Source organism: Rhodococcus sp. IEGM 1306, from assembly GCF_036541985.1.
Classification (GTDB): Bacteria; Actinomycetota; Actinomycetes; order Mycobacteriales; family Mycobacteriaceae; genus Rhodococcus_F; species Rhodococcus_F qingshengii.
The window spans coordinates 288,358-346,028 of record NZ_JAZHFF010000006.1 but is presented as its reverse complement, the minus strand read 5'-3'; the positions used below and the strand labels follow the sequence as shown (position 1 = coordinate 346,028).

Genomic DNA, 57,671 nt, shown 5'->3' with positions numbered 1-57,671 from the left:
TCGGCAACCATGGCGGCTGCGGTGACCACAACGCCGTCGAGGATCACCGGCGTACGACGCGAAGCTGCCTGGGCCAGAAAGCCGGCCATCGCGGCGAGGTCGGCACCCGAAGACGTGCGCAGCAGCGCGACTGTGTCGCGAACGTGCGGACGGGCACGCCGGAGAGCGTCGCGAATCGCTGCGGTCTTGCGGATCCATCCGGCGTCGTCGATACCGGTACCTCGACCCACGACCGCGACGGGTTCACTGTCCGTGAGTGCGGCGATGAGTACGGTTGCGGGCGTCGTATTGCCGATGCCCATGTCGCCGGCGATGAGAAGATCTGCGCCCCCGTCGATTTCCTCGTCCGCGATCGCTCGGCCGGCGGCGATGGCCTGAAGGGTTTCCTCGTTCGACATGGCGTCTTCGCGGTCGATGGACCCGGAAGACCTGCGTACCTTGTGGTTCGAGACGGACGGATCGGTATCGCCGTCCACTGCGATGTCGACGACGCGTACCGTGGCGCCGGCAACCTCGGCGAGGACGTTGACCGCCGCGCCGCCCCCGAGGAAGTTGGCGACCATCTGTGCGGTCACTTCCGGCGGATAGGCGGAGACGCCGTTGCGGGCGATTCCGTGATCACCCGCGAACACGACGACGCGAGGCCGAGCGAAAGCGTGTGGGGGACAAACTCCTTGGCAGGCTGATGCCCAGCCGGCGAGAGCCTCCAGTCGGCCCAGCGAACCGGCCGGCTTGGTCAGATCACGCTGACGCGCATCGGCCTGCGCTCGCACCTCGCGGTCGGGCGGGGTGACGGGTTCGAAGTCGGCGCTACTGACTGGCGCGACGTCAGGGTTGGCATCTGGATTCGCCCCTGAAATGGCCCCTGGATTGGCCTCGGTACTCACATCGTGCCTTCCGGTTGTGCAGCAGTATCTTTCAAGATGAGCGGTAACCCTGCAACCACTAGTACGACACGATCGCACACCCCGGCGATACGAGCGTTGAGAGTGCCGATCTCGTCGCGGAACAATCGTCCGGACCGCGTCTCGGGGATGACGGCCAAACCCACTTCGGGGCTGACCAGCACCAGGTGTCCGCGATAGTTCTCGACACTGGCGACCAGGCTGTCCGCAGCGGGAGTGACGGTGCCGCGCGGAGCGTCCCAGGCGCCTTGCCGATCGAGTTCCGCGGTCAGCCACGTTCCCAGATCGTCGACCAACGTCGCTGTGTGTGAATCGCTTTCGAGCTGCGCCGCGAGATCGCCGGCATCTGCGGTTTCGACCGTCGACCAATGGGAGGGCCGTCTGTTGCGGTGCTGGTCGATCCGGCTCTCCCAGTCTGCGTCGGAGACATCACGTCTGGCTGTCGCCAGGTACCGGACCGGTGCCGAACTTTCGGGTAAGTGGCCTGCACAAACCAAATCCTCGGCGTGCGCGGACTTACCAGACCGCGCGCCGCCGAGGACCAAAGTTCTATACGTGTTCGTCACGCTCAGATTGCGTCGCCCGGCCCCACACGAGGCTTCGGTGCGCGCAGCTTACGGATCTGCGACGCGCGAACGAACGCGTACCAGCCGAGCTTGAATCCGCCGTCGGTGCTGTCGGGGAAGCGCTCGGCGACGCGGTTGTTGATCATGCGACCGAGCCAGATGCCTTCACCGACCATGAAGAGCATCATCACGAGCATTGCCAGCGTGACGATCTGCTGGAGTGCGGGCGTGACGAACATCGTCATGATGAGGATCAATGCGAGCGGCATGAACAGCCCGACGAGGTTGCGGCGAGCGTCGATGAAGTCACGGACGTAGGCGCGAACCGGTCCCTTGTCGCGGGGGAGCAGGTACTTGTCCTCGCCGGCGAGCATGCGGGCGCGGCGGTCTGCCGACGATGCACGACGCTCGGCGGCTTCGGCCTTGCGGTCCTCCTTGGAGCCGCGGGTCGCCTTACGGCGGGCGCGGGCTTCCTTCGCGGTCAGCGGGGCAGGGGCAACGGGGCCACGCCTCTTCGCCTCGGCGTCACGACGCTTGGGTGTGGGGCGGCCCTTGCCCACCTGCTCGATGGGCGCCTCTTCGGAGGCCGAGGATGCCTCAGTGCCCTCGACGTCACGTTTGTCGGAGTTGTCTGAGTCACCGCGGCGTAGCAATTTCACACCTCCAGGCTATTGGATAAGTGCACGGTCTGGGAAACCGACCTCGGTCTTTCTGAAAAACCCGATCGCCCGAGGCACTGAAACGCGCGAGATCGTGAAACATCGGGGTCATTCGGGACTCTTAGACTTCGGCTATGCGGGTAATAGTTGCTCCAGATTCGTTTGGTGAGACGTTGACGGCCGTCGAGGCGGCTGAGTCCATTTCTGCCGGTTGGCGACGTGGCCGACCCGAAGACGACGTTGTCACCGCGCCACAATCCGACGGTGGGCCGGGTTTCGTCGACGTCTTGGCCACGGCTGGGGGCGACATCCGGACTGCACGGGTGTCCGGGCCTTTGACCGCCGCCGTCGACGCCACGTGGCTGTTCGATTCGGACACGGCGTACATCGAGTCCGCCGAGGCCGTCGGGCTCGGCCTGCTCGGAGGTCCGCCGACGCGGGACACTGCACTCGCCGCGCACAGTCTCGGTGTGGGAGAGCTGATCGCTGTCGCGCTCGAGGCAGGCGTGAAGACGGTTGTCGTCGGACTCGGTGGGAGTTGCTGCACCGACGGGGGACGTGGACTGGTGGAGGCGCTGGGCGGCCTGGAGGTTGCAGCGGCGGCTACGGCAGGCACTCAGTTGTTCGCCGCCACCGACGTCGAACACGTACTTCTCGGCGAGCACGGTGCGGCAGCAGTGTTCGGCCCGCAAAAGGGCGCCGACGCCGAAGCCGTCGCAGTCCTCGAAGCGAGCAACGCGAGATGGGCCGAACAGTTGGAGTCCGTCACCGGAAAACGAGTGTCGAATTTTCCGGGTGCCGGCGCCGCGGGTGGTATCGGTGCCGCGCTCTTTGCGCTCGGTGCACAGCGGCGATCCGGGGCCGACGTCGTCGCGGATCGCACCGGACAGGCCGCGCTACTGGCTTCCGCTGACCTGGTGATCACGGGCGAAGGCAAGTTCGACCACCAATCTCTGCGCGGCAAACTCGTCACAACGCTCGCTTCGGCGGGGGCAGCACACGGCGTTCCGACGCTCGTCTTTGCCGGCCAGGTGACGCTCGACGAGGCGGACTATGCGTCGACCTCGATAGTCGCGGCGAAGTCGGTGACGGATTTCGCCGGGTCGGTGGAACGTGCGATGGAGGAAGCGTCGGCGTGTCTCGAGGGACTCGCCGAACACACGGCACGCGAGTGGAACTTCTGGCGCGGCGTCCGGAGGTGAGGATCCACAAGCGTCGATGCGCCGTTGCCGTGTCTGGAAGACCGGATAGGATGAAGACGAATCGCACCCGGTAAAGGACTGGCGGGAATAAGTCGGCAGCGGCGTACCGTTGAAGCGTTCACGGGTTGGTACGAACATTAGGGAGAGCCCATGACTGTGCAGAACGAGACCGCCACCCACGGCGTCAAGATGACCGAGGCCGCGTCCGCCAAGGCGAAGGCACTCTTCGATCAGGAGGGTCGCGACGACCTCGCGCTGCGTATTGCAGTGCAGCCCGGCGGCTGTGCCGGACTGAAGTACCAGCTGTTCTTCGACGACCGCACGCTCGACGGTGACCTCACTGTCGACTTCAACGGCGTCAACCTGGTTGTCGACCGGATGAGCGCGCCGTACGTCGAAGGTGCGTCCATCGACTTCCTCGACACCATCGAGCAGCAGGGCTTCTCGATCGACAACCCCAATGCAACAGGCTCCTGCGCCTGCGGTGACTCGTTCAACTGAGTCTGTCGATCACAACTCAATTCACGAACAACTGACGCGGAACCGACATTCGGTTTCGCGTCAGTTGTTTGTGGTGACTCGTACGTAGACCGTTCCGATCCGACAGCTCGGGCGCCGATGACGGCGCTACGGGCGGTAACGTGAACTTTTGCTCCTCTTTCATTCTTGTACTCACTTCGCTGAAAGGCCACGATCCGTGACTATTGCGGTAACCGGTTCCATCGCCACCGACCACTTGATGCGCTTCCCCGGCCGCTTCGCCGATCAGCTCCTCGCCGATCAGCTCGCCCACGTTTCGCTGAGTTTCCTGGTCGACGATCTCGTGATTCGCCGCGGTGGTGTCGGCGGCAACATCGCTTACGCCATGGGCGTGCTCGGTGGGTCCCCGCTACTCGTCGGCGCAGTCGGTGCCGACTTCGCCGAGTACCGCACGTGGCTCGAGGACAACGGCGTCGACTGCAGCGCGGTCCGTATCTCGGACAAGGCACATACGGCGCGTTTCGTGTGCACCACCGACGAGGACATGGCGCAGATCGCGTCGTTCTACCCCGGTGCGATGAGCGAGGCTCGCGAGATCGAACTCGCGGCAGTGGCCAAGACTGCGGGCGCAGTCGAGTTGGTGCTGATCGGCGCCAACGACCCCGAGGCCATGGTTCGCCATACCGACGAATGCCGTCTGCTCGGGATTCCGTTCGCAGCGGATCCGTCGCAGCAGCTTGCCCGCCTGTCCGGTGACGAGGCCAAGGCGCTCATTCACGGCGCGAAGTACTTGTTCACCAACGAGTACGAGTGGGGTCTGCTTCAGCAGAAGACTGGTCTGAGCGAGGAAGAGATCCGCGCGCAGGTCGGCATCCGTGTCACCACCCTCGGCTCCAAGGGTGTGGAAATTGTTGACGCCGAAGGCAATTGGGTGCGCGTCGATGTAGTGCCCGAGACCGGCAAGGTGGATCCGACGGGCGTTGGTGACGGCTTCCGCGCCGGGTTCCTGCTCGCACACGGCGCCGGTCTGAGCTTCGAGCGTGCTGCACAGTTGGGATCTTTGGTCGCTGTGTTGATTCTCGAGACCGTGGGAACGCAGGAGTGGGTGTTCAATCGCGACGAGGCACTCAAGCGCCTTACCGACGCATACGGCAGCGCGGCAGCGGACGAGATCGCGACGATCCTGCCGAAGTAGGGCTCCGCCCCGTGAGTGGTTGAGGAGTTCGGAGACTCCCTAACCGCTCACGGGGCCGAAGGCCTAGATATTGACCGGGTACACCGGCTCCTGGATCTGCGGCACGATGCGCTTCTCCACGAAGATTCCGTGCCAGACCATGAAGGTCAGGACGGTCCACAGGCGTCGGCTGTGGTCGGACACGCCCTCGCGGTGATCGTTGAGCATCTTCACGACGGCCTGCTTGTCGAAGATGTGGTCGGTACCCGACTCCTCGATCTGCAGATGTGCCCAGTCGAAGAGTTCGGTGCCGCGCAGCCAATGGCGCAGGGGAACCGGGAATCCGAGCTTCGCACGGTGCAGAACATGGTGCGGCACAATGCCTTCCAGGGCCTGGCGCAGTGCGTACTTGGTCGTGTCCTTCGTGATCTTCTGATCGAGCGGTACGCGTGACGCGACGTCGAAGACCTCGGGATCGAGGAACGGCACACGCAGTTCCAGCGAGTTGGCCATCGTCATCTTGTCTGCCTTGACGAGGATGTCGCCGCGCAGCCAGGTGAACAGGTCGAGATGCTGCATCCGCGCAACCGGATCCCAGTCCAGTGACTGCGCGTAGATCGGCGCAGTGACGTCCTGGTGCGTCCACTCCGGACGGAAATCGCGCAGGACGGCGCGGAGCTGAGCGTCGTTGAAGCTACGAGCATTTCCGTAGTAGCGCTCCTCGAGGGTCAACGAACCGCGATTGAGCAGGCTCTTGCCGCGAGTGCCGTCCGGGATGCGTTCGGACAACTTGCCCGCGGCCCGACGCAGCCCCTTGGGGAGGTACTCGAAAGGCTTGAGCGACAACGGCTCACGGTAGATCGTGTAGCCGCCGAACAACTCGTCGGCACCCTCGCCGGACAGCACGACCTTGACGTGCTTGCGCGCTTCCTTCGCGATGAACCACAGCGGAATCAATGCCGGATCGGCTACCGGGTCGTCGAGGTACCAGACGATCTCGGGAATGGCAGCGGCGAACTCGGCGGGGGAGACCACCTTGACGACGTGCTTCGCGCCGATCGCTGCGGCAGATTCTGCAGCGACGTCGACCTCGGAATAGCCCTCACGTTCGAAACCGGTCGTGAAGGTGATCAGGTTGGGGTTGTGGCGCATCGCCAGCGCCGCGATCGCCGTGGAGTCGATACCGCCGGACAGGAACGAACCGACGGTGACGTCGGCACGCATGTGCTTGGCGACCGAATCCTCGAGTGCCTCGGCGATTTCCTGGTAGCGCGCCTTCTCGGTGCCAGGTGCAAAAGGCTTGGCCGGGAACTTCGGCGTGAAATACCGCGTGAACGTGGGCTCCTCGCCCGGACGCACCCGAGCGAAGCTGCCCGACTCCAGGCGGCGGATCTGCTTGTGCAGTGTTTCCGGCTCCGGTACGTACTGCAGAACGGTGTAGTGCTCGATGGCACGCGGATCCAGCTCGGTACCGATGCCGATCAGATCGGTGAGTTCGAGCAGGCTCTTCTTCTCGCTGCCGAACGCGGTGCCGCCGGCGCCGGTCGCGATGAACAGCGGCTTGATCCCGAACGGATCGCGCGCGATGAACAGCTCGCGTGTGTCGGTGTCCCAGATCGCGAACGCGAACATTCCGCGCAGGCGCCGGACCGCGTCCTCACCCCAGTAGTGGAATGCAGCGACGATGGCCTCGGAGTCGCCCTCGGTGAAGAACTCGGCGTCGTGGTCCTTGACCAGTTCGGCGCGGATCTCCAAGTAGTTGTAGATCTCGCCGTTGAACGTGAGCGCATAACGCTCCGGGTTCTCCGGTGGGCCCCAACGCAGCGGCTGGTGGGAATGAGCGATGTCGATGATCGCCAGGCGGTTGAACCCGAAGACGAGGTGATCGTCGTTCCACGTCCCGTGTTCGTCCGGCCCGCGGTGACGAAGGCAATGCATCGCCTGGTCGACCCGCGAGACGGCGTCCTCGCTGGTTCCGCCAGATGTCAGTAGCCCGAGCAGTCCACACACAGCGTCCGGTTCCTCGATTCAGAATTTTTGTACAGAAGGCTCCCGGACACGAGTGTCGGGGAGAGGTCAACGAACTCTTGACGAAAGTATGCCGCAGATCGACGTCCCTGCCGATCGCGGCGGAACGAATCGACGTGATGTGCGTCGCCGAAACGACCTGAGCCGTTCCTGAGCAGCACCTGAGAGAGCTGTGTGACGTCCGCCGCGACACGGGCGAGGACCCGAGGATGGATAGCGCCCGGCTTTGGTCTACGCTGCGTAGTAATTGGGCCTTCCCTCCGGGCATGCCCTAGTTGAATTTTGTGGCGATCAGGAAGGCGTGAACGTGGCGCAAGGTCGGATCCTTCGGCGAGCGGGGCTGGCAGTATCTCTGGGCATTGCTGCCTTGCTGCTGTCGGGTTGCTCCATCGACAACGAAGTGCTTCGTTTCGGGTGGCCTTCGGGCATCACCCCGGAGGCGACGCGCATGCGTGAGCTGTGGACGTGGTCGGTTGTAGCCGCCCTCGTCATGGGTGTGCTGGTGTGGGGGTTGGTCTTCTGGGCCGTCATCTTCCACCGTAAGAAGAAGGACTCGCCGGAATTCCCGCGTCAGACGGCATACAACGTGCCGCTCGAACTCGGTTACACGGCAGTTCCCTTCGTCATCATCGCGGTTCTCTTCTACTTCACCGTCATCGTTCAGAACCATGTTCTGGACAAGACGGACAACCCTGACGTCGTTGTAGACGTCACGGCCTTCCAGTGGAACTGGAAGTTCGGCTACCGCTCCATCGAGTTCGGTGACGGCTCCGCCAAGTACAACGGAATCGACGTCGAGGCCGAAGAGGCTGCAAAGACCGAGGGTTCCACCGTGAACGAACACGGGGAAGAAGTCCCCGGCCCGATCCACGGCAACAGCACCGAGGACCTGAGCTACCTGCACTACGACAAGATCGAGACCGTCGGCTCCAGCCAGGAGATCCCAATCCTCGTTCTGCCCACCGGCAAGCGGATCCAGTTCGAACTTGCTTCCTCGGACGTCATCCACGCTTTCTGGGTGCCTGAGTTCCTGTTCAAGCGCGACGTTCTCCCGAACCCCAAGGAGAACCACTCGGACAACATCTTCCAGATCAGTGAGATCGAGAAGGAAGGCGCGTTCGTCGGGCGTTGTGCAGAAATGTGTGGCACGTTCCACGCGATGATGAACTTCGAGGTTCGTGCGGTTTCGCCCGAGGACTTCGCCAAGTACATCGAACTGCGCAAGGGTGACGCGGAGGGCAAGGGTGGTCTGACGACCGCTGAGGCTCTGCAGGCAATCGGTCAGTCGCCGGTGGCTACGTCGACCACGCCGTTCAACACCGACCGCGAGTACCGTCAGGCAACCGTCGCCACTGCAGGCAACTGAGCCGGCCAGCCTCTTCACTGAACAAGGACAAGTGCTGATATGAAGATCGAAGCCAAGCTCTTCGAGATCCTGACGATGTTCTTCATTCTCGTCGCGATCATCTACGGAGTGTTCACCGCTCTGTCACGCACAGGTATCGAGTGGGCCGGACTGACGGCCATCGTCCTGTCTGCAGGTCTGACGCTCATCGTGGGTACCTACTTCCGCTTCGTCGCCCGTCGTCTGGACACCCGTCCCGAGGACTACGACGACGCTGAAATCTCGGATGGTGCAGGAGAACTGGGCTTCTTCAGCCCGGGTAGCTTCTGGCCGATCCTGCTTGCCGCTGCTGCTGCACTCGCGGCAGTGTCGCTGGCGTACTTCCAGCCGTGGCTCATCGCAGTCGCAGTTGTCTGTGTGCTCGCCGCAGCCGCAGGCCTGGTGTTCGAGTACTACACCGGACCCGAGAAGCACTAGTTTCACCCGCACTCGAACAGAGGCGCCGCACCCACCCGGGTACGGCGCCTCTGTTGTCGTTTATGTGAGTTTCGGTGGTAGGAGGGTGCCTGTCAACAACCGCTCTCTGTCAATCGTGGAGCGAGTATTCGAGGTCGTAGCGGTGCAGACCGTCGACGACCTCCAGCTCGAGAGTGCCTGCGATGCCCTTCAACTCGCCGGTTCCGGACCCCGGCACGATCTCGTACAGAAGCTTCTGCGTTCCGTCGATCATCTGACCGAACTGCTGCAGGGCGAACGATCCCACAGCTTCGTCGACCTGCCCCGTGACAAACTCCAAAGCGACATAGCCCGCTGCACCGGCTGTCGGATCGCCCGCGGACAGCATCAGGCCGGACGACGTGCCCTCGACGCCGCCGATGAACGTCTTGTCGAACTCGAAGCGTCCGACGCGTCCGGAGAGCTCAGGATCGGCGGGGCGAAGATCGATCTCGAAGGTGCCGCGTGCATGGGATGTCATGGTCCGAGTATCTCACCAGGCGACAACGCCTCGAGGGGACTCCCGAGAACGTGCAACACTCGGTAGATGATTCTCGAACATGCCGTCCTGCAGGTCGATCCGTCGCAGTCAGCGCGTTTCGAGGCCGCATTCGACGTGGCCCGAACCATCATCTCCGAGGTTCCCGGATTCATCAGGCTGCGGCTCTCGCACTGCCTGGAATCACCGGAGCGATATCTCCTGCTGGTCGAGTGGGAAGACGTGGAGTCACACACCATCGGGTTCCGTAAGTCGCCAGGATACGAGAAGTGGCGAGAACTTCTCCATCACTTCTACGAGCCGTTCCCGACGGTGGAGCACTATTCGACTGTGCTCGAGGTCTAGCAAAGCGTAGTGCCTGCTGTTGTCGGCGCTCAGACGACGAGCCGGGGGAGTGGTGCCCACTTGGAGGTTGTCCATACTGAATCGCTCAGAGAACGAGTGAGGCCCCGAACCGGAATCCGGTTCGGGGCCTCACTGGTCAACTGACGTTCTTAGTGGAGTTCTCCACTGGAACCATCGGACTTGCCGTTGGTTCGGTTCTGGTAGTCCAGAAGGATCTGAAGCTGCTCGTGCTCAGCTTCGTGATGAGCGGCTTCGAGAGCCTCGCTCTCCTCGACTGGGTCAGCGGTGATCAGGCTACCGCTACCGGGCTTGCCGGCGAGGCCGAGCTTGTTCATCTTCTTCGGGACAGCAGCACCCTGGTACTCGAGCGGGATCGGGTGTCCGTGCTCGTCGACGGGGCCGAGCGGCTGGTGGATCTCGATGTACTGGCCGTTCGGCATCCGCTTGATGATGCCGGTCTCGATGCCGTGTTCGAGGACTGCACGGTCACTGCGCTGCAGGCCGATGCAGAACCGGTACGTCACGAAGTACGCGATGGGCGGAAGGATGACCATGCCGATACGGCCGATCCACGTCATTGCGTTCAGCGAGATGTGCAGGTGGTACGCGATGATGTCGTTGATGCAGGAGATCGTGAGCACCAGGTAGAACGCGATGGACATCGCACCGATAGCGGTACGGACCGGCACGTCGCGCGGGCGCTGCAGGATGTTGTGGTGAGCGTCGTCTCCGGTGAGACGCTTCTCGATCCACGGGTACGCGATCAACAGTGCGAAGACGAGGCCCATGATCAGGGCGACGGCGAACACTGCAGGGATCGTGTACCGGTTGAACAGGTAGATCTCCCACGCCGGCCACAGTCGAGCAAGGCCGTCCGTCCACATCATGTAGATATCGGGCTGGGAACCTGCCGAGACCTGTGACGGGTTGTACGGACCGATGTTCCACACGGGGTTGATCTGGAACAGACCACCGAGCAGTGCGAGCACGCCGAAGGTCATGGCGAAGAACGCGCCACCCTTCATCGCGAAGACCGGGAGGATGCGGACGCCGACGACGTTCTGTTCCGTACGGCCGGGGCCGGGGAACTGCGTGTGCTTCTGGTACCAGACCAACGCGAGGTGGCCGGCGATCAGAGCCAGGATGATGCCCGGGAACAGCAGCACGTGAGCGACGTAGAGACGCGGGATGATGAGGTCGCCGGGGAAGTCGCCGTCGAAGATCAGCCAGTGCATCCAGGTACCGACGATCGGGATACTCATCGTGATACCACCGAAGGCGGCGCGGAGGCCGGTGCCCGAGAGCAGGTCGTCGGGGATGGTGTAACCGAAGAAGCCTTCGAACATCGCCAGGATGAGCAGCAGGCAGCCGATGACCCAGTTCGCTTCACGTGGGCGACGGAAGGCGCCGGTGAAGAAGATGCGAGCGAGGTGAACGATGATCGACGCCGCGAACATCAGTGCAGCCCAGTGGTGAATCTGGCGAACGAAGAGACCGCCGCGCACCTCGAAGGAGATGTTCAGGGTCGTCTCGTAGGCGCGAGACATCGTGACACCGCGAAGCGGCTGGTATGCGCCCTGGTAGACGACGTGTGCCATCGACGGATCGAAGAACAGCGTCAGGAACACACCGGAGATCAGCAGGATCACGAAGCTGTAGAGCGCGATCTCGCCGAGCATGAAGGACCAGTGCGTCGGGAAGACCTTGTTGATCTGCCGGCGCATGCCTGCGGCGAGGTGGTAGCGGGAGTCCATAGCCTCCGCTTGTCCAGCCGCTGCCGCGCTGATCTTGGACGGTTTGGTTGTTGTTGTGGTCACGGTCGACGCTCCCAAAATGCCGGGCCGAGTGCTTCGATGAAGTCACCGTCGGCGACCAGGAAGCCCTCTTCGTTCACTGTAATAGGCAACTGCGGAAGTGCGCGAGCAGCGGGACCGAAGATCGGCTTGCCGTAGGTCAGTGCGTCGAACTGCGACTGGTGGCAGGGGCACAGAATACGGTTGCTCTGCTGTTCGTAGAGCGAGGTGGGGCAACCCAGGTGGGTGCAGATCTTCGAGTAGGCGAAGTAATCGCCGTAGTTGAAGCTTTCCTGGCCCTTACGCTTGGTGACACGCGCGGTGTCTTCCGTGCGGAGGCGGATGAGCATCACCGAGTTACGAATGCCGCGCAGTGCTGCGAGCAGAGCGTGCTCGTCGCCACGGTCGGACTCGCGGAACGGGAAGACCGTTTCCATCGAACCGGCATCGAGATCTTCCGGGCGAACGAGGACGATGTCCTCGGGACGGCCGGTGTCACGACGCAGGTAGATGGTCTCGCCCGGGTAGTTCGGGGTCCAGCCGGACACCCACAGAGGTGAGTCGTCGCCCTTGGCCCACGGGTTCTTGATGAGTCCGCCGAGGGGCATGACCATCATGACGCCGAGTGCGCCGCCGCCGAACATCAAGCTGCGCTTGATGGCCTTGCGGCGGGGGAGGGTGGACGTCTCGAGGGTGTCGCCGAGCTCGGCGACGATCGTGCGACGATCGACCTCGGTGGAACCACCGTCGTGGCGGTCCTGGATCGAGACCTCTTCGGGGATGAACTTCTTCGTGAACTGAACGGCACCGATGCCGACGCCGAGGATCGCCAGACCCATGGTCAAGCCGATCAGCGGGGTGTACAGGCTGTACTTGCCGTAGTTCTCGTCACCGGCGCCTGCGTACTCCCAGGGCCAGAACAGGTAGATCGCGATGAACGCGATCGCCGAAACGCCGGCGAGGCCGAACCAGAAGGCGACGTTGCGCTCGGCGCGCTTTTCCGCCCTGGTGCCCTTTACCGACCAACGATCACGGCGGTAGACGACATCGACGCCATCGAGATTGGTACCCAGCTTGACCAGGTCGTCGCGTGACATCGCGTCGAGCTCTTCATCTGTGTACTTCTTAGGCGTATCGCCGCCATGCTGGCCAGCGTCGCTCATGACCTTGCTCCGATCCACAATGCTGCACCGACGACAGCGATGATTCCGACGGCCCACATGGCGAGACCCTCAGAGGCCGGACCGAGGCCACCGAGCCCGTACCCACCGGGGTCCTTCGACTCGCCCGACGACTTGACGTAGGCGATGATGTCCTTCTTCTCCTCGATCGTCAGCTGACGATCCGAGAACTTCGGCATGTTCTGGGGACCGGTAACCATGGCAGCGTAGATCTGCTGCTCGCTGGCCGGATCCAGGACCGGGGCGTACTTGCCCGAGGACAGTGCGCCACCGCGGCCGGTGAAGTTGTGGCACGACGCGCAGTTGAGCCGGAAGAGCTCACTGCCGCGTCCGACGTCGCCACCGCGCAGCGAGGACTGGGCGATTTCGCCGTTCTCGTCGCGGATGAGCGTCGGGCCGCCGCCGTTGGCCTGGATGAAAGCGCCGAGGGCGTCGGTCTGCGCAGCATCGAACTTGGGGTCCTTGCGTGCAGCCTGGGCCTCGTTGCGAGCTGCCGGCATACGACCAGAGGAGACCTGGAAGTACACGGCTGCTTCGCCGACGCCGATGAGGCTGGGACCGCGGTCCTGCACGCCCTGCAAGTTCGCGCCGTGGCACGTGATGCATGACGTGTCGTACAGCTGCTTGCCTTCACGAATCAGGGCTGCTGAGTCGTCACTGGCGGTCGCAACCTGCGGAGCTGGTGTCAACGCCGAAGCGAGGAAACCTGCGCTGATCAATCCCATCATCAATACGAGCGCGCCAGTGACGCGCCGGCGGATTTTCCGCTGGCGACGCGACTTCGCGGCATTCGCTGAGTTATCGGATGCGGGAGGGGGGGATGAACTCATCTGTATCCCTTTGGTATGTCGGGACGGAACTGGACGTCAGGGGCTGCCTGGGGCGTACAGCTGATTAACGGATGAAATAAATCGTGGCAAACAGCGCGATCCACACGATGTCGACAAAGTGCCAGTAGTACGAAACAACGATCGCGGCGGTGGCCTGGGCGGGCGTGAACTTGCTGACCCGGGTACGTGCGATCAAGAAGACGAAGGCGATGAGACCGCCGATGACGTGCAGACCGTGGAAGCCGGTGGTCATGTAGAACACCGAGCCGTACACGCTGCTCGAAATCGTGGTGCCCTCGTGCACGAGGTGGTAGTACTCGTAACCCTGGCCGGCGACGAAGAACGCCCCCATGACCAAGGTGATGGTGTACCAGCGACGAAGTCCGAAGACGTCGCCACGCTCAGCCGCGAAGACACCCATCTGGCAGGTGAACGAAGATGCGATAAGCACCAAGGTCACCGGCACGGCCAGATAAAGGTTCAATTCGGTTGGCTCCGGCGGCCAATTTCCGTTCGCCTGAGCTCGTGCCACGAAGTACATGGCAAAGAGCCCTGCGAAGAACATGAGCTCACTTGACAACCACACGATGGTGCCAACGCTGACCATATTCGGCCGGTTCAGCGAGTGCACGCGTTGGGTGATTGCCGATCCTGAAGTCCCTACTGCGCTCGTCACAGACAGAAGTATGACGCTTCGTCGTAAGAGACGACCACTCGGGTCCACCATCGGCGCGTCGCTCGGCTCGAGTTCGCGGGATCGAGCGGCGAACGCGCTGGTGGCGTGGTCGGAATATGCTGGCGCGATGGCAGCTACACACAAGAGTAGACCGTGGTTCCTGAGAATTTTCGGCACGAAGATTCCGACACCGCTCGATGCAGGGCGGTCGGATCTGGTCGTCGTTGCCGAAGGCTTCGACGACGCCGAGGCGAGCTCGACGGCTCTCGAACGTGCCGCCTCCACCGAGCCGGAGTTCAGGGCGGAGTCCGAAGTGGTTCTGCGGCATCATCTCGACCTCCCGGAGGGCTCGGTAGCCGATGCCGAGAGCATCGTCGCCCAGGACGGATATGTGCGAGGCTCGAGTCGGCCCGAGGACGTGACTCCGGTGGTCGAGAATTCGGTTCGCGTCGTCTTCGAGCGTGTCCAGGTGCTTGACGCCCTGCATTGCTCCCAGGAGCGGTCACGAATGGCTGGTCTGGCGCAGCGACTCGGTGGTTCGGTCGCCGGGTGGGACGCGCTCCAGCCCCCGATACTTGCGGAGGCGCCGCCCAAACGCGGTCGCAGAAAGTCCTGAGCGGCCCTATTCGGTTTCCTCGTTACCTCACTGACTAGGCTGCGAGGGTCATCGGCAGCACAAAATGGCAGCGCGAAACGACAGCTCGAAACGACAGCTCGAAATCCAGCCCACTTGAACGACAGGGGACCAAGGCACTATGGCCGGCACCGACGCATCCAACGCCGTGAACGTCGATTCGAGTGCAGTGGTGCGGTCCTGGCCGATGATTCTCGGTTTGCTCACGGACGGCAGTGACTTGTCGGAAGCCGACAGTCGCTGGGCTATGGGCGAGATCATGTCGGACAACGCCACCTCCGCTCAGATCGCTGCTTTCGGGGTCGGTCTGAAGATGAAGGGAGAAACCCCCGCGGAGTTGGAAGGGCTCGCCGCCGCGATGCTCGAACACTCCAGGCGCGTGCCGGTCGATTCCGACGTCGTCGACATCGTCGGCACGGGTGGTGACCGCTCCAACACGGTGAACATCTCGACGATGGCCTCGATCGTGGTTGCCGCGTCCGGTGTGCGAGTTGTCAAGCACGGCAACCGCGCTGCTTCGTCCAAGAGCGGTGGCGCCGACGTGCTCGAGGCGCTCGGCGTTCGCATCAACCTCGGGCCGGAGCAGGTTGCGAGGTGCGTCGAAGAGGTCGGCATCGGCTTTTGTTTCGCGCCGGTCTTCCATCCCGCACTGCGCTTTGCGGCGGTGCCTCGCAAGGAAATCGGCATTCCGACGGCATTCAACGTCCTCGGTCCACTGACCAATCCGGCTCGTCCGCGTGCCGGGCTGATCGGGTGCGCATTTCCGAAACTGATCTCGGTCGTCGCGGGAGTCCTTGCGCAGCGCGGTAATTCGGCGTTGGTGGTACGGGGAGACGACGGACTGGACGAACTGACCACATCGACGACGTCGACGGTTCACATCGTCGGGGGTGGAAGTGTGCGAACTGTCACGCTGGATCCGCGTGACCTCGGAATCGACCGCGTTCCTCTCGAAGAGTTGCGTGGAGGCGACGCCGAAATCAACGCCACCGTCGCCAGAACGCTGCTTTCCGGGCAGAAGGGGCCGGTCCGGGACGCGGTCCTGCTGAACGCGGGAGCGGCCATCGCGGCATTCAACGGTGTCGGCGACGATCTCGAGAGTGCGATCTCTGCCGGGATGACTGCAGCCGCTGCCGCGATCGACAGCGGCGCGGGCGCTGAACTGCTTCACAAGTGGGCGGCGCTCACCGCCGAGCTGGCCGACCAAGCCTGATCGAGGGGCTATTCACCCAGCGAGAAACCGGCCTCGACGTCTGCGCTGGAGAATGACTGGAACGCAATGTGTGTGGCGGTTCGGAGAACGCCGGGCACCTTGTTGATTCCTCCGGTGACCACGTCGGCGATCTGGGCGTGGTCACGCACTTTCACGATGGCGATCAAATCGACGTCACCTGCGCACGAGTAGACCTCGGTCACTCCGGACAGGTCGGCGACGGCCTGCGCGGTTTCCGGGATCCGAGCGGACTCGGCGTGAATCATGACGATGGCGTTGATCATTTCTCTCCTCGATTTCCCTGCGGGTTGTGATGACCCGGTGGTTTCGATCGAGCTTAGGGGTGCCGCCCCGCCGTTACGTCATCGATGTTCGGATTCGGTTCCGGCTCGGGCGAGTCGGCACCAGGCTTCCCACTTGCCGGCGCCGCTCACAGGTTCGACGTATCCGGATGTCGCCGACACGATTCGGACACCGTCCGACGAGAGCCACCTTGCGATCAGTCCCAGTTCTTCGGGTGACGCGCCGCGGAACGGGGCGTCGTCCGGTAGGACGGTTTCGGCCGCCGCGGTGATGGCGTCGACGACGGGCATCGGGTGAGTCCCACGTCTGGCGAGCCCGGCGGACGCGAGACGCCCGGACCGGATCACCGACAGCTCCCAGCCGCCGTCTCCGGTGGGGCGGGCGAGAACGAGTTGTTCGATCGCCGCGACTGCGGCGAGTCGCTGAGTGCGCCGCACTGCGGTGGCGACTGCGACCGTTCGGTCACGCAGACGAGCAGCATTCTCGAACAACGCGTGTGCGGACAGCTCGTCGATCCGGGCCTGCATCTGTTGGAGGGGAGCGTCGTTGGTTCCTCGGAAGAATCCACGCACGGCCTCAGGGGCGGCCGCGTAGTCCTCTGCGTTGATTTCCGGGGTCCAGGAGGCTGGACATGCCCCCAGTTCGCGAGCGGGGCAGTCAGGGCCGTGAACGGCGCCGCGTCCGAGACGCTTGGTACACGTGCGCAGACGACTGAACTCTGCGACGGTGTCGGCGACGTCGACTGCGTCGGCGCGAGAGGTGAACGGGCCGATCGAATCGGCCGTGGGCGTGCGAACCACGGACAGTCTCGGAAACGCCTCGTCGGTGAGGGTGATCCACCAACCTCGCTTGGGAAACTTGGAGCGACGGTTGTACGGCGGCGCATGCGCGCTCAGCAGTCGTAGTTCACGCACCCCGGCTTCGAGAGCGTGCGCGCACTCGACATGGTCCACGCGGGTGGCCAGCGCGACCATTTCCTTCATCCGGCCGCGGGTCTCCGAACCGGTGAAGTAGTTGCGGACGCGGCGTCGAAGGTCGGTAGCAGTTCCTATGTAGAGGGCTTCGTCGGAAGGACCGCGGAAAAGGTAGACACCGGGGCTTCGCGGCAGGTTTGCGGCGAAGGACCGTTTGGCCCGTTGATGCGAGGAAATGTTGGGCAGGTAGTCGACTAGTTCGCTGTAACTGTGGACACCCTGGTTTCCGACCCTGTCGATCAGTCCGTGGAGGACGTCGACGGTCGCACGCGCGTCGTCGAGAGCCCGGTGCGTCGGCTGGGTGGTCACTTGGAAGAGATGGGCGAGTGCGGAGAGCTTCACCGAAGGTGCTTCGTCGCGTGTGAGTACGCGCCGGGCGAGTTTGACGGTGCACAGGACACGGAACGCGGGCCACGGGCGCGCGCTGCGTGACGCCGCTGCTTTGAGGAAACCGATGTCGAACGGCGCGTTGTGTGCCACCAGCACCGCGCCCTCGGCGAACTCGAGAAATGCAGGCAGGACACGTTCGATGGGAGGTGCGCCGATCAGCATGGCCGTGGTGATTCCGGTCAGTTCGACTATGTAGGGCGGAATCGACCGGCCGGGGTCGACGAGTGTTGCCATTTCGCCCAGTACCTCGCCGCCGCGGATCTTGACGGCGCCGATCTCGGTGATGGAGTCCTGGTCGGCGCTGCCCCCTGTGGTCTCGAGGTCGACGACGACAAATGTTGTCTCGCTCAGCGGTGTGTCCAGTTCGTCGAAGCTCAGTTGCCGCCCGACGTCGAACTTCTCCCCGTCGGAGAACGGGGGCGGAGACGGAAATTCTCGGGCCGAGGCGGGACTCACACCGCAGACAGTAGAAGTACCCCCCGACACGAATTCGAGAGTGCAGACACGGAATCCGACCCGCACGGACTTCCATTGCGAAATCGGTGGATGAACGCCCGACAAAAGTAGGAGAGACGAGGATCACACTTGCGGTGGGAACTCGCGAATGTGGACGCGCGCCTACTTGTGAGTAGGGCGAGTCGAGGGGTCTTCGGTGCGTCTGTCGATGGCTGAAACCGCGTCCGTGACCGGAACAAGTTCTAGTTTCAAGTAATCATCGTTGAACTGCATGGAAGATCGGATTGTCGGGTTTGGTGAGCCTTGGCAGTGGGTAGCGGGCGCGGGTTTGACGGCCTGGAGTGGGTCGCCGAACCGACCTGTTGTTATCTCCCCGTGACCCGCCGGGCGTATCGCGGGCGCGGCACCACGATTTCCGGCGAATCGGGCGCGATTGTCACGAAGCGGTCGACATCGTCGCGATCATTTCGTAACCTTCCTGAGACCTAACGAAGTCTTGCCGGACCAAACAGGACCGGCATCGTCAGGAACCGCCTAATCGGGATCTCCGCGAGGAACCCGAACCGGGAACCCAAGTTTCCACTGGGGTGAATCCCGCCTGGGGTGCAGCACGCAGGATCGCTGCAGACCACGCGGGTAGGGCTGATCTTCCCAGCCCGAACCCGTCAGCTAACTCGGTCGGCGGATGAATGGAAGAAATGGAGCACCCCTTAAGTGGCGTCACAGAGTTTCAAGCGTTCAGCGCAGTTGGCAGTAGCCGGCGCGCTCGCAGTCGGAGCATTCGCTGCAACCGCTGCACCTGCCTCGGCAGACCCCATCACCATCCCCGGCGTCGGCACGTTCGAGGTTCCGGGCGTTTCTATTCCTCAGTTGCCGGTCATTCCGGGCATCACCGACATCGCACCGGCTGCACCGGCCGCTCCCATCTCCAGTGTTGGTGAGCAGGCAGTTCGCGCCGCAGAGAGCAAGCTGGGCTCCCCGTACGTGTACGGCGCAGCCGGCCCGGACGCATTCGACTGCTCCGGTCTCGTTCAGTGGGCATACAAGCAGGCCGGTCTCAACCTGCCTCGCACGAGCTACGACCAGGCTGCAGCCGGCGTTGCCGTCGCACAGTCCGATCTTCAGGTCGGCGACGTGATCTCCTTCTACGGCGGATCGCATTCGGGCATCTACGCCGGTAACGGCAATGTCATCCACGCGTCGACCGCTGGTCAGCCCGTGAAGCTCGCTCCGGTGTCCTCGATGCCGTACGACGGCGCTCGCCGTTACTGATTTCTGAACACGCTCGACGGCTGTCTCCGGTAGGCAGTCGGAACGATCCGCCGCTGTGATGCGGCGGAGCTCGGGGGAGCTCCGGATCTTCGAATGTGGGCCTCGAATCTTCGATTCGGGGCCCATATTTTCGTTTCGCGACAATTCGCCCGGTACTTCACCCCGACACGCCTACCGGCGAGTAGACACAAACGTATGCCGTTCCGTAACCTTATCGAGACATTGCGCGGCCGAGACAGGTACTGTGGATAGTTGACAGCCAGCTAACAGATCGTCGACCGGTCCCGGTCGACGTCGCTTCACCGAGACGGAGAGTTGCATTCCGTGGTTTCATCGAAAAACAACAGTCGAGTACGGGCCGCATTGACAGTGGGAGTGCTGGCGTTCGGACTCGTTGCAGGGCCTTCGATGCAGGCCGGTGCCGACCCCGTCATCACCAACCCCACCGAGGCGCTCGACAAGCTCGGTGAACTCTCCCGGGTTTCCGAGCAGACCAACGAAGCGCTGCACAACGCGCAGATCGACCTCGACGCGAAGCTGGCAGTCGCGAACGATGCGGACGTGCGATCGGCAGCCGATCAGGGTCTTCTCGACGCGGCTTCGGCGCGCGTCGCCGAGTTCGCTCCGGCGGTAAACCGTATTGCCACAGCGAATTACCAGGGTGCGCGAACCAATCGCCTCTTTGCGTTGATGGTGAGCGACTCGCCGCAGCAGTTGCTCGACCAGATGTCTGCGCTCGACGTGATTTCCAACGACGCGGCAGTGCAGGTCTCTCAGTTCAACCAAGCCACTGCCGATGCGCGTGCCGCCTCGGAAGCGTCGAAGCGATCGGCCGAAGAAGCGCGAACCGCCGCCGATCAAGCCCGCGCACTCAGTGACGATTTGCAGCGTAAGCAGAGTGAACTGCAGACGCAGATCGCCGACGTGACCAAAGCCTTCCAGAATCTCACCGACGACGAACGTAACCAACTGAGCGGTACGCCTTTCCCGCCGGACGTCGATCTCAGCAAAATACTGGCTAACTTGACCCCTGGCTCGGGTGCTGCTGCTCTGCAGGCAGGCCTCACGCGGATCGGTGACCCGTACGTCTGGGGCGCGACCGGCCCGAACGAGTTCGACTGCTCAGGTCTGGTGGTGTGGGCCTACAAGCAGATCGGAAAGACTCTGCCGCGATCGAGCCAAGCGCAGGCGCAGGGCGGTGTACCGGTGTCGAGGGACCAACTACAGCCCGGCGACGTCGTGACTTTCTACAGCGACAACTCGCATGTCGGCATCTACGCCGGCGACGGAAACATTCTGCATGCGTCGACGTTCGGCGTACCGGTGAAGGTCCAGTCGATGGCAGGCATGGAGTTCTCCACTGCGCGTCGTTACTGACGGCTTGCTGCGCCCGAGCGGCGTGTGGCCAGCCGCCGTGAAGCGTCGAGTCGAGTTCTCCTACACTCGGCACCGTGCCGACTGAACCGATGACGACGCCCGACGTCGGCGCAGATCGACCACGCCGTTGGGAGTATCCGGCCCTCGTGGCGCTCGGTGTAGCCGTGGTGCTCGTTCTGGGCCTGACGATCTTCCTGACGAACAGGTCCGATTCCGACGAAAACGCCGCCGCCGAACAGGACGCGGAACGCAGCGCTCAAGTCCAGAGCTTTCTCGATGCATGGGCCGCGGCTCAGATGTCCGACGATCCGTCGGGGCTGGCGAAGTTCGTCGACAGTTCCGCCGCACCCGGTGTGCTCGAGGCGGAAGTTCGACGAGCCACTGCAGCGGGAGCGCTCGAATTCTCCGACTGGGGATACGAGATTCCCAGCGGCGGCCTGACTCCGGCGCAGCGAACCGGTGCGCCGGGCGGAGACGTCGAAGTATGGAATGCGCAAGTTCTGTTGCGGTACGCCCTCGACGGCGTCGACGCATTGCCCACGCGCAAGGCAGTGTCCATGACACTCGCGAAACGCGGCGATCAGTGGTCGGTTCTTGCGGACGGGTCGATCGTCGGACTCGACGGCGCCCGAACGGCGGGCGAATCCTGGAACGGCCCCTGGGACTTCGGCCCGCTTGCCGTCGCCGAGAATTCTGCGGGTAACGCGCTGGTGATCGGCCACCCGGGTCAGCAGGCGTTCGTCGACGCTTTGGCTGCCGATGTGGACTCAGCCATCGAGAACACGACGCAGTTGTGGGGGCCGTGGTGGTCCGAGCGCGCGGTGCTCATGGTGGCGGGGTCCGCTGAGGAATTCACCGCACTGGTCGGCTCCCATCACGACGGCGCTTCGATTGCCGCAGTGTCGGTCGCGGATGCGACGGCGGACGGGTCTTCCGACGTGAGCGGCCAGCGGGTGGTCTTCTCGCCTGCCGCGGCTTCGAGGTTGACCGACATCACCAGGCGAACGGTGTTGCGCCACGAACTGATGCACATAGCCGCCCGATCGAAAACCCGTGACGGGTCGCCGATGTGGGTATTGGAAGGGTTTGCCGAATACGCGGGAAACCGTGGATCCTCGCGGGCCTGGGGTGAGATCGCGCCGACTCTGGCGGCAGCGGTACGCTCCGGCGATACTCCGACCGAGTTTCCGGACGACACGCAGTTCAGCGGTGTACCGGTCGTGAGTTCACTGGCGTACGAATCGGCGTGGTCGATCAACGCGTATATCGCCGATCGATTCGGAGAAGCAAAGTTGACCGACCTCTTTCGCGCTCTCGCCTCCGGAAAGATGACGGCCGAAGACCTCGATTCGCGGATCCGAGCGGTCGTTGGCGTCGGAACCGAGGAACTGCGAACTGGATGGATCGACTGGACCAACAGCCATCTGGGCTGAGTAGTTCGCGGCTGGGTCGATTGCAGCGGCGAGGTGCCCTTCGCACGTTTGAAGCACCGAGTGCCCTACGGTGGACGGATGCGCCGGACCCTCTTGGTGACCAACGATTTTCCTCCTCGCCCCGGAGGTATCCAGTCCTATCTCCACACGTTCGCCGGGCATCTGCCGCCGGACAAGTTGGTGGTGTACGCACCGCGGTGGCGGGGCGACTCGCACAAGAAGTTCGATGCGGCACAGCCTTTCGAGGTCGTTCGGCACCCGACGACGCTGATGCTGCCGTCGCCTTTTGTCGCTCGTCGAGCCGCGAAGTTGGTCAAGAAGCACGACTGCGAGTCGGTCTGGTTCGGTGCGGCAGCACCGTTGGCGTTGTTGGCACCGGTTGTTCGACGCGCCGGAGCGAGCCGAGTGATCGCGAGTACTCACGGCCACGAGGTCGGATGGTCGATGATTCCCGGTGCGCGGCAGTCGTTGCGTGTGATCGGTGACCACACCGATGCGGTGACGTTCGTCAGCAAATACACCCGTGGGCGGTTCTCGGCGGCCTTCGGCCCGCAAGCGGCGCTCGAGCACCTTCCTTCCGGAGTGGACACGTCAGTGTTCCACCCGGACTCGGTCGCCCGCGCGGAACTGCGTAAGCGATACGGGCTGGGTGAGCGGCCCACGATCCTGTGCCTGTCGCGGCTCGTGCCACGCAAGGGGCAGGACATGCTCATCAAGGCGCTGCCGACCGTACGCAAGAGCATTGACGGGGCGGTACTGGTGATCGTCGGAGGTGGGCCGTACGAGGACTATCTCCGCCAATTGGCGCGTAAGACCGGGATGGACGATCACGTCGTCTTCACGGGCACGGTGCCCGCCGCAGAGTTGGCGGCGCACCACACGATCGCCGACGTGTTCGCCATGCCGTGCCGTACCCGAGGCGCCGGATTGGACGTCGAAGGACTGGGAATCGTCTACCTCGAGGCCTCGGCTACCGGTGTGCCGGTCATCGCCGGGCGCAGTGGTGGCGCTCCGGAAACGGTGCAGCAGAACAAGACCGGGCTCGTGGTCGACGGCACCTCGGTTCGCGACGTCGCCGAATCCGTGATCGAGGTGCTGTCCGATCGTGATCGCGCGGCCGCGATGGGAGCAGCCGGCCGGGCATGGGTTGCCGAAGACTGGAAGTGGGACACGCTCGCTTCGAAACTGCGTAATCTCCTCGGCTGAGCAACCGGGACTCGAACGCGAACGGCCCGCACCGAATTCGGTGCGGGCCGTTCGTGTCGGCACGTTCGTGTCGGCAGAGGACTGATCGGCGAAAGACTACTTGGCGTAGATCTTTTCGATGTCGGCGGCAAAGCTCTCGTGCACGACGTTGCGCTTGAGCTTCATCGTGGGCGTGAGTTCGCCTGTGTCCTCGGAGAAGTCGACCGGAAGAATGCGGAACTTCTTGATCGCCTCGGCGTGTGAGACGAGCTTGTTGGCCTCGTCGATGGCGTCCTGGATTTCGCCGACCAGTTCGCCGTCCGAAACCAGGTCGGCCGCTGTGGTTCCTGCGGCCTTGTTGTTGCGCTCGTTCCAGGCGGGAAGGGCTTCGGCGTCGATGGTGATGAGGGCGCCGATGAAAGGCTTCTGGTCGCCGACCACGATGGCCTGGCTGATCAGCGGGTGCGCGCGAAGGGAATCTTCGAGCTGAGCGGGGGAGACGTTCTTGCCGCCTGCCGTGACGATGATTTCCTTCTTGCGGCCGGTGATGGTGATGTAGCCGTCCTTGTCGACGGTGCCGAGGTCGCCGGTGTGGAACCAGCCGTTCTCGATCGACTCGGCGGTGGCCTTCTCGTTGCGCCAGTAGCCGGTGAAGACCACCGGTCCCGAGAGGAGGATTTCGCCGTCTTCTGCGATACGAACGGAGTTGCCGGCCAACGGCTTTCCGACAGAACCGACCTTCTGTGCGCCGATGGTGTTGACGGCGAAGGCCGCGGTGGTTTCGGTCAGTCCGTAGCCCTCGTAAATCGTGACGCCGATACCGCGGAAGAAGTGGCCGAGTCGAGCGCCCAGAGGTGCACCACCGGAAATGGCCAGCTGGCACTGCCCGCCGAGCGCTGCGCGCAGCTTCGAGTACACGAGCTTGTCGAAGAGAGCGTGCTTGGCCTTGAGAACGATGCCGGCGCCGCCCTTGTCCTGCGCCTCGCTCCACGCGACGGCAGTGTCTGCGGCCGCGTCGAAGATCTTTCCCTTGCCGTCGCCGTGCGCCTTGGCGCGTGCGCTGTTGTAGACCTTCTCGAACACGCGCGGCACCGAGAGGATGAAGTCGGGCTTGAACTCGCCGAACGTCGGAACGAGGTTCGGGATGTCGCTCGTGTGCCCCAGCGCTGCACCGGCATCGAACGACGCGATGCTGACTGCGCGAGCGAGAACGTGCGCGAGCGGCAAGAACATCAGAGTGCGAACGCCAGGAGTCTTGAGCAGCGTGCCGAGGTTGGAGTCGAGGATGCCCTTCGACTCGGCAATCAGGTTGGAGTGCGTCAGCTGGCAGCCCTTGGGTCGGCCTGTGGTGCCCGACGTGTAGATCAGGGTCGCGGGATCGGATGCCTTCAGTGCAGCGACGCGGGCGTGGACGTCCTCGTCGGAGATGTCGGCGCCCAGTGCGGTCAATTCCTCGACGACACCCTTACCGCCCGCCGCGGCATCGATCTGGTAGACCGTGCGCAGCGCGGGTGCGGCTGCAGCGACGTCCTTCACGGTCGCGGCGTGAGTGTCGTTCTCGACGATGAGGTCGATTGCTTCGGAGTCCTCGAGAATCCAACGAACCTGCTCGGCTGCGGAGGTTTCGTAGATCGGAACCGTCACGCCACCGGCTGCCCAGATGGCGTAGTCGACGAGCGGCCATTCGAAACGCGTCGCCGACATGAGGCCGACGCGGTCGCCCTGCTTGACGCCGATCGCGATGAGGCCCTTGGCGACGGCAGTCACCTGAGCGGCGAAATCGCCTGCAGTGACATCGACCCATGCATTTCCGACTTTGCGCTTGTAGACAACCGCCGCCGGCTTCGTCTTCGCGAAGGCGAAGACCGAGTCGACCGCGGAGGCATCCTCGGGAATGGTGAACGTCTGGGGTGCGCTGAACTCAGGCACGAAATACCTCCGACACTGCGAAATACTGACGAGTAGGGTTTTCGTCTCCTACTGTAGTCGCATGTCCGACGCAGTTGTGGCCAGGCTTACAGTCTGTCCGGTATGTAGTGTTGCGACACCCCTCGACGCTTCGCGGACGCGATATGTGAAGCTACTTCGGTGAGCAGCATTCAGGTCGCAGACCAGACTTTCATCGCCGCCCCGCCCGAGCGGGTCGCCGAACTGTTGTCCTCGCGCGCGCAGTGGCGTCGCTGGTTCAGTGATCTCGAGCTCGAAGTCCGGGAAGATCGCGGTCCCGCAGGATTCCGTTGGGGAGTGTCAGGTCAGCTGGTCGGCACCATGGAGGTGTGGCTCGAACCGGTCATGGACGGGACGATCGCGCACTACTTCCTGCACTGTGAGCCGGTCGGCGTATCGCCGTCCGATCTGGCGACCCTCGACCTCGCCGGGATGAACCGCAAGCGTCGGGTCGATGGCAAGGTCATGTCGTTCCAGCTCAAACGCGAACTCGAAGCGGGACGTGCCGCCGGAGTAGCACCGGACTGATAATCGAAGCACTGCACGTTGTGCAGGTTCTGGACTTTTGACGAAGGAAGGTAGCGCAGTCGTATGGCCGAGAAGACCAAGGGGTTGATCAGCATCGACGCTCCTGCCGACGCCGTGATGGACGTCATCGCCGATTTCGAGCGGTACCCCGAGTGGGTGGCCGCGGCGAAGTCCGTCGAGGTGACGGCGCCGGGACAGGGCGGCCGCGCGGACCGAGTACGTTTCGTCCTCGACGCGGGGATGGTGAAGGACACCTACGAACTGCAGTATTCGTGGGCACCGGACGGTATGGCGGTGAGTTGGGAGCTGATCTCGGGCGAGATTCAGAAGTCCCAATTCGGTTCGTACACACTCGAGCCCGGCCCGAACGGCACCACGTCGGTCACCTACGAGTTGACGGTCGACCTGACGATTCCGATGATCGGACTGTTCAAGCGCAAGGCCGAGAAGATCATCACCGACACAGCTCTGAAGGAACTGAAGAAGCGAGTCGAGGGCTGAGTGCCGGAGCAACGATCGCGCGTCCAACTGTTCGTCGGTAAAGGCGGAGTAGGCACGACGACGCTTGCCGCAGCGACTGCTGTGTCGGCTGCGACCGATGGGGCGAGAGTGCTGCTCGTGTCGATCGATCAGGCAGGTTCTCTTGCAGACGTCCTGGGCGTGCCGAATCCGCGAACGACCACATCTCTCACCGAGCGTCTCGACGTCCGGCAACTCGACACGTCAGCGCTCCTCGAGGACAAGTTCCGAGGATTGTCGGGGTTGCTCGACGCTGCAGGAACTTTCGGAGCGGGAGATCACGAACACGGTTCGTCGTTCGAGGGCTTGGAACCGGAAGAGTTGACGGGATCCCTGGGCATCCAAGACATGCTCGGGCTCGCCGAGATCGTCGACCTCTCGGACAGCGGCGACTACGACCTCGTGATCGTGGACTGTCCGGCCGCCGCCGAAGCGCTGCGGATACTCGGCTCGCCGTCGATGGTGTCGGAGTATCTCGAGCGATTGTGGCCGCGGCACAGGCGGATGGTCGCTGTGACAGGTACGGACATGCGGCTGCTCCTGCTCGTGTCCGTCGTCGAACGCGTGCTCGCGTCGGTGGATCGGATCGCGGTTCACCTCTCGGATCGGGAGAACACCGGCGTGCGTGTGGTGACGTCGGCCGACGGCGTGTCGGTCGCGGCGACTCGTCGGACGTTGTCCGGGCTGGCTCTGGCCGGGTTGCGAGTTGACGGGATTGTGGTCAACAACCTTGTCCCGCAGTTCAACTCGTCCGCCGGGAAGGGTGCCGACGATTCACCGGCGGCGCAGTGGCTCGCCTCGATCCGGGCGGCTCAGGCACTCGTCGTGGACGAACTGCGTGGATCAACCGATGGAATGTCCGTCACAACGGTCGAACGCGCTTGCGCCGAACCGGTAGGGTTGGCCGCTCTGGGCGAGATCGCGGCCACGTTCGAGGGTGGAACGGGCACGGATTCGGGCACCGTCGGTACCGCGGACAACATCGTGGTGTCGTTGGAGTCCGGGACCGGAGTCGATTCGGTGTACGTGATGCGGATGTACCTTCCGCTCGTGGATCCGTCGTCGTTGTCGTTGGGCCGGGTGGAGGACGATGTGCTGGTGGGAGCAGACGGCGTACGACGCAGAGTTCGTTTGGCGTCGGTGCTGCGTCGTTGTGTCGTGAACGGGGCGGAGTTGGACGGCAGTTACCTGATCATCCGGTTCAGCCCGGATCCCGCGGTGTGGCCGGTATGAGCGAAGAGCACGAGCGCCTCGTCGCGGAGTTTCGCGCGCTGGCGGAAACCGTTCTGACGCGCCTGGAACCGGTGCTGCAGAAGGCCGCAGCAGCGACGGCCGACGTTGCGAGTGACTCGGCGTCCACGGACACGCAGCCGGTGTTCACCGGCTGCAGCTGGTGTCCGGTGTGCGCCCTCGCCGCACTGGTTCGCGGTGAGCACCACGAACTGTTGGCATTCCTCGCGGGTCAAGCAGCAGCATTCCTTGCGTTGCTTCGTGAGATTCTCGACGAGTTTCTCGGGGGGCCGTCAGGCCCCGATCGTGGACCCGAAGGCGGTCCGACGACGCCAGGTGCGGAGCGAACTCGCACGGCGGCATTTGTCCCGATCAACGTGACGGTCAAGGACTGACTCAGTACCCCGGGTAGAGCGAACGGCCCGAGATGAGCACAATCGACACAATGGTCACCGACGCACGAGGCACCGATTCAGGGTGCGCACTCCAGCGGACGCCGCTCTCGCGGGAATCGTCGCGATGAGCGCGCGCCGCTTGAAAGCGGTCTCCGACTCCACCATGGACGACATCTTGACGGTCGGCATCGACGTCGGCGGGACGAGTATCAGGGCCTCCGTCGTGGACGTCGACGGACAAGTGCTCGAGATGATTCAAGCCCCGACCCCGCAGTCGGCCAGGGCACTCGAAGACGGTCTCGATCGCGTCGTGCGCGAATTGGTCACCAGGCACGAGGTATCGGCCGTGGGGTTGGCGGTCGCCGGCTTCATCACCTCCGATCGAAGCTCGGTTCGGTTCGCTCCGCACTTGCCGTGGGTGGACGCGCCGGTCGGAAGTGACTTGAGCAAGCGGCTCGGCTTGCCGGTCGTTCTCGAACACGACGCCAATGCAGCGGCGTTCGCGGAGCACCGATTCGGCGCGGCCGCAGGTGGCCGCAATGTCGTGATGGTGGCAATCGGGACCGGAATCGGCGGTGCGCTGCTGATCAACGGTGAGCTGTACCGGGGGAGTCACGGCGTCGCCCCCGAACTCGGCCACATCCAGGTCGTGCCAGGCGGGCGTCAGTGTGCGTGTGGCAAACGTGGGTGTTGGGAGCGCTATTGCAGCGGAACGGCGCTCGTGGACACGGCAATCGAACTGCTGGCCGCCGACCCGGCTGCGTCGACGGTTCTGGCGCGCGAAGTAGCGGTGGATCCGGGTTCCCTCACCGGTCGCCGGATCGCCAACGCCGCGCAGGACGGTGACCCACTCGCTCTGGCAACCATTGCCGAGTTCACACGTTGGCTGGCCGTCGGATTGGCGATGGTCGGGGACGTCTACGATCCCGATCTGGTCGTGATCGCAGGCGGCGTCGCGAGTTCTGCCCCACTGTTTCTCGACGACGCCCGTGAGCAGTACGCGACATTGTTGACCGGGGCGAAGCACCGCCCACTGGCCCGCATCCGTTCCGCTCAGCTGGGCGAAGCTGCGGGCATGGTCGGCGCCGCCGCATTGGCCCGATCGGTAGTGCCTCAGGATCTCGGTGGGGTCGACGGCGCTGGAACCACGTCTGCCGGACTGTGATCGGGTCGATCCTGCAGGGGCGTGTGTAGCGGGGGTTACCGGTCGGCAGTAAGGTCGTACTCAGCGAAATTCAGCTGTGAATGGGAGGGACGCCGTGTGGTATTGGCTCTTCAAGTATGTGTTGCTGGGGCCGATTCTCTGGCTGCTCGGGCGTCCGACGGTCAAGGGTCACGAGAACATTCCGACTGACGGGGCGGCCATTCTGGCCAGCAATCACCAGGCGGTTCTGGACTCGTTCTACCTTCCGCTTCGCGTCAACCGCCGCATCACGTTCCTTGCCAAGAGTGAGTACTTCACCGGTTCCGGTCTGAAGGGCGCTTTCCAGAAGTGGTTCTTCACCGCGGTCGGTCAGGTCCCCATCGACCGAACCGGTGCAGACGCGGCGCAGGATGCACTCAACGCCGGTCTCAAGGTCCTCGGTTCGGGCAGCCTGCTGGGTATCTACCCCGAGGGGACGCGCTCGCCTGACGGTCGCCTCTACAAGGGCAAGACCGGAATGGCGCGCCTCGCACTTGAATCGGGCGTCAAGGTGATCCCGGTAGCGATGGTCGGCACCGACAAGATGAATCCGATCGGCTCACGGATGTGGCGTCCCGCCAAGGTCACCGTGATTGTCGGCGAACCCATCGATTTCTCCCGCTTCGAAGGCATGGGCGGAAACCGCTTCGTCGAGCGCGCTGTGACCGACGAGGTGATGTACAAGTTGATGAAACTCTCCGGCCAGGAGTACGTGGACATCTACGCGGCAAGCCTCAAGAACCAGGCGCCCACGAAACCCGAAGCTGCCGTCGACGTTCCGGCGGAAGGCGGCGAGTCGGTTGTCGATCTCGTGGCCTCGGCCGAGTCGAAGGAATCCGCGAAGTCCGACAAGGATTCGCTCCCGGACGCACAAGCCAGCTAGAGATTTCCCACACCGGCCGCACGCGCATTGGCTCCAGAGCCTGCGCGTGCGGCATAGTTTTCGGACGTGCGCTACTTCTACGACTGTGAATTCATCGAAGACGGTCGAACCATCGATCTCGTGTCAATCGGCGTTGTCTGTGAGGACGGCCGAGAGTATTACGCTGTCTCGACGGAGTTCGATCCCGCCCGTGCCGGTAGTTGGGTGCGCAAGAACGTGCTGCCGAAGTTGCCGCAGCCTTCGTCGCCGCTGTGGAAATCACGCGAGAAGATCCGCGACGATCTTCTGAAATTCTTCGTTCCGCGGCCGATGGTGGTTCCGGAGCTCTGGGCGTGGGTCGCCGCCTACGACCACGTCGCGCTGTGCCAGTTGTGGGGCGATATGACCGAACTACCGCAGTCGATGCCGCGGTACACCCGCGAACTCCGACAGTTCTGGGAAGACAACGGCAGTCCTGCCCTCCCGTCGGCGCCCGCCGACGCACACGACGCACTTGCCGACGCCAGGCACAACCTCGTGAAGTTCGACGCCATTTCGGCTGCACGGTCACTTCGCTGACCCCGGTTTCGGTGCGCGGGAAGTGTTCCGATTGGGCTGCGATCGAGAGCCTGTGTGACGCGCCGACGAGCGAGCGAATATCCTGTAGAGGTGAACTGGACTGTCGACGTGCCGATCGACCGCTTGCCCGAACTCCCGCCGCTGCCTGCCGGACTGCGTAAGCAGCTCGACGAGGCGCTCGCGAAGCCCGCTGCTCAGCAGCCCTCGTGGCCTGCTGACCAGGCGGCCGCCATGCGGACTGTGCTCGAGAGCGTGCCTCCCATCACGGTGGCCAGCGAAGTCGAGGCGCTGCAAGAGCGTCTCGCGCAGGTCGCGCGTGGTGAGGCATTTCTGCTTCAGGGCGGTGACTGCGCCGAGACCTTCGCGGACAACACCGAGCCGCACATCAAGGGAAACATCCGCACGTTGCTGCAGATGGCCGTCGTGCTCACCTACGGTTCCTCGATGCCGGTCGTCAAGGTCGCTCGCATCGCCGGCCAGTACGCCAAACCGCGCTCTGCCGACATCGACTCGTTGGGTCTGAAGTCCTACCGCGGCGACATGATCAACTCGCTCGTCGCCGACGAGGCAGTCCGCGCCCACGATCCTTCGCGACTGGTGCGTGCATACGCCAACGCCAGCGCCGCGATGAACCTGGTTCGCGCACTCACCGGCGCCGGCATGGCCGACCTGCACAAGGTGCACGATTGGAACCGCGAATTCGTCGCAGCGTCGCCCGCGGGCGCACGCTACGAGCAACTGGCAGCCGAGATCGACCGCGGCCTGCAGTTCATGAACGCGTGTGGCGTCACCGATCCGAGCCTGCACCAGGCACAGATCTTTGCCAGCCACGAGGCCCTGGTTCTCGACTACGAGCGCGCGATGCTGCGTCTCGACAACGACAGCGATCACCCCAAGCTCTACGACCTGTCGGCTCACTTCCTCTGGATCGGTGACCGCACTCGTCAGCTCGACGGCGCGCACATCGCCTTCGCCGAGTTGGTGTCCAACCCGATCGGCCTCAAGATCGGCCCGAGCACGACGCCGGAAATGGCGGTGGAATACGTCGAGCGTCTCGACCCCACCAACAAGCCAGGTCGTCTGACTCTGATCTCGCGCATGGGCAACGGCAAGGTCCGCGACCTGCTGCCGGCGATCATCGAGAAGGTCCAAGCCACCGGTCACCAGGTCATCTGGCAGTGCGATCCGATGCACGGCAACACCCACGAAGCCTCCACCGGGTACAAGACGCGCCACTTCGACCGCATCGTCGACGAGGTCCAGGGATTCTTCGAGGTCCACAACGGTCTCGGCACGCATCCGGGTGGCATCCACGTCGAGCTGACCGGTGAGAACGTCACCGAGTGCCTCGGCGGCGCGCAGGACATCTCCGACCTCGATCTCGGCGGTCGCTACGAGACGGCGTGCGACCCCCGATTGAACACCCAACAGTCGTTGGAGCTCGCGTTCCTCGTGGCCGAGATGCTGCGAGGCTGAAACCCTGCTTCGCCGAAGCTGATTCGCGCCGGCATAGATTTTCGGCAAACGCCCTCACCCGCTCGCGCAGGTGGGGGCGTTCGCTATTGCGTGAATCGTGTGACGAATCGGCGCTGCCAGGGCATTTCGACGGCGCGAGGTGAGTAACGTGCGCGAACGTACGCGGTGGCGTCCTTACTGGGCACTCCGTCCATGACGGCAAGAGCGGCCAACGCTGTTCCGGTGCGGCCGTATCCACCACCGCACGCGATCTCGACGCTTTCGGTTTCCGAGCGCACCCACACTTCGTGCAAGGCCCTGCGCAGCGCATCGGGATCGCTCGGCAACCAGAAATCTCGCCAGCGGACCCACTCCGACTCCCACTCGGTGTCGGGAGGTTCTTTACCGGTCAGATAGACGCCGAAGGTGGGGAGAGGTCCGGAAGGAAGTGGATTGCGGAGTCCTCGACCCCGAATCGATCTCCCCGACGGCAAGTCGAGTATCCCAATGCTCTCGGGTTCCCACGTGGCCATGAATTCAGATTAGGCCGAAGCGGACTGTCAGGGAATTGCGACGACGCTGATGTCGGTGCCCTTGGCAACGAGATCGTTCTTGACGCTCTGGCTGATGATGACCGAGCTGTCGTTCTGGGTGAGCTGACGCACGGTGATCTCGAGGCCGAGGCGGCCGAGTTCTTCGCGTGCTGAGGAGACGGAGCGGCCGATCAGCGAGGGAACCTTGACGGAGTCGGAGATGAGGAGAACCACGGAGGTGCCGGCGTTGACGGAGGACCCGACTGCGGGATCGGTGCCGATCACGCTACCGCCCTCGACGGCGTCGTCGAACGTTGTTCTGGTGGTGCTGACGGAGATACCTACCTTGTCGAGGGCGGCGCGCGCAGCGTTCTCGGACATGCCCTTCACATCGGGAATGTCCACGGGCGGTGACCCTTTGGATGTGATGACCTTGACCGAGGAGCCCACGGCAACTTCGGTTCCCGGTGCCGGGTCGAGCGCGGCCACGCCGCCGATCGGGATCTTGGAGCTGAATGTGTCCCCGCCGTCGACCGCGACGAGAGTGCGATCGGCGAGTTGTGCGCCCAGGGCCGAGACGTCGCCGCCGGCCGGAATGGGCGGGACAGTCGGACGCCCGAGCGAAGTCAGCAGCGCGACGGTCGAGCCTTTGGTAACCCTGGAGCCGGAGGCCGGGTCTGTCCCGATCACCGTGTCGATGGGTTGGGCGTCGGAGTACTGACCCTGGACGTCGGGGGAGAGCCCGGCGTCCTGCAGAGCGGTGACCGCAGTGTCCTTTGTCAGCCCGTCGATCGAGGGAACGGCTGTATAGCGGCCCGATCCCATCCACCATCCGCCGAAGCCCAACGCGAGCGCGAGGACCGCGATGACGAGCAGCCAGATCAGGGTGGCTCGTCGCGATTTGCGTCGTGCCTCGACAAAATGAGCATGCGGATCGTCGTGCCCCGGGTGGTCGTCGTCGAAATCGGAACCGTCGTCGAAATCCGAGTCGCCGTCGACCGTCGCCGGACGAGCAGTTTGTGCGGTGACCGCGCGAGTGTGCTGGATACCGCCAGGGGGAGGAGAGCCCGTGCCGAGCGCCGTGGTGGCTGCCACAGCCGGGGCCACGCCGGACGCCAATACCGTCGTGGCAGCAGGGTTCGGGCGCGCAGCAGAGTTCGGGTGTACCTCCGTGGGAGGCGCAGGCGCCGGTTGTGGCCGGGCCGGGGCAACTTGCGCGCTCTGGTGCTGGGCGCTTCGACGCGGAGCGGGAACGCGGTATGACGGAAGTTCCAGTTGCTCGCTCACACTGCGAAGTGCAGCTGCCATCTCACCGGCGTCGGCGAAACGATGTGCGGGCTCGCGGTGAGTGGCTTCGGCAACCAGACGATCGAACTGCGCCGGTACACCGGGGATACGTGAACCTGGGCGCGGGACATCGTCGTGGATGCGTTGGTAGGCGATGGAGAGTGACGTATCGCCGGTGAACGGTGTTGTACCGGTGAGAAGTTCGAACATCAACACGCCGGTGGAATAGACGTCGCTTCGAGTGTCGGCAATTCCTGACGTCACCTGTTCCGGCGACAGATAGGCCGCGGTGCCGAGGATCACGCTGTTGGAGGTGGTGGTTGCTGCCGCAGCTGCACGCACCAATCCGAAGTCGGCGATCTTCACTTCGCCGGTGTCCGAGATCAAGATGTTCTCGGGTTTGACGTCACGGTGCACCAGTCCCGCTCGATGCGCCACCGCCAACGCGTCCAGGACAGGTGCCACGACTGCAGCGACTGCGTGTGGCGGCATCGGTCCGCGCTCACGAAGGAGTTCACGCAAGGTTCCACCGTCGACGAGTTCCATCACGAGGAACACGTGATTGCGATCGCTGCCTTGGTCGTAGACGGCCACAAGGGCCGGATGCTTGAGTCGGGCCACGGCCCGGGCCTCGAACTCGAAACGAGTCAGGAACGCTGGATCGCCGGCGAATTGCGGGTCCATCACCTTGATCGCGACAGGTCGATCCAACCGTGTATCGAGGCCTCGATACACGGTCGACATACCGCCGCGCGCGATCGGTGCGTCCACTCGATAGCGGCGCTCGAGCATTTCGCCGATCAACCCTCGACCTCCGTAATGACTGTTCCTCCGTGCTTGCGATCTGTCTGCTTGCGGTCTAGGTGGTAGCTGTCGGCATGTGGGTGGTTGTTTACCGCGTACTGGCTCCCGCAGTGAGGGCACCCATTTACATCCACCGCGAAATCCCGGTTACTGATACGCCGCATCCCGTCCATCGTAGCCAGCGATACCGACGCGGAAGTCTCGAGAACGTCACAGAGCGCTGTGACCTGAGCGGAGCGGCAGTTTCGAGCACTGCACCGGGCGGTACACAGCGGGCTCGCCGGACCGGATAAACTTCTCGCGGTGAGCGCGATTCCTTATTGTGATGATGTCCTGGATTCTTCGGTTTCCCTGTTCCAGCTGGTGGATGTGGCGAAGAACGTCGGGTTGCCGGTGAGCAAGGTTCACCAGTTGCTTCGCGATCACAAGATCATCGCAGTCAAGCGGCATGGCGTTCTCGGTGTCCCCGAAGTGTTCTTCGGCGAGGACGGCCAGATCGTCAAGTGGCTGCCCGGTCTGCTGGCGGTGCTGCACGACGGCGGCTACACCGATGTCGAAATCCTCCGCTGGTTGTTCCTGGCCGACGATTCCCTGCCGGGGCGCCCGGTGGACGCACTGCATGGTGATCTCGCGCGTGAGGTCATCCGCCGCGCACAGGCCATGGCTTTCTGAGCTGCCGGCCTTCTGACAACTCACCGCATGCGGTTTTTCGCCGCGTAGGTTGCCGACCGGACCAGACCCGGCGCAGCGACTCGAAGTCGCGTGCGTCCGGGAACGGACACACGTCGATGCAGTATCCGGAAGTCGGCGCGCTCGACCTGGTCGAGAATTGCTCCGTACAACACGAAAGCCGTGCGGATCGACGGCTGGACCCGCCGATCGAGCATCGGGATGCCAGATTCGGCAGACCGATACCTCCCCCGCGTCACGGCAATGAAGTGTGCCAGCGCGCGCTTGACCCGAACGTCCACCGTTCCGGTTCTGCGCCCGTGCTCGAGCATCTCGATGTCGACCCCGAATGCGGCGAACTCGCCCGCCGGTAGATACAGACGTCCCCGGTCGAGGTCTTCACCGACGTCGCGGATGAAGTTGGTCAGCTGAAACGCCTCACCGAGATTCGACGCGGGCACTACAGCTTCCTGCTGCGGAACGCTCACTCCGAGAATCGGGAGCATCTGCAAACCGATGACGACGGCAGAGCCGTACATGTACTCGCTGAGTTCGTCCATCGTGTTGTAAACGGGTCGAAACTTCGCCGTGTCGGGGGCGTCCATCCGCATGGACTCGAAGAAGGCGTCGAAATATGCGCGCGGGATGTCGAACGTCTTCACAGCATCCGCGAAGGCCGGGAGTACGCGTGTCAGGTCGAGGGGAACCGTCGACGGGAAGCCACCTGTCGCAGTGGGGTTGTCGAGTGCGTTGACGGCTGCACGTTCGACGTCGGCGAGCACCGTGCCTCGTTCATGCGGACCCGAGGGTTCGTCCACGATGTCGTCGACGACGCGAGCAAATGCGTAGAGCGCGTGAACTGCGCGGCGTCGAGGTACGGGCAACAACCGGGTGGCCAGAAAGTACGTTCGGCCGTGTTCCCTCGTCACGTCCTCGCAGAATTCATAGGACGCAGGCAGTGCGTTCATGACACGCGGATCACGCAGATCCTGACGTCGAGGGCGCCGAGGCGGCTGACGTCATTTCGATCGGTTTCTCGTGTTTGCGTCCACGAAGTCGCAGTGGGTCTTCCGTCTGCAAGGACATCGCCGCGATCACGGCAGCGACGATGGCCAGAGCCACGTGCGGGAACGTGTAGAGGCCGATCGATCCGTCCGGCTGGAACACCAGCATCAGCCAGGTGGACAGCCCGGTCAGTACGGCGAGAGTCGTCGGCGACATTGCGAAACCGGCAGCTACTGCCAGCGGCCAGGAGTAGTACCAGGGGAGTGCTGCGGGGGACAGAACGACGATGGCGACCATCACGATCACGATGCCCATGACGGCGTCGCGCTCGGTCTTGCGGTAGCGCCACCACACGACGGCGATGATCGCGATCAACACAACCGCCGAGATGGTCCGGGAGACTTCGAGGATGTCGTTGAAATGGTCGCCGGCGAACCAGGAGGTTGCCATGGTTCCGATGTGCGCCACGATCGTGGGCAGCGAGAGCCAGTTGATGATCTTTGCCGAACCGGAGAGTGCCGTCGTCCAGCCGAGGCCGACTCCGGCGATCAGTGAGGTGGATCCGAGTACCGCCACGAACACCGCGAAACCTGCGCCGGCCGTTTTGACGAACGATCGGATCGGTGACGCCGGTTCTCGCCCGGCCGCTGCGGCGTCCTCCCGCTCGTGGATCATCCAGATCCAGACTATGAAGGGAAGTGCGACGCCCGCGGTTGCCTTGATCGCGACGGCGAGCGCGATCAGCCCGATCCCGAAGAGGTGCTTGCGTTCGAGAGCGAGCGCAATGCCTGCGGCCATGAGGCCGACCATGAGCATCTCGTTGTGAACGCCGCCGATCAGGTGGATCAGGACGAGGGGATTGAGTACTGCGAGCCACAGGGCGATCGAGGTGTTTCCGCCGAGCTTCGTCGCGAGATGGGGAACGGCCCACATCATCAGGGCGAGTCCGGGGAGCATCGTGATCCGCAACAGCATCGTGCCGGCGATGACGTTCTCACCGGTCAGCCGAACGATGGCGTCGGCAAGGAGAAGGTGAACCGGACCGTACGGGGTAGTTGTCGTCGTCCACACGTTGGAGACGTTGTCGAGCAGGATTCCCGGATTGACGACGGGGCCGACGGCATACGGGTCGAAGCCGTTGCGCAACAACGCGCCTTGCGCCAGGTAGGAGTAGGCGTCACGGCTGAACATGGGCACCGCGAACAGCAGCGGAAACGTCCAGACCGGGACGACGTAGCGCAGGCCGCGCAACGAGACGTCACCGCGCAGAGTCGAGCGGCCCAGTCGAACCCAGGCGGCGATCATGCACAGGACACCGATCCAGACGATGGCCGCCGACAGAATCGATCCGTGTCCGAAACGGAGCCAGGACAGATGCATCGACTCGAGCAGCGGATCTTGGCGCCGGACGCTACCGGCACCGAATCCGCCGAAAGTGATCATGACTGCGCCGAAGAAACCGAGCAGTGCACTGTGACCTTCGGGAGTCCGAAGGAAATTGGCGGCCCTTAGGTGCCACGGTCTTTCAGTGGCTGCGGCAGAGGACGTCATCGGTGCAGGTTCCTCCCCCGAGGAGATCGGTGTCGATCGGCGCATGCAGCGCCCGAGTCGGTGAATCGTGGATGAATGGTCGGTTACGAGGGGCTAGTTTAGTTGCTCGCACGAGTGCCCACCGCGCTGGCTCGCTCGCGTGTACCGGTAATACGTTCGGCGGCGAGCCGTCCGGACAGCAGAACGGTCGGTACTCCCACCCCCGGAACGGTTCCCGATCCGGCGAGAACGACGTTGTCGAAGCCGCGGGCGAGGTTCTTGCGTCGGAACGGCCCCGTCTGGGTGAAGGTGTGTGCCGCTGCGAACGGGCTACCCGCGGCCATGCCCTTCTCGAGCCAGGTCTGCGGGGTGTCGACGTGATCGATCTCGAACCCTTCGACCAGTCCCGTGTAGCCACGTTCTTGCAGCGTGAGGATGATTTCGCGCACGTAGGGCGGGCCGAGAGTCGACCAGTCGAGACTTGCACTGTCCAGATTCGGACACGGCGCGAGGACTGACAGCGGTTCACGGATTCGGCCGTCTCGCGAGAAGGCCAGGCTCGGATCGGTCTGTGCCGGTCGGGTGACGAGCAGTGACGGATCACTCATCAGTCGCCCGCGGCCGCGGCGTGCCGTGATCTCGGCGAAGGTACGCTTCCACGCCTCGCCGAAGTCGATCATGTGGTGTCGCTGCGCGGGCCATTCGTCGGCGACCGCGGAGGAAACAGTGCCGTGAATCACGACAGCGGACGGCGATGTACGCACCGGGCGCGGACGCAATCGCGTATGCGGGCGCAAGAGCGAGTCCGTGACGGCCATGTCGGGAGTGAGGACGGCGGCGTCACAGTCGAAGCGCTCGCCGTCGCGTGTGTGAACGGTGTGCACGCGCCGTCCGCTCACCTCGAGGCGTTCGACAGTGCGGCCGAGATGCAGAATTCCGCCGGCCTCGGTGAAGGCGTCGGCCATCGACTCGGCGATCGTGCGCATCCCGCCCTCGGGGAAGTAGACGCCGAGTGAGGTGTCCATGTGAGCGATCGCCCCGTACACCGCGAGGGCCCGAGACGGAGCAACGCCCGCATACAGCGCTTGGAAGGTGAAGATCCGCCGGAGGCGAGGGTCGCGGATCTTGCGATCCACCTGCCCGCCCAGTTTCCCGAATCCTCCCAGTGCGACGAGCCGGCTCAGATCTTTGACTGCGTCACGCGAATTGACCAGTCCGAGGGGAGAATCGAAGTCGGCGTCCATGAAGCGGTCGAATTCCGCGTCGAAGATCCGGTTCAGCCATCGCCGCAACGCACGGTATCGCTGCGCTTCTTCCGGCCCGCAGACACGGGAGACCTCGGCAGCCATGTCTTCTGGATCGGCGTGGACATCGACAGCGGTGCCGTCTGCGAATCGCGCGTGGTACGTCGGATCGAGCTTGTGCACAACGAATTTGGGGTTTGTCGAGGCTGGGTCGGCACCGACGGCGGCAAGCGCGTCTTCGACGAGTTCGGGCATCGTGAGCACCGTTGCGCCGTTGTCGATGCTGTAGTCATTGCCCTGGTAGACACCGACTCGCCCACCGACCGAGCTGTTGCTCTCGAGAATCGTGACGTCGCGGCCGGCGCCACGCAGATACAACCCCGCAGACAGTCCGGCAAGTCCCGCGCCGACGATCACGACTCGATCGGTCGGCGAGCTGACGGTTCGAGTGCGGTGCACGTGTGCCACGGTCAGTAGCTTCGCTTCGTGGCCGCGATCGCCATGTCGGTCAGGCGAGCCTTGGACTCTGCCGTTGCCGTGCTCGAGTCGAGGGCGTTCGCAGCTGTCTCGACGAGGGTGTCGATCTGCGTTTCGACGTCGGTGACGGCGCCCAGATCGGTGATCACCTGGCGCAGAGTGTCGACCTCGGTGTCGGTCAGCTGCGTGCCGATTCCGTTGCGGAGCAGTTCTGCTGCCGCCGGATCTGCGGCGTCGGCGCGGGCAAGCGCCATCGCGAACAGGACAGTTCGCTTACCGGCGATGAGATCGTCGCCCGACGGTTTGCCCGTGACGGACGGATCTCCGAAGACACCGAGCAGGTCGTCGCGAAGTTGGAAGGCGATACCGATGTCCGTGCCGAAGGTCCGGTAGGCATCGACCAACTCGGCGTCCGCACCGAACAGCGCGGCGCCGAGGTGCAGTGGGCGTTCGATCGTGTACGCGGCGGTCTTGTAGCGGTTGACCCGCATGGCTGCCTCGACGGTCTCGTCGCCTCGGGCTTCGTTGCTGATGTCGAGGAATTGGCCACCGAGCACCTCGGTGCGCATTGCCGACCAGACCGGGCTGACACGTGCGGCCGCCTCGGGGCTGATCCCGGATTCTCGGATCATGTCGTCCGCCCAGGCCAAGGCCAGGTCGCCGAGAAGAATGGCGACGGCCTCGCCGAAGTGCGCGGAATCGCCGCTCCACTCCTCGTCTCGGTGCTGGTTCTCGAATTCGACGTGAACGGTCGGGAAGCCGCGCCTGGTCGTGGATGCGTCGATGATGTCGTCGTGGACGAGCGCGCAGGCCTGCACCAGTTCGAGGGCGGCGCACGCACGAATCACCGCGTCTGCGTTCTTACCGTTCGGGTCGCCTCCGGCGCCGAGCCATCCCGTCCAGGCGAACGACGGTCGGACGCGCTTTCCTCCGCGCAGGACGAAGGCCTCGAGGGTGCTGACGGCCTCCTCGTATCCACCGCCGATGTTCGAGACGAGTTCGCGGCGTGAATCGAAGAAGTCGCGGAGCGCTGCTTCGAACAGACCCGGCAGTTCGAGTGAGGTCGGATGCGGTGCGGTGTTGGTCGAACTCTGTCCAACGCGCGCGGTTCCTGCGGACAGGGTGGCCTCCAAGATCGGTATGTTCTCGCGCCGGAGGGTTACACGGAAGCGAGCTTGGAGCCCAGCTTAGTGGGGGTTGGAATCAACGGCGGGTCGGGCCGTGAACTGCGCGATCCTGACATTCGGGATACGCAGTACTGGGCGATGAGCTTGTTTGCAGCTGGAAAACATATGCTTGACCGGTGACATTCGATCCAGTCAGGGGCCGCTCCAGCGAGGGATGGGCCACCCGAACACCGTCGATCGTCGATCGGATCGCTTCCTCGACAGGTAGCCGTATTCCGTTCTCGGTCGAGTTTTCGCCGCCGCGTGACGCGGACGCCGAAGCGCGCCTGTGGCGTGCGGTGCGTACCTTCGAGCGGCTCGGACCGGCATTCGTCTCGATGACCTACGGCGCAGGTGGCTCGACGCGCGATCGTACGGTGCGTGTCACCGGCGAACTTGCCGAAGAGACGACCCTGCTGCCGGTTGCTCACCTGACTGCTGTCTCACACAGCACCGAAGAGCTTCGCGCCATGGTCGGTGCCTACGCCGATCGTGGGATCAGCAACATCCTCGTATTGCGCGGCGATCCGCCCGGCGATCCGCTCGGCGAATGGAAGAAGCATCCCGAAGGCGTCGAGTACGCCGAGGAACTCGTGCGGATGGTCCGTGACCTGGGCGACTTCCACGTCGGCGTCGCGTCGTTCCCCGAGGGGCACTACCGCGCTCCGGACTTGGCATACGACACGAAGTACCTGGTGTCGAAGTTGCGTGCCGGCGCCGAGTACTCGATCACGCAGATGTTCTTCGACGTGGAGGACTACCTGCGTCTTCGTGACCGGGTGAGTGCGTACGACGCAGAACAGGGCGCCAAGCCGATCATCCCGGAGATCATGCCGGTGACGTCGCTGCGCTCGGTGCGGCGCATGCTCGAGCTCTCGGGCTCGTCGTTGCCCCCCGCTCTCGAGCGTCGATTCGACGCCGCGGCCGGAAGCGGTCCGGACGAGAACCGTGCAGCGGTCCGCGAACTCGGCATCGATCTGGCCACCGAGATGGGTGAGCGGTTGATCGCCGAAGGCGCTCCGTGCCTGCACTTCATCACTTTGAACTTTGCGCGCGCCACCAGTGAGGTCCTCGAGCGACTCGGTCTCACCCCCGACACCTCTGTCGGGACAGCGCAAGCCGTCTGATCCCGGTTGCCCCGCTCGACACCAATCGAGTGGGGCAATCGCCAGGCGCTACTTCGTGGTGTTTTTCGGATTCCTGTTGTCAGCTTGCTTGCTGGCAGGTGATTTCGTGACAGGCGTCTTCATGACCGGTGCTTTCGCGGCGGGCGCGCGCTTGATCGGTGCTCGATTGCGCGCCATCCAGGCCATCGCACCGACGACAATCGCGACACCGAGCGCCAGCCCGGCCATGATTCCTGCCCACCCGGCGAAGCTTCGGGTGCTTGGGTCCGCGTAGTTGACCTCGGCGCGCATTGTCGACACCTCGCCGGCGGGCAAGGTCCACGACACCCGGGAATCGCCGTCTCGTGTTCCGTTGGTCGTGCCGACCCGTGCCGGGAAGGCGATGCTGACCTGGACGTCGGCGCCCTGAGTTGGAACCGTCTTCAGGTCTGCCTTGCCGTCGAGCGTGACGGTGTCCCCGGATCGCTTGAGGGTGATCTGGAACGACCCGGACCCCTCGGCGTACATGGAGCCCAGTTGGGCGACGTCACCGAAGGACAAGTCGCTGAAGAACGCCTGGCTGCCGACGTACCCGTCCTTCTTGTACTCCTGAACCCGTATCTTGTCCTCCAGCGACGAAGGTGGGGTCAGCTGCGGACCCTTGTCCGCCTCGTTCGCCGGAATAGCGGCAGCTACCACCTGTCCGGTCACACGATCGTTCGCGGACACTCCCATCGACACCTGCACGCGGATGCACCCGGCAAGCAAGGGAACAAGCATGAGGGCGAGCGCGGCAACCGTCAGGAAACGTTTCCGACTGGTCGGCTTGGCGGCGGGATCGGTGGACTGTTGCACAGTGGTCATCGTGCCAGCCGTGGCGTAGCCAGTCATCGAGGCGGGGGCGTGTCGGCGGGTGAAGTTCGGCGGGTGACCTTCACGACCTGCTCGAACGACGCATCCAACGACGAGTCGCGCCCCGGCGGCTGTCCGACAGTGCGATTCGAGCCGCACTGCGACCACTGGCTCCGGACACACCGCCACCGGGATGAGTCGATGCTCCGGTCAGATACAACCCGTCTGCTCCCGGAACGCGATGGCCGGACAGTTCCGGAAGCGGTCGCCACAACATCATCTGATCGAGTGACATCTCGACGTGCATGACATTTCCGCCGATCATCCCCAATTCCGACTCGATGTCCCGGGGGGTCTGAATGAACCGGTCGAGGACGGAATCGGCGAACCCGGGTGCGAAAGCCTCCATCTCGCCGACGATCCGGTCGGCCTCCGCCTCGGCGACCGATGCCCAATCGCGATGTCCGCTGAGGCGATACGGTTGCCACTGCGACCACAGTGTCACCTGATGCCGACCGGCCGGGGCGATCGTGGGATCGATTCCGCTGAAACTCATTCCGAGAACCGCAGGGCGAGGAGGAAGTTCCCCCGCCAGTGCTGCGCCGTGTGCAGTGCGCAAGTGTGCGCGATCGGAGACGAGTAATTGCAATCCCGAGGTACTTTCCCGTGTCGTGGCGTCGCCGCGGTACGACGGAAGCGCGGATGTCGCCAGTCGAAGTACCGCGCCGATGCCGGGGCCGACCCTGATTTTCCGCCGCCAGTGATCGAGCGTGGTTCGGTCGAAGCCCCCTCGGCCCAGGAGGTCGAGCGTGGTCAGGATGTGGCACCCGGCGATTACCTTGCGAGCGTGAACTTCTCGACCGCTCTTGGTTGTGGCGGTCCAGTGACTCGAGTTTCGGCGGATCGACGTCACGCCGTCACCGAGCGCGACCGTGGCGCCGTCGACGGCCATCCGGGAGGCCAACGCAGCACTCAGTGCGCCGCTTCCACCGACTGCTCGCCCTGGCGGCAAGATGTGCATGAGGGCCGCGAAGCCGACCATCGGAGCGGTTCCCGGTTCCGACATCGCAGGCCCGGACTGGGCGCCGAACCACGCAAGCGCTGCTTTGAGTGCCTCACTGTCGAAATACTCGTCGAGCAGTGCGTCGCCAGGCGCGAGGAACTGCCGAGACAGTTCGCTGTTGCCGCGTGCGGTGGCGAGACCTCCGAACGCACCGATCAGGTTCGATCCGGTGGGCGGTGCGGAAAACGCTTTCATGACATGTCGACTGCGCTCCGACCAGACCGCGACGAATCGCCGGTAGGAGTCGGCGTCCTTTGTCCCGCATGCTCGTTCGATGGACCAGCAGGTTGCGTCGAGGTCGCGGTGAAACACGATGCCCGGCCCGTCGGTGCCCGGGGCGGGCGGCGCGAACGCCCACGGGTCACAGTCGATGTAGCGCAGTCCGTGCGCGCCGAGTCCGAGTTCCTCGATGATGCCGCTGTGTCGGATCATGAGGTGTGCCGACGACCCCCGGTCCACCTTGTATCCGGGAAATCGCTCGACGGTCGAGACTGCGCCGCCGAGAACCGTGTCCTTCTCCAGAACCTCGACCGACCAACCCTCGCGTGCGAGGTAGGCGGCCGATACGAGCGCGTTGTGTCCGGAGCCGACGACGACGGCGTCGAGAAGCGCGCTCACAGTGGGAGTCCACGGCCGAGGACTGCGAACGGCCGGTTGTCGCCGGCAAAACGAAATCTGCGGAGCACGTCACGAAAGCCGAGGCGACGGTACAGCCGCCAGGCTCGGTTGTCCTCGTCGTACACCTCGGGTGTCGACAACAGAACACTGCGTTCGGGTCGATCGACGAGGAGGTGACGCAAGAGCGATTCGCCCAACCGGTGACCTTGTCCGTTCGGATGCACGTGGAGTTCGGTGAGTTCGAAGTAGTCGCTCAGAATCGCGTCGATCTCGCTCTGGGGACGACCCGAGCGCCGAAGCCCGTGCAGTACCTGTTGATGCCACCACTGGTCCGGGCTCCCGCGATACCCGTAAGCGATCCCCACCAGCGGCAGATTTTCGTGTGACGGTTGCTGAGGAACCGCCAAAGCGCCGACTGCCTTCCAGCCAGGCCGGTTCGCGTGCTCCTGCCACATCGGTGCGCGATGGAACTCGGTTCCTCGCGGATAGTCCATCGCGGTGACGTACACGGCCAGTGCCTCGTGGAGTCGACTCGCGAATTCTGCGCGATCGAGGTCGACCGTATGTGGTGTCCAGGCGATCTGCGGGTCGACCGGTCTCACCTCTTCTCTTGACGGCGTGTCGGTGGGTGCAGTTATATTGAATAGGTCGAACAGATGTTCGATGTGGGTGATCCGGAGATGCCCGAAGGGAAGCGGGCATCTCCGGACCACCTGGTCTTGGATCCTCACGGTGCAGGAGGTGCCCCGATGTCCGAGCGTGTGAAGCCTGAACGTGTGAAGTGCCAACGAACTCTTCCTGCCGAGTTGTCGAGTCCGTCGGATGCCGCAATTTCTCGATTGCCGATGTCGGCGAGGCGGTCCTTCGGCGCGAGTGACGCCAGCGACCGCACTGCTCGAGTGGGAAAGTCCGGTGTGGCGTGGGGGCTGCTCCGGAAGGCGGATGCGCTTTTAGAGGAAGCGATTGGGGCGGGCGATCCTGCCGACCGGTTCCGGTGTGCCTACCTGGCGGCCCTACGTGGTGCCGGGGCAGTGTTGGCCGCAGCTCCTGCCGGTGCCGGCTCGAAGCGCAAGCGAAGTGGAAACGCGTGGGTTCTGATGGACGCCGCAGCGCCCGCGTTCGGAGCGTGGTCGAAATTCTTCGCAGGGTGGTCCGCTACGCGTGCGGCCGTGGAAACCGGCGTGTCGATCGTGATCACGGACTCCGATTCCGACGCATTCTTCGCCGAGGTCGGCCGTTTTCTCACGGCGGTCGAAGATTTCATCGGTCAGGACGCGTCCGAGCATTTGCGAGCGTCGTGAACAAATGGTCCGTGTCGGCAGTTGTTTCCGGGGAATTTCCTGGTCCGCACAGGCAAATGGAGCCGAATCGGGGCCCTTCGGCACGAATACGTACGCTTGTGGCGGAACTCGTACCCGGAGTTGGTGGTCCGAGACCTAAACTGCTCGTATTATGAAAACAGGTAATCGTCCAACTTGATTACCCGCCGCCTCACACCGTGGGGTGGTTGCCAAACTTCCAGTGCCGGGGGAGGTACCGTGCCACTCTCCGAGCACGAGCAGCGCATGCTCGATCAGATCGAGAGCGCTCTCTATGCCGAAGACCCCAAGTTCGCCTCCAATGTGAGGGGCGGCCGTATGCGGGCGCCGTCGAGTAGACGGCGGTTCCAAGCAGCGGCTCTATTCGTGCTGGGTCTGGTCCTGCTGATCGCGGGGGTTGCACTCCCGCTCAAGCCGGGCGGTTTTCCGATCATCAGCCTGTTCGGTTTCTTGTTCATGTTCGGCGCAGGGGTGTTGTTCCTCTGGGGTGGTGGACGTAAGTCTGCGCCGGCCGCCGACTCCGCTTCCGAAGGTGGCAATCATCCCTCCGGTCCGCCGGGTAGGGGTAGTGCCGGCGGATCCGGGCGGGGACGCGGCCGGAAGTCCGGCGGCGGATTCTCGTCGCGGATGGAAGATCGATTCAAACGCAGGTTCGAGCAGGACTAGCTCTCCCGCCCTTCTTCGGGCGTACTTCGAGAGTGATGCAGTTCGGACGTGACGCCCTCTTCAGGGCACGGACGACCACACGTGTGGCGGTCGGCAACCAAGGTTGCCGACCGCCACACGCCGTTGCTGTGGGTGTTGTACGTGTGCGCCGGCAATCCATCGAGTGAATCAGTGACGTGCGAGCGAATCACTCGCCACTCCTGCTGCCTCAGGGCATGCCCGCGGGCTTCCTCCACTTCGCTCCACTCGGCCCTCCACTTTCCTCCACCCTGGTCGAACTGCAACGCACGACCAGACCTCGTCCCGCTCACGTCTATTCGAAAACCGCGCTTGTACTGCGATTTTGTGTGGGGGAGCAACAGATCGTGGCGTAAAGGGTCGATCTGACGGCGGTGTGGGCCGGGACACGGTTACAAATTTCCCCCACGTCTCCCCACCTGCGCTGACCTGCTATTTATCAGCAAATGATGCTGAATAGGGACCATGTGCTCCTTGTTTGTGGGGGAAAGTGGGGTACTGTGGGTTCGGGCGGAGAGCTGAAGCACGATCCGCTCGATAGGGAGGGTTTCAGCGCAAGCTCGCAGGAGGTGTCGAGTGTTCCTCGGTACCTTCACGCCGAAGCTCGACGACAAAGGTCGGCTCACGTTGCCGGCAAAGTTCCGAGACGAACTGGCAGGAGGATTGATGATCACCAAGAGTCAGGATCACAGCCTCGCCATCTACCCCCGGGACGAGTTCGTCAAGCTTGCTCGAAAGGCAGCGGCAGCTCCACGCAATGATCCGGCAGCTCGGGCGTATGTCCGTGCCCTGGCCGCCGGCACAGATGAACAGCACGCCGATGCCCAGGGGCGAATCACCCTCTCGGCTGATCATCGGCGTTACGCAAACCTGTCCAAGGAATGCGTAGTGACCGGCTCCGTCGATTACCTCGAGATCTGGGATCTAGCAGCCTGGGAGAGGTATCTCGGAGACAACGAAGAGGACTATTCGCAGGCAACAGGCGAATCTCTCAGCGAGATCGTCTAGGCGAAGAGCCCCCGGCGAATGCCGCGAGGCCTCTGCCCGGAAAGACCCTGACGCACTTCCCCAGCGCCAGGTTCTCCTTCGGGCAGGGACCTCGAAGCATTCGCCTTCTCGAACAGTCATCGCCTTCTCGGAAAGTCAGCACCTTTTCGAAAAGTCATCGGAAATCATGAAAGTAGGAGCCGGAGCAATCATGGTGGATCACGAGGTGAACGAACCCTCGGATGCCGATGGCTTCGCGCACGTCCCTGTACTTCTGCACCGCGCCGACGATCTTCTCGGCCCTGCCATCACCGCCGTCGGTGACGGTGGAGCGGGCGCATACATGATCGATGCGACGTTGGGGCTCGGTGGCCACTCCGAATTCTTCCTGGGCAAGTACCCGGGCCTTCACCTCATCGGTCTCGATCGCGACACCAACGCACTCCGGATCGCTTCAGAGCGTCTGGCGCCATTCGCGGACCGAACGACGTTCGTGCACACCACGTATGACGGGATCGAGGACGCGCTCGAACAGGCAGGTCTGCCGTCGACGGAGTCGGTTCACGCGATCCTTTTCGATCTGGGTGTGTCGTCGATGCAGTTGGACGAAGCCGACCGAGGTTTTGCGTACTCGATCGACGCTCCTCTCGACATGCGGATGGATCAGACGGTCGGGCTGACCGCGGCAGAGGTCCTGAACACTTACAGTCACGGCGACCTTGCTCGCATTCTGAGCACGTACGGCGAAGAACGGTTCGCGGGAAAGATTGCGTCCGAGATCCTTCGGCAGCGTGAGCGTGAACCCTTCACCACCAGTGCAGCTCTGGTCGAATTGCTGTACCGAACAATCCCGGCAGCCACGCGGCGTACGGGGGGACACCCGGCCAAGCGCACCTTCCAAGCGCTGCGGATCGAAGTCAATGCCGAGTTGGATTCGCTTCGTGCAGCCGTTCCTGCCGGGCTCGACGCACTGGCAGTCGGTGGGCGAGTGGTGTTCATGTCCTACCAGTCGCTCGAGGATCGAGTTGTGAAGGCGGAGTTGGTTCCCCGCTCGAAGTCCACCAGTCCTGAAGGACTACCGGTCGAGTTGCCGGGTATGGGACCGGAGTTCCGCATTCTCACCCGTGGCGCAGAACGTGCGTCAGAGCAGGAAATCGAAGAGAACCCACGATCAGCTCCGGTGCGTTTGCGTGCCGCAGAACGCATTTCCAGGAGGCGGGCATGAGTCGTCAGGGCAAATCCGGTGCAGCGCAACGTGCATACGACAAGCGCACCGCACGGGCGGCAGGCCGGACCGGAACTGTCGCTGCTGCCGGCCCGTCTATCTCTCCTCGGGCGATGCTCAAGGGGAGAGTGCCGTTCGTCGCCTCCGTCATCGGACTTCTGTCCATCGGTCTCGCGGTGACTCTGCTGCTGACCACTCGCGCTGCCGAGGATTCGTACCAACTCAGTGATGCACGTGCATACAACCAGTCTTTGGTCGAGCAGAAAGCAGCGCTCGAACGTGACTTCCAGTCGCGTAACTCGGCTCCGGAGTTGGCAAATCAGGCAAGCGCTCTCGGCATGGTCCCCGCCAAGGACCCTGCACGACTGGTAGTTCATCCGGACGGTTCGGTCGAGGTCGTCGGAACGCCGACTCCCGCGACTGCCGGAGCTATGCCGCCGCTCGATGCGCCCACATCGGTGCCCGCACCGACTGCGACACCCCCGCGCACCACAACGCCGGTTGCTCCCGGAGCCACGCCGAGCGTTCCGAATAACACGCGAAACCTCGCGCAGAGTGAACAATTGGTTCCTGTGATCCCCACGACGACAGCACCCGCCACCACGACGGCGGTGCCTGCTCCGCCTGAGGAACGTCGGTGAGTCAGAACTCCCGTAACAACCCCGGTCGGCGTCCGCGCCGCTCGGCCACCGCCTCATTTCCGTTTCGTCAGCGAGTCGGTCGTATCACCATGTGTGGTGCGCTCGCCGTTGCGGCATTGCAGCTCTTGTGGATTCAGGGAATCGACGCGCCGAGTCTGGCTGCGGAATCTGCCAATCAACGAACCACGACGCAGGTCGATCCGGCTGTACGTGGCTCGATAACCGATCGCAACGGAAACCCCCTCGCCTTCACCATGGAAGCCAAGGCGCTGACTTTCCAGCCGGTGCGGGTACGCAAGGAACTCGAGGAAGCGCGCGCCAAGAGCATCGAGCAGGGCGCCGAGGGTGACAAGCAGGCGCCGGAAGTGAGCGATCGCCTCGCCGAGATCGCCGCCGGAATCCACGCCAAGCTCGGCGATACCGTTCCGGAAAAAGATCTGCTTCAGAAGATGAACAGCAACGAGACTTTCACGTACCTCGCGCGCAGCGTGGATCCGGCGGTTGCTGCCGAGATCTCGGACAAGTTCCGGGAGGTCGGCCTCGAGCGTCAGGACATCCGCGAGTACCCCGGTGGCTCTCTGGCCGCGAATCTCGTCGGCGCGACCGGCTGGGACGGGCACGGTTTGCTCGGTCTCGAAGATTCGATGGACTCCACGCTCGCCGGAACCGATGGATCCGAAACGTACGACCGCGGTTCCGACGGCGCTGTGATCCCCGGCAGCTGGCGTGACAAGCAACCGGCAGTCAACGGTTCGGGTGTCGAGCTGACCATCGATTCGGACCTCCAGTTCTACGTTCAGCAGCAGGTCCAGATCGCCAAGGACAAGTCGGGCGCAAAGAACGCTTCGGTTGTGGTCATGGACTCCAAGACGGGACAGGTGTTGGCCATGTCCAACGACAGCACCTTCAACCCCGCAATCGGCATCGACAAGAACGCGCCGACAGCCGAAATGGGCAATCCGTCGGTCAGTACGCCGTTCGAGCCCGGATCGGTGAACAAGATCGTCACCGCAGCAGCGGCCATCGAGGACGGTAAGACAACTCCGGACGAAGTTCTGCAGGTCCCGGGCAGCATCACGATGTCCGGTGCCACAGTCAAGGACGCGTGGGATCACGGTGTGGCCCCGTACACCTCTACCGGTGTATTCGGAAAGTCCTCGAACGTCGGCACCTTGATGCTCGCTCAGCGAGTGGGCGAGGATCGCTACGCAGACATGCTGAACAGGTTCGGCCTCGGACAACGCACCGACGTCGGACTTCCCGGCGAGAGCGCGGGCAGCGTTCCGAGTCGCGACCAGTGGTCCGGCGGAACCTTCGCGAACCTGCCGATCGGGCAGGGTCTCTCGATGACAACCCTGCAGATGACCGGGATGTACCAGGCCATTGCCAACGACGGCGTGCGAATTCCTCCGCGGATCGTGAAGTCGACTGTCGACTCTTCCGGCACGCGGACCGAGACGCCGCAGCCCGAGGGCGTCGAGGTGGTCAGCGCCCAGACAGCGGCGACTGTTCGGGACATGTTCCGGTCGGTCACTCAGGAAGACACCGGCAACCAACGAGGAACCGGTGTTGCCGCGGGCGTCGAGGGATACCAGGTCAGTGGAAAGACCGGGACCGCGCAGCAGGTGGATCCCGCGTGCAAGTGCTACTCCAACTCCAACTACTGGATCACCTTCGCGGGAATCGCGCCTGCGGACAATCCTCGATTCGTGATCGGAATCATGCTCGACGCACCGGTTCGCGGCGTGGACGGCGGCGGCGGTCAGTCGGCGGCACCGTTGTTCCACAACATCGCGTCGTGGATGCTCCAGCGTGACAGTGTCCCGATGTCGCCGGACCCCGGTCGCAAGTTGGTGTTGCAGGCGGACTGATTGCGGTGCGTCGGTTTCGACACGGTCTTCGGGTGAATCCCGGACACGGTAATCTCAAACGTCGCAGTAACCTCATTCATCGCAGTGCGCCGAACTTTGCTTGCGTTGCGACCGCCATAGACAACGACCGCCATAGACAACGACCGCGATAGAACAACGACAATTGCCAGGAGTCGAGTGACAGTGCCGAATCGTTTGCAATCGTCGAACTCGGACGGCGCTCCCGGGACGCGTCCGACACAACCGGTTGCTACCGCGATCACGGCGCTCTCCGAACTGTCCGGGGCTCGCCTCGAATGGGTGGGGCAACCGGGATCACAGTCCTCGGAGGTCGTCGTCAAGGGCGTCGACCTGCGTGCGCAGGGAATCGTGACCGATGACCTCTTCGCCGCTCTGCCCGGTGCACGGACCCATGGCGCTCAGTTCGCCGTCGACGCTCTGGGGCGCGGTGCGACCGCGATCTTGACCGACGAGGCCGGCCTCGAACTGATCGAGGCCGCGGACAAGGCGCCTGACCGGTCCGTCCCAGTTCTCGTTCATCCGAACCCGCGGGATGTGCTCGGTGAGATCTCCGCGGAAATCTACGGCCGGCCCTCGGAGAAGATGCAGGTCGTCGGCATTACCGGTACATCGGGCAAGACCACGACGTCGTACTTGCTCGAAGCTGCGATTGCCGGAGCCGGCCGCAAGCCCGGCCTGGTCGGGACCATCGAGACTCGAATCGACGGCCGCCGGGTGCCCAGCGCTCTGACCACGCCGGAAGCTCCGCAACTGCATGCTCTGTTCGCCGTGATGGCAGAGCAGGGGATCGATACCGTCGTCATGGAGGTCTCCAGTCACGCTCTTGCTCTCGGACGCGTCGACGGCATCCGCTTCGACATCGGCGCGTTCACCAATCTTTCGCAGGACCACCTGGATTTCCATCGGGACTTCGAGGAGTACTTCCAGGCCAAGGCTCGGTTGTTCGATCCCGAGTCGACGGTGCGAGCCGAGCATGCCGTCGTCTGCGTCGACGACGTGTGGGGTCGACGGATGGCCGAGTTGGCCGCGACCGACGAGAGCGACGCGGTGACCACGGTCTCGACCTCGACGGCCGAGGCCGAGTGGACGGTCGGCGCAGTCGAGGTTGCCGAGGACGGCTCGCAGACCTTCGAGTTGGTCGGGCCGGACGGACAGTCGTGGCCAGTCTCACTTCGTCTCCCCGGGCGATACAACGTGGCCAACGCTGCGCTGGCGTTGACCGTCAGTTTTGCTGCGGGACTCGACCCGGACGCGGCTGTTCGCGCGCTCGGGACCGTGGACGTCCCGGGGCGAGTTCAGCGGATCGACCGGGGGCAGAGCTTTCTCGCCGTGGTCGACTACGCCCACAAGCCGGCAGCGCTCGAAGCCGTGATCGCCACGCTGCGCAACCAGGTTCCCGGCCGAGTGGCCGTGGTGGTCGGTGCGGGCGGTGACCGCGACGCCGGCAAACGGGCACTCATGGGTGAAGCGGGTGCGCGAGGCGCAGACCTGCTGATCGTCACCGACGACAACCCACGCACCGAGGATCCGGCGAAGATTCGCGCTTCGGTGATGCAAGGCGCCATGGACGTGCCCGAATCCGAACGCGGCGAGGTTCGCGAAGTGGGGGACCGGGCCGCCGCGATCGAGCAAGCAGTCCGGTGGGCACAGCCAGGAGATGTCGTCCTGGTGGCAGGCAAAGGCCACGAAGTAGGTCAAGAAATCGACGGGGTCAAACACCCGTTCGACGACCGCGAGGTGTTGGGCGAAATGATCGGCCGATTCGCGATCAACACAGCACATGGAGGCAAGCAATGATCCCGATGACGCTCTCTCGGATCGCCGAGATCGTCGGAGGAACCCTGCACGACGTCGACGATTCGTCGACGCAGGTGACTGGAACCGTCGAATTCGATTCGCGCAAAGTAGCTCCAGGTGGGCTCTTCCTCGCCCTACCCGGAGCGCGTGTCGACGGTCATGATCACGCGGAAGCGGCGGTGGCAGCGGGCGCTGTGGCGGTGCTCGCGGCGCGGCCGGTCGGAGTTCCGGCAATCGTCGTTCCATCGGTGCCGAACGACGGTCCCAGTGCAGTGATGCTGCTCGAACACGACACCGACGGGTCCGGAGCCGCGGTCCTGCATGCCCTCGGCCTTCTGGCGCGAGCAGTCGTCGACGAACTGGCAACTGATGGCACACCGGCCGATGGTGGACTGACGCTGGTCGGTGTCACCGGTTCTGCCGGCAAGACCTCGACCAAGGATCTGATAGCAGCGCTGCTGCGCGAGTGCGGCGAGGTGGTTGCGCCCCCCGGGTCGTTCAACAACGAATTGGGTCTGCCGTGGACAGTGCTCCGCGCCGACGAGAGGACCCGCTTCCTCGTTCTCGAGATGTCGGCCCGTGGGGTCGGTCATGTCGGCGAACTGACGAAGATCGCGCCGCCGAAGATCGGCGTAGTTCTCAATGTGGGCACTGCCCATCTCGGTGAGTTCGGTTCGCGTGAAGCGATCGCGGTCGCCAAAGGTGAACTGGTGGAAGCACTCCCGTCGGCAGCCGACGGTGGAGTTGCGGTCCTCAACGCCGACGACCGCATGGTCGCCGCAATGGCGAGTCGAACCAAGGCCCGGATCGTATTCGTCGGCCAGTCGGAAGACTGCGACGTTCGGGCGACCGACGTGGTTGTCGACGACCAGGCCAGGGCTTCCTTCACACTGAACTGTTCACAGGGTTCTGCACGTATTCGCCTGGCCGTTCACGGCGAACACCACGTGAGCAACGCCCTGGCCGCGGCGGCCGTCGCACTCGAGAACGGCCTCGCGGTTACAGACATCGCACGTGTCCTCGAGGGCACGAAGGCAGCGTCCGCGAGGCGGATGGAAGTCACCGAGCGCGCCGACGGCGTCACCGTCGTCAACGACAGTTACAACGCCAATCCCGATTCCATGCGCGCTGCGCTCAAAGCGTTGGTGTCCATGGCGCGATCGGATCGGCACTTCGGTCGCCGTAGCTGGGCTGTGCTCGGAGAGATGGGTGAGCTCGGACCGGAATCAGTTGTCGAGCACGACGCGATCGGTCGCCTGGCCGTCAGACTCGATGTCAGCAAGTTGATCGTCGTCGGGACGGGCCGCACCTCGCGTGCGATGCATCAAGGAGCAGTGATGGAGGGGTCGTGGGGTGACGAGTCCGTCGTCGTGCCCGACGCAGCTGCGGCAATCGCCATTCTCGAAGCGGAACTCGAACCGGGCGATCTCGTCCTGGTGAAGGCGTCCAAGTCGGTGGAACTGTGGACGGTCGCCGAAGCGATACTGGCTGCAACGCCCAACACCGACAGCGAGAACACCGACGGCGAGAACGGCGGGGATTCGCAGTGATCCAGATTCTTCTCGCCGCAGGCATCGCGCTGGCGGTCTCCATCATGCTCACGCCGATCCTGATCAAGGCGTTCTCGAAACAAGGTTTCGGGCAGGAGATCCGAACCGAAGGTCCAGCCAGTCACCAGGCCAAGCGCGGCACTCCCACGATGGGCGGCGTCGCGATCCTGACCGGAATCTGGGCCGGCTATCTCGGCTCACACCTCATCGGTCTCGGCATGGACAACGCGGAGGGGCCATCGGCGTCCGGCCTACTGGTACTCGGTCTGACCACCGCGCTCGGTGGAGTCGGTTTCCTCGACGACTTCATCAAGATCCGCAAGCAGCGCAATCTGGGACTGAACAAGACAGCGAAGCTGGTCGGACAGTTCGTCGCTGCCATTGCCTTCGGAATCCTGGCCCTTCAGTTCCGCGGTGACGACGGGCTGACTCCGGGCAGTGTTCATCTGTCGTACGTGCGCGACATCGCCACCGTCTCACTCGGGTCCGTGGTCTTCATCGCCTTCTGCTACCTACTGGTCAGCGCCTGGTCCAATGCCGTCAACCTGACCGACGGCCTCGACGGATTGGCCGCCGGTGCGATGAGTTTCGTTCTCGGCGCCTACGTCATCATCACGTTCTGGCAGTTCCGCTACTCGTGCGAGACGAATCCCGGCAAGGGTTGCTACGACGTCCGAGACCCGCTCGACCTCGCGGTGCTCTGCGCGGCCGGCGCCGGCGCGTGCATCGGATTCCTCTGGTGGAATGCCGCACCCGCCAAGATCTTCATGGGCGACACCGGTTCACTTGCCCTCGGCGGCATGCTCGCCGGATTGTCGATCACCACCAGCACGGAACTGTTGATGGTTGTCATCGGTGCACTGTTCGTCGCGGAGGCCGCGTCGGTGGTGATCCAGGTAGCGGTGTTCCGGTCCAGCCGACGGCGGGTGTTCCGAATGGCGCCGTTCCATCACCACTTCGAACTCGCCGGGTGGGCTGAAACCACAGTCATCATCAGATTCTGGTTGCTGGCGGCTATTGCGTCGGCTATCGGATTGGCACTCTTCTACAGCGAATACCTCGCAGCGCTCGGAGGCTGAAAACCATGACCAGCTCAGCGGATTCCGAGAACGACCTGTCCTGGCTCCGCGGTACGCGAGTGCTGGTCGCCGGTGGGCGGGTGTCCGGTCAAGCGACCATCGAACCTCTCGTCGCCCTCGGTGCTGTCGTGACGGTTGCCGATTCGACCTTGGACTTCGCGGAGCGCTGCGCGGAGCTCGGCGCGGACATGGTGACCACCACCTCGATCGAGGATGCCCCGGATTCGATCACCGAGTACGGGCTCGTAGTCACCAGTCCGGGCTTTCGGCCGGATGCACCGATCCTTGCAGCCGCCGCCGGTCACGGGATTCCCATCTGGGGAGACGTCGAGTTCTCCTGGCGCGTCGACCACAGCGGGCACTTCGGCACACCCCGTAAATGGCTCGTCGTGACGGGGACGAACGGAAAGACCACGACGACGTCGATGCTGGCCTCGATTCTCGACGCCGCCGGAGTTGTCGGCCGAGCCTGCGGAAACATCGGGCTGCCGATACTCGACGCACTCGCCGAGACGTCGCCGCGCGTGGAGTACCTCGCTGTCGAACTGTCGTCCTTCCAATTGCACTGGGCGCCTTCGGTGCGTCCGGATGCCGGCGTGGTCCTCAACGTCGCCGAGGATCACCTCGACTGGCACGGCGGAATGAGCGCGTACGCCGAGGCCAAGTCGCGGGCGCTGAGCGGAAAGGTCGCGGTGGTCGGCCTCGATGACGCGATCGCTTCCGAACTGGGAACTCGCGCAACTGCAGACATTGTCACCGGGTTCAGATTGGGTGAACCGGGCGAAGGAGAACTGGGTGTCGAAGCGGGACACCTCGTGGACAACGCATTCGGCGATCACGTCCGCTTGGCCGAAGCAGCGTCGATAGATCCCGCCGGCCCGGCAGGCGTCATGGACGCGCTGGCCGCCGCCGCCTTGGCGCGGGCACTCGGGTTCGAGGCAGACGTCGTCGAACGCGGTCTGGCCGCACACAAGGTCGGCCCACACCGAGGGGCGCTGGTCGGCCGTGTCGGGTCCGTTGTGTACATCGACGACTCCAAGGCCACCAATCCGCACGCAGCCAGACCGTCGATACTCGCGCACGATCGCGTCGTCTGGGTTGCCGGCGGTCTGCTCAAGGGAGCCAGCGTCGACCAATTGGTGAGCGAAGTCGGCCCTCGACTCTCCGGCGCTGTCCTTCTCGGGCGTGACGCTGGTGTGATCGAGGACGCGCTCGCGCGACACGCACCCGATGTTCCCGTGGTGCACGTGATGTCGGGGGACGATGCAGTGGTGAGCGAAAACAGCAGCAACTCGACTCTCACCATCCGGCTGCCGTCGGGTGCCGACGCGGATGCCGTCATGGCCGCAGTGGTAGTCGAAGCTGCCGAGTTGGCGTCCCCCGGTGATGCAGTTGTACTCGCCCCGGCCGCGGCGTCCTTGGACATGTTCGCCAGCTACGGACATCGTGGTGACAGCTTCGCCGCCGCCGTAGCCGCATTACCCGATCCGTTCACGGATTCGCTTGGCCAAGCCGGGAACTTGCGATGACCAAGGGTCCCAAGACCCGAATCGGTGCCTGGTTGGCGCGGCCGTTGGCGTCGTTCCACCTGGTGGTGACGATTGCCACGATGTTGACTGTCTTGGGGCTCGTGATGGTTCTGTCGGCGTCGAGCGTCGAGCAGTACGTGTCCGGTGGCTCGGCGTATTCGTTGTTCACCCAGCAGTTGATCTTCGCGATTCTCGGAGCTGTGCTCTTCTACGTCGCGCTGCGGATCCCGGCGAGAGTGCTCCGGCAGTATTCGTTTCCGCTGTTCGTCGTCGTGCTGATCATGCTGGTACTCGTCCTGATTCCGGGAATCGGCACAGAAGCGCAGGGCGCGCGTCGCTGGTTCAACGTCGGCGGGTTCTCGGTGCAGCCCTCGGAAATCATGAAGGTCGCGTTGGCGATCTGGGGCGCCCATCTGTTGGCTTCGCGGCGGCCGGACGACCGATCCGTGAAGTCGATCCTGATTCCGCTCGTGCCCGCAGCAATGCTGGTCTTCGCGCTGG

The 57,671-nt window shown here is 63.8% G+C and carries 55 protein-coding genes and 1 riboswitch (2 of these 56 only partly in view); of the genes, 33 read left to right on the top strand and 22 right to left on the bottom strand.

Translation table 11 applies throughout. The features are described 5' to 3' along the window. The 3 genes in view from cobT to V3587_RS19610 are tightly spaced (at most 23 nt apart) and all read right to left on the bottom strand, a layout consistent with a single transcriptional unit that may run on beyond the window. Positions 1–860, bottom strand: the 5' portion of a protein-coding gene (cobT, locus tag V3587_RS19620) for a nicotinate-nucleotide--dimethylbenzimidazole phosphoribosyltransferase (protein WP_054187294.1). Its footprint begins 286 nt before the window's first position; only the first 860 of its 1,146 coding nucleotides appear in the window; it begins with the start codon at positions 858–860; its stop codon lies off the left edge, out of view. Positions 861–883: 23 nt separating this feature from the next. After that, positions 884–1,471 carry a bifunctional adenosylcobinamide kinase/adenosylcobinamide-phosphate guanylyltransferase gene (cobU, locus tag V3587_RS19615; protein ID WP_257216599.1) on the bottom strand — a complete coding sequence of 196 codons (588 nt, stop codon included), beginning with the start codon at positions 1,469–1,471 and terminating at the stop codon, positions 884–886. Between the two features lie 2 nt (positions 1,472–1,473). Continuing rightward, complete coding sequence (locus V3587_RS19610) at positions 1,474–2,130, bottom strand: DUF3043 domain-containing protein (RefSeq protein ID WP_007730051.1); 657 nt, start codon at positions 2,128–2,130, stop codon at positions 1,474–1,476. Positions 2,131–2,264: 134 nt separating this feature from the next. Between V3587_RS19610 and V3587_RS19605 the strand changes: the two genes are divergently transcribed. The 3 genes from V3587_RS19605 to V3587_RS19595 all read left to right on the top strand — a co-directional run bounded on the left by V3587_RS19605 (position 2,265) and on the right by V3587_RS19595 (position 5,007). After that, positions 2,265–3,332 (top strand): glycerate kinase family protein, encoded by a 1,068-nt coding sequence (locus V3587_RS19605; RefSeq protein ID WP_283377207.1) that lies wholly within the window; start codon positions 2,265–2,267, stop codon positions 3,330–3,332. Between the two features lie 150 nt (positions 3,333–3,482). Then, positions 3,483–3,833 (top strand): HesB/IscA family protein, encoded by a 351-nt coding sequence (locus tag V3587_RS19600; RefSeq protein WP_007730053.1) that lies wholly within the window; start codon positions 3,483–3,485, stop codon positions 3,831–3,833. Positions 3,834–4,029: 196 nt separating this feature from the next. Beyond that, positions 4,030–5,007, top strand: coding sequence for a carbohydrate kinase family protein (locus V3587_RS19595; RefSeq protein WP_003941700.1), 978 nt, complete (start codon positions 4,030–4,032; stop codon positions 5,005–5,007). Between the two features lie 63 nt (positions 5,008–5,070). Here V3587_RS19595 and asnB read toward each other — a convergent pair whose 3' ends face one another. Further along, positions 5,071–6,996: an asparagine synthase (glutamine-hydrolyzing) gene (gene asnB, locus V3587_RS19590; protein ID WP_283377206.1), complete on the bottom strand. Its 1,926-nt coding sequence runs from the start codon at positions 6,994–6,996 to the stop codon at positions 5,071–5,073. 319 nt (positions 6,997–7,315) lie between these two features. Here asnB and ctaC point away from each other — a divergent pair, with 319 nt between their 5' ends. Beyond that, positions 7,316–8,380 carry an aa3-type cytochrome oxidase subunit II gene (gene ctaC, locus V3587_RS19585; RefSeq protein WP_030537048.1) on the top strand — a complete coding sequence of 355 codons (1,065 nt, stop codon included), beginning with the start codon at positions 7,316–7,318 and terminating at the stop codon, positions 8,378–8,380. A 39-nt stretch (positions 8,381–8,419) separates the two neighbouring features. Further along, positions 8,420–8,836 carry a cytochrome c oxidase subunit 4 gene (locus V3587_RS19580; RefSeq protein WP_003941723.1) on the top strand — a complete coding sequence of 139 codons (417 nt, stop codon included), beginning with the start codon at positions 8,420–8,422 and terminating at the stop codon, positions 8,834–8,836. A gap of 109 nt (positions 8,837–8,945) precedes the next feature. Here the strand turns inward: V3587_RS19580 and V3587_RS19575 are convergent, their stop codons facing one another. Further along, on the bottom strand, positions 8,946–9,335 hold the full coding sequence (locus tag V3587_RS19575) for a DUF3224 domain-containing protein (protein ID WP_030537047.1): 390 nt from the start codon (positions 9,333–9,335) through the stop codon (positions 8,946–8,948). A gap of 66 nt (positions 9,336–9,401) precedes the next feature. On the opposite strand from V3587_RS19575, the gene V3587_RS19570 reads away from it, so the two are divergent. Next, a complete protein-coding gene (locus tag V3587_RS19570; RefSeq protein ID WP_019748908.1) occupies positions 9,402–9,698 on the top strand; it encodes an antibiotic biosynthesis monooxygenase family protein in 297 nt (98 codons plus the stop codon). Between the two features lie 149 nt (positions 9,699–9,847). On the opposite strand, the gene qcrB is transcribed toward V3587_RS19570, so the two are convergent. The 4 genes from qcrB to ctaE all read right to left on the bottom strand — a co-directional run bounded on the left by qcrB (position 9,848) and on the right by ctaE (position 14,178). After that, complete coding sequence (qcrB, locus tag V3587_RS19565) at positions 9,848–11,452, bottom strand: cytochrome bc1 complex cytochrome b subunit (protein WP_007730057.1); 1,605 nt, start codon at positions 11,450–11,452, stop codon at positions 9,848–9,850. Between the two features lie 59 nt (positions 11,453–11,511). Beyond that, complete coding sequence (gene qcrA / locus V3587_RS19560; RefSeq protein ID WP_007730058.1) at positions 11,512–12,654, bottom strand: cytochrome bc1 complex Rieske iron-sulfur subunit; 1,143 nt, start codon at positions 12,652–12,654, stop codon at positions 11,512–11,514. Then, the gene (gene qcrC / locus V3587_RS19555) at positions 12,651–13,502 is read right to left on the bottom strand and encodes a cytochrome bc1 complex diheme cytochrome c subunit (protein WP_003941682.1); all 852 of its coding nucleotides are present in this window, start codon (positions 13,500–13,502) and stop codon (positions 12,651–12,653) included. Before qcrC ends, qcrA begins: the two co-directional genes overlap by 4 nt. A 64-nt stretch (positions 13,503–13,566) precedes the next feature. Beyond that, positions 13,567–14,178, bottom strand: coding sequence for an aa3-type cytochrome oxidase subunit III (ctaE, locus tag V3587_RS19550; RefSeq protein ID WP_007730060.1), 612 nt, complete (start codon positions 14,176–14,178; stop codon positions 13,567–13,569). A 127-nt stretch (positions 14,179–14,305) separates the two neighbouring features. On the opposite strand from ctaE, the gene V3587_RS19545 reads away from it, so the two are divergent. Together V3587_RS19545 and trpD are read left to right on the top strand one after the other, a co-directional pair. Beyond that, the gene (locus tag V3587_RS19545) at positions 14,306–14,794 is read left to right on the top strand and encodes a hypothetical protein (RefSeq protein WP_054826532.1); all 489 of its coding nucleotides are present in this window, start codon (positions 14,306–14,308) and stop codon (positions 14,792–14,794) included. A gap of 139 nt (positions 14,795–14,933) precedes the next feature. Next, entirely contained in the window at positions 14,934–16,025 is a 1,092-nt protein-coding gene (gene trpD / locus V3587_RS19540) for an anthranilate phosphoribosyltransferase (RefSeq protein WP_003941751.1), read from the top strand. An 8-nt stretch (positions 16,026–16,033) separates the two neighbouring features. On the opposite strand, the gene V3587_RS19535 is transcribed toward trpD, so the two are convergent. Beyond that, on the bottom strand, positions 16,034–16,309 hold the full coding sequence (locus V3587_RS19535; RefSeq protein WP_003941677.1) for an Lrp/AsnC family transcriptional regulator: 276 nt from the start codon (positions 16,307–16,309) through the stop codon (positions 16,034–16,036). A gap of 78 nt (positions 16,310–16,387) precedes the next feature. Beyond that, a complete protein-coding gene (locus tag V3587_RS19530; protein WP_167349886.1) occupies positions 16,388–18,148 on the bottom strand; it encodes a DEDD exonuclease domain-containing protein in 1,761 nt (586 codons plus the stop codon). A gap of 521 nt (positions 18,149–18,669) precedes the next feature. Further along, positions 18,670–18,848: riboswitch (cyclic di-AMP (ydaO/yuaA leader) on the top strand. Positions 18,849–18,862: 14 nt separating this feature from the next. Between V3587_RS19530 and V3587_RS19525 the strand changes: the two genes are divergently transcribed. From V3587_RS19525 to V3587_RS19510, 4 genes are all read left to right on the top strand, one after another. After that, positions 18,863–19,420, top strand: coding sequence for a C40 family peptidase (locus V3587_RS19525; RefSeq protein ID WP_003941754.1), 558 nt, complete (start codon positions 18,863–18,865; stop codon positions 19,418–19,420). A gap of 324 nt (positions 19,421–19,744) precedes the next feature. After that, positions 19,745–20,797 (top strand): C40 family peptidase, encoded by a 1,053-nt coding sequence (locus V3587_RS19520; protein WP_003941704.1) that lies wholly within the window; start codon positions 19,745–19,747, stop codon positions 20,795–20,797. A 74-nt stretch (positions 20,798–20,871) separates the two neighbouring features. Further along, entirely contained in the window at positions 20,872–22,230 is a 1,359-nt protein-coding gene (locus tag V3587_RS19515) for a peptidase MA family metallohydrolase (RefSeq protein WP_283377205.1), read from the top strand. A 78-nt stretch (positions 22,231–22,308) separates the two neighbouring features. After that, on the top strand, positions 22,309–23,436 hold the full coding sequence (locus V3587_RS19510; RefSeq protein WP_064444143.1) for a glycosyltransferase family 4 protein: 1,128 nt from the start codon (positions 22,309–22,311) through the stop codon (positions 23,434–23,436). Between the two features lie 96 nt (positions 23,437–23,532). Here V3587_RS19510 and V3587_RS19505 read toward each other — a convergent pair whose 3' ends face one another. Next, positions 23,533–25,344: an AMP-dependent synthetase/ligase gene (locus tag V3587_RS19505; protein ID WP_047887999.1), complete on the bottom strand. Its 1,812-nt coding sequence runs from the start codon at positions 25,342–25,344 to the stop codon at positions 23,533–23,535. Between the two features lie 159 nt (positions 25,345–25,503). On the opposite strand from V3587_RS19505, the gene V3587_RS19500 reads away from it, so the two are divergent. The 8 genes from V3587_RS19500 (at position 25,504) to V3587_RS19465 (ending at position 32,134) form a co-directional block, all read left to right on the top strand. Further along, positions 25,504–25,890, top strand: a complete 387-nt coding sequence (locus V3587_RS19500; protein ID WP_003941776.1) for a hypothetical protein — start codon at positions 25,504–25,506, stop codon at positions 25,888–25,890. A 63-nt stretch (positions 25,891–25,953) separates the two neighbouring features. Beyond that, positions 25,954–26,391, top strand: coding sequence for an SRPBCC family protein (locus V3587_RS19495; RefSeq protein ID WP_003941701.1), 438 nt, complete (start codon positions 25,954–25,956; stop codon positions 26,389–26,391). Further along, complete coding sequence (locus tag V3587_RS19490; protein WP_161120631.1) at positions 26,392–27,642, top strand: ArsA family ATPase; 1,251 nt, start codon at positions 26,392–26,394, stop codon at positions 27,640–27,642. Further along, positions 27,639–28,034, top strand: a complete 396-nt coding sequence (locus tag V3587_RS19485) for a hypothetical protein (RefSeq protein WP_007730069.1) — start codon at positions 27,639–27,641, stop codon at positions 28,032–28,034. The genes V3587_RS19490 and V3587_RS19485 overlap by 4 nt, the downstream gene beginning before the upstream one ends. Before the next feature lie 124 nt (positions 28,035–28,158). Then, entirely contained in the window at positions 28,159–29,199 is a 1,041-nt protein-coding gene (locus V3587_RS19480) for an ROK family protein (RefSeq protein WP_020969875.1), read from the top strand. A gap of 94 nt (positions 29,200–29,293) precedes the next feature. Beyond that, positions 29,294–30,100 carry a lysophospholipid acyltransferase family protein gene (locus V3587_RS19475; RefSeq protein WP_003941692.1) on the top strand — a complete coding sequence of 269 codons (807 nt, stop codon included), beginning with the start codon at positions 29,294–29,296 and terminating at the stop codon, positions 30,098–30,100. A gap of 66 nt (positions 30,101–30,166) precedes the next feature. Then, positions 30,167–30,658 carry a polyadenylate-specific 3'-exoribonuclease AS gene (locus V3587_RS19470; protein ID WP_003941683.1) on the top strand — a complete coding sequence of 164 codons (492 nt, stop codon included), beginning with the start codon at positions 30,167–30,169 and terminating at the stop codon, positions 30,656–30,658. A 90-nt stretch (positions 30,659–30,748) separates the two neighbouring features. Next, entirely contained in the window at positions 30,749–32,134 is a 1,386-nt protein-coding gene (locus V3587_RS19465) for a class II 3-deoxy-7-phosphoheptulonate synthase (protein ID WP_007730070.1), read from the top strand. An 83-nt stretch (positions 32,135–32,217) separates the two neighbouring features. Here V3587_RS19465 and V3587_RS19460 read toward each other — a convergent pair whose 3' ends face one another. Together V3587_RS19460 and pknB are read right to left on the bottom strand one after the other, a co-directional pair. Then, complete coding sequence (locus tag V3587_RS19460) at positions 32,218–32,646, bottom strand: protein-tyrosine phosphatase family protein (RefSeq protein ID WP_283377204.1); 429 nt, start codon at positions 32,644–32,646, stop codon at positions 32,218–32,220. 27 nt (positions 32,647–32,673) lie between these two features. Beyond that, positions 32,674–34,725 carry a Stk1 family PASTA domain-containing Ser/Thr kinase gene (gene pknB, locus V3587_RS19455; RefSeq protein WP_283377203.1) on the bottom strand — a complete coding sequence of 684 codons (2,052 nt, stop codon included), beginning with the start codon at positions 34,723–34,725 and terminating at the stop codon, positions 32,674–32,676. Positions 34,726–35,040: 315 nt separating this feature from the next. Here pknB and V3587_RS19450 point away from each other — a divergent pair, with 315 nt between their 5' ends. Continuing rightward, complete coding sequence (locus V3587_RS19450) at positions 35,041–35,409, top strand: Rv2175c family DNA-binding protein (protein WP_003941747.1); 369 nt, start codon at positions 35,041–35,043, stop codon at positions 35,407–35,409. 20 nt (positions 35,410–35,429) lie between these two features. On the opposite strand, the gene V3587_RS19445 is transcribed toward V3587_RS19450, so the two are convergent. From V3587_RS19445 to V3587_RS19430, 4 genes are all read right to left on the bottom strand, one after another. Continuing rightward, positions 35,430–36,374: a phytoene/squalene synthase family protein gene (locus V3587_RS19445; RefSeq protein ID WP_007730072.1), complete on the bottom strand. Its 945-nt coding sequence runs from the start codon at positions 36,372–36,374 to the stop codon at positions 35,430–35,432. Positions 36,375–36,384: 10 nt separating this feature from the next. Next, complete coding sequence (locus tag V3587_RS19440; RefSeq protein ID WP_003941737.1) at positions 36,385–37,962, bottom strand: alpha-(1->6)-mannopyranosyltransferase A; 1,578 nt, start codon at positions 37,960–37,962, stop codon at positions 36,385–36,387. Positions 37,963–38,060: 98 nt separating this feature from the next. Continuing rightward, positions 38,061–39,653 carry a phytoene desaturase family protein gene (crtI, locus tag V3587_RS19435; protein ID WP_283377202.1) on the bottom strand — a complete coding sequence of 531 codons (1,593 nt, stop codon included), beginning with the start codon at positions 39,651–39,653 and terminating at the stop codon, positions 38,061–38,063. Between the two features lie 2 nt (positions 39,654–39,655). After that, on the bottom strand, positions 39,656–40,795 hold the full coding sequence (locus V3587_RS19430) for a polyprenyl synthetase family protein (RefSeq protein ID WP_283377201.1): 1,140 nt from the start codon (positions 40,793–40,795) through the stop codon (positions 39,656–39,658). A gap of 170 nt (positions 40,796–40,965) precedes the next feature. Between V3587_RS19430 and V3587_RS19425 the strand changes: the two genes are divergently transcribed. Then, the gene (locus tag V3587_RS19425) at positions 40,966–41,955 is read left to right on the top strand and encodes a methylenetetrahydrofolate reductase (protein WP_003941803.1); all 990 of its coding nucleotides are present in this window, start codon (positions 40,966–40,968) and stop codon (positions 41,953–41,955) included. A gap of 48 nt (positions 41,956–42,003) precedes the next feature. On the opposite strand, the gene V3587_RS19420 is transcribed toward V3587_RS19425, so the two are convergent. The 3 genes from V3587_RS19420 to V3587_RS19410 all read right to left on the bottom strand — a co-directional run bounded on the left by V3587_RS19420 (position 42,004) and on the right by V3587_RS19410 (position 45,069). After that, complete coding sequence (locus V3587_RS19420; RefSeq protein WP_063892119.1) at positions 42,004–42,798, bottom strand: LppM family (lipo)protein; 795 nt, start codon at positions 42,796–42,798, stop codon at positions 42,004–42,006. 70 nt (positions 42,799–42,868) lie between these two features. Next, the gene (locus V3587_RS19415; protein WP_230358787.1) at positions 42,869–44,467 is read right to left on the bottom strand and encodes a phytoene desaturase family protein; all 1,599 of its coding nucleotides are present in this window, start codon (positions 44,465–44,467) and stop codon (positions 42,869–42,871) included. Continuing rightward, positions 44,464–45,069, bottom strand: coding sequence for a GNAT family N-acetyltransferase (locus V3587_RS19410; RefSeq protein WP_003941672.1), 606 nt, complete (start codon positions 45,067–45,069; stop codon positions 44,464–44,466). The genes V3587_RS19415 and V3587_RS19410 overlap by 4 nt, the downstream gene beginning before the upstream one ends. Before the next feature lie 147 nt (positions 45,070–45,216). Between V3587_RS19410 and V3587_RS19405 the strand changes: the two genes are divergently transcribed. Both V3587_RS19405 and V3587_RS19400 read left to right on the top strand, forming a co-directional pair. Further along, positions 45,217–45,768, top strand: a complete 552-nt coding sequence (locus V3587_RS19405) for an SAV_6107 family HEPN domain-containing protein (protein ID WP_225320059.1) — start codon at positions 45,217–45,219, stop codon at positions 45,766–45,768. Between the two features lie 237 nt (positions 45,769–46,005). Further along, positions 46,006–46,452 (top strand): DUF3040 domain-containing protein, encoded by a 447-nt coding sequence (locus V3587_RS19400; protein WP_003941660.1) that lies wholly within the window; start codon positions 46,006–46,008, stop codon positions 46,450–46,452. On the opposite strand, the gene V3587_RS19395 is transcribed toward V3587_RS19400, so the two are convergent. After that, complete coding sequence (locus V3587_RS19395) at positions 46,449–46,643, bottom strand: hypothetical protein (protein WP_003941749.1); 195 nt, start codon at positions 46,641–46,643, stop codon at positions 46,449–46,451. The two genes, V3587_RS19400 and V3587_RS19395, sit on opposite strands and share 4 nt — an antisense overlap. Before the next feature lie 403 nt (positions 46,644–47,046). Between V3587_RS19395 and mraZ the strand changes: the two genes are divergently transcribed. The 9 genes from mraZ to ftsW form a co-directional block, all read left to right on the top strand. Beyond that, positions 47,047–47,478: a division/cell wall cluster transcriptional repressor MraZ gene (mraZ, locus tag V3587_RS19390; RefSeq protein WP_003941779.1), complete on the top strand. Its 432-nt coding sequence runs from the start codon at positions 47,047–47,049 to the stop codon at positions 47,476–47,478. A gap of 190 nt (positions 47,479–47,668) precedes the next feature. Then, entirely contained in the window at positions 47,669–48,682 is a 1,014-nt protein-coding gene (gene rsmH / locus V3587_RS19385) for a 16S rRNA (cytosine(1402)-N(4))-methyltransferase RsmH (protein WP_007730079.1), read from the top strand. Then, positions 48,679–49,323, top strand: a complete 645-nt coding sequence (locus tag V3587_RS19380) for a hypothetical protein (protein WP_003941715.1) — start codon at positions 48,679–48,681, stop codon at positions 49,321–49,323. Before rsmH ends, V3587_RS19380 begins: the two co-directional genes overlap by 4 nt. Continuing rightward, positions 49,320–51,194 (top strand): peptidoglycan D,D-transpeptidase FtsI family protein, encoded by a 1,875-nt coding sequence (locus V3587_RS19375; RefSeq protein ID WP_003941764.1) that lies wholly within the window; start codon positions 49,320–49,322, stop codon positions 51,192–51,194. The genes V3587_RS19380 and V3587_RS19375 overlap by 4 nt, the downstream gene beginning before the upstream one ends. Positions 51,195–51,377: 183 nt before the next feature. Next, complete coding sequence (locus V3587_RS19370; protein ID WP_042921840.1) at positions 51,378–53,012, top strand: UDP-N-acetylmuramoyl-L-alanyl-D-glutamate--2,6-diaminopimelate ligase; 1,635 nt, start codon at positions 51,378–51,380, stop codon at positions 53,010–53,012. Next, positions 53,009–54,562 carry a UDP-N-acetylmuramoyl-tripeptide--D-alanyl-D-alanine ligase gene (locus V3587_RS19365; protein WP_283377200.1) on the top strand — a complete coding sequence of 518 codons (1,554 nt, stop codon included), beginning with the start codon at positions 53,009–53,011 and terminating at the stop codon, positions 54,560–54,562. The genes V3587_RS19370 and V3587_RS19365 overlap by 4 nt, the downstream gene beginning before the upstream one ends. Next, positions 54,559–55,641 (top strand): phospho-N-acetylmuramoyl-pentapeptide-transferase, encoded by a 1,083-nt coding sequence (gene mraY / locus V3587_RS19360; RefSeq protein WP_003941699.1) that lies wholly within the window; start codon positions 54,559–54,561, stop codon positions 55,639–55,641. Before V3587_RS19365 ends, mraY begins: the two co-directional genes overlap by 4 nt. A 5-nt stretch (positions 55,642–55,646) precedes the next feature. Continuing rightward, positions 55,647–57,170 carry a UDP-N-acetylmuramoyl-L-alanine--D-glutamate ligase gene (gene murD / locus V3587_RS19355; protein WP_283377199.1) on the top strand — a complete coding sequence of 508 codons (1,524 nt, stop codon included), beginning with the start codon at positions 55,647–55,649 and terminating at the stop codon, positions 57,168–57,170. Then, positions 57,167–57,671, top strand: the 5' end (the start) of a protein-coding gene (gene ftsW, locus V3587_RS19350) for a putative lipid II flippase FtsW (protein ID WP_007730088.1). Its footprint extends 974 nt past the window's final position; the window shows 505 of its 1,479 coding nt (coding positions 1–505); the start codon lies at positions 57,167–57,169; its stop codon lies beyond the right edge, outside the window. Before murD ends, ftsW begins: the two co-directional genes overlap by 4 nt.

Excerpts from the sequence above, each read along its gene's own strand:
- V3587_RS19605 (WP_283377207.1), top strand. The coding sequence starts at position 2,265 with ATGCGGGTAATAGTTGCTCCAGATTCGTTTGGTGAGACGTTGACGGCC.
- V3587_RS19600 (WP_007730053.1), top strand. The coding sequence starts at position 3,483 with ATGACTGTGCAGAACGAGACCGCCACCCACGGCGTCAAGATGACCGAG.
- V3587_RS19580 (WP_003941723.1), top strand. The coding sequence starts at position 8,420 with ATGAAGATCGAAGCCAAGCTCTTCGAGATCCTGACGATGTTCTTCATT.
- V3587_RS19575 (WP_030537047.1), bottom strand. The coding sequence starts at position 9,335 with ATGACATCCCATGCACGCGGCACCTTCGAGATCGATCTTCGCCCCGCC.
- V3587_RS19570 (WP_019748908.1), top strand. The coding sequence starts at position 9,402 with ATGATTCTCGAACATGCCGTCCTGCAGGTCGATCCGTCGCAGTCAGCG.
- qcrB (WP_007730057.1), bottom strand. The coding sequence starts at position 11,452 with ATGGACTCCCGCTACCACCTCGCCGCAGGCATGCGCCGGCAGATCAAC.
- qcrA (WP_007730058.1), bottom strand. The coding sequence starts at position 12,654 with ATGAGCGACGCTGGCCAGCATGGCGGCGATACGCCTAAGAAGTACACA.
- qcrC (WP_003941682.1), bottom strand. The coding sequence starts at position 13,502 with ATGAGTTCATCCCCCCCTCCCGCATCCGATAACTCAGCGAATGCCGCG.
- V3587_RS19545 (WP_054826532.1), top strand. The coding sequence starts at position 14,306 with ATGGCAGCTACACACAAGAGTAGACCGTGGTTCCTGAGAATTTTCGGC.
- trpD (WP_003941751.1), top strand. The coding sequence starts at position 14,934 with ATGGCCGGCACCGACGCATCCAACGCCGTGAACGTCGATTCGAGTGCA.
- V3587_RS19535 (WP_003941677.1), bottom strand. The coding sequence starts at position 16,309 with ATGATCAACGCCATCGTCATGATTCACGCCGAGTCCGCTCGGATCCCG.
- V3587_RS19510 (WP_064444143.1), top strand. The coding sequence starts at position 22,309 with ATGCGCCGGACCCTCTTGGTGACCAACGATTTTCCTCCTCGCCCCGGA.
- V3587_RS19495 (WP_003941701.1), top strand. The coding sequence starts at position 25,954 with ATGGCCGAGAAGACCAAGGGGTTGATCAGCATCGACGCTCCTGCCGAC.
- V3587_RS19485 (WP_007730069.1), top strand. The coding sequence starts at position 27,639 with ATGAGCGAAGAGCACGAGCGCCTCGTCGCGGAGTTTCGCGCGCTGGCG.
- V3587_RS19480 (WP_020969875.1), top strand. The coding sequence starts at position 28,159 with ATGAGCGCGCGCCGCTTGAAAGCGGTCTCCGACTCCACCATGGACGAC.
- V3587_RS19460 (WP_283377204.1), bottom strand. The coding sequence starts at position 32,646 with ATGGCCACGTGGGAACCCGAGAGCATTGGGATACTCGACTTGCCGTCG.
- pknB (WP_283377203.1), bottom strand. The coding sequence starts at position 34,725 with ATGCTCGAGCGCCGCTATCGAGTGGACGCACCGATCGCGCGCGGCGGT.
- V3587_RS19445 (WP_007730072.1), bottom strand. The coding sequence starts at position 36,374 with ATGAACGCACTGCCTGCGTCCTATGAATTCTGCGAGGACGTGACGAGG.
- V3587_RS19440 (WP_003941737.1), bottom strand. The coding sequence starts at position 37,962 with ATGACGTCCTCTGCCGCAGCCACTGAAAGACCGTGGCACCTAAGGGCC.
- V3587_RS19420 (WP_063892119.1), bottom strand. The coding sequence starts at position 42,798 with ATGACCACTGTGCAACAGTCCACCGATCCCGCCGCCAAGCCGACCAGT.
- V3587_RS19405 (WP_225320059.1), top strand. The coding sequence starts at position 45,217 with ATGTCCGAGCGTGTGAAGCCTGAACGTGTGAAGTGCCAACGAACTCTT.
- rsmH (WP_007730079.1), top strand. The coding sequence starts at position 47,669 with ATGGTGGATCACGAGGTGAACGAACCCTCGGATGCCGATGGCTTCGCG.
- V3587_RS19380 (WP_003941715.1), top strand. The coding sequence starts at position 48,679 with ATGAGTCGTCAGGGCAAATCCGGTGCAGCGCAACGTGCATACGACAAG.
- V3587_RS19365 (WP_283377200.1), top strand. The coding sequence starts at position 53,009 with ATGATCCCGATGACGCTCTCTCGGATCGCCGAGATCGTCGGAGGAACC.
- murD (WP_283377199.1), top strand. The coding sequence starts at position 55,647 with ATGACCAGCTCAGCGGATTCCGAGAACGACCTGTCCTGGCTCCGCGGT.